Genomic DNA, 55,136 nt, shown 5'->3' on the forward strand with positions numbered 1-55,136 from the left:
CCCTCGAACCGCTGAGCGAGATCCGGGTCGGGGCGACCGAATACGATTCCAGCAGCGGGCAGGACGGGTTGCTGGTTACGGTGACCCGGTTCACGACCGCGGCGGGGCGCACATTCTCGGTGCCGTACGCGGTGGCGACGCGGCCCGCGCGGGGGACGCGGCTCTGGCGGGCGAAGGCGTCAGCCACCCCGGCCAGTTGCTGAGCCGGCACGGGCCGTGGAAGCGTTCAGGAGTGCAGGGCCGCGCCTGCCCTGACAGTCGATGGACGTGCTGCCACGCTGGCGCGGTGGACCCGTGCTGTTTCTCGATTTCGATGGTGTCGTTCTCCCGGAAGATGTGTGGCGTTGCCCCGGCAGCGGACCGTATGTCGCGAGTCCGCCAGGGCATGAGGTGTTTGAACACACGGCGCTGCTTGAACGCTGGCTCGAACTGTATCCCGAACTGCGCATCGTGCTGTCGACGCACTGGGTGAGGGTGTTGGGCAGCGTGCAGAAGGCTGCCCGCCGTCTGTCCCCGCAGTTGCGTGGCCGGGTGGTCGGCGCGACCTTTCACAGCGGGATGGATCCACGGTGGTTCGCGTCGCTGCCGCGCGGCGTGCAGGTATGGCGCGATGTATGCCGGGGCGCGCCGCAGGCCTGGCTCGCGCTCGATGATGACGACAGCGGCTGGCGGGCGGTGTGGCGCGACCGTCTGTTGCGCACGGATCCGGTACTCGGTATTAGCGCGCCTCCGGTGCTGGCGGAACTGCAGGCGCGGTTCGCGGCGATGCACCGGAAACACGAGACCTGGCCGTGATAATCCGCCTTATCACGGGCAGCGGACATTCGCCGCCGGGGCGGCACGGGGAGAGGACATGAGGAAACACCGGAAACTGCCGGTCCTGCCGCCGGACGAGACGTCCGGGCAGTTGCGCGCGCGGCTGCGGCGCTTCGCGCTCGCGACCCGCGATGACGCCACCCGGACGTCCAGAACCGCGACGATCCCGTTTCCGGAGCAGGTGACCGTGCTTGTTGGTCCGCTGCGCCGCGCGCGTTTGCCGGGCACGGAGCCGGCGCGGGCTCACAGCAGCGCCGGAGAGCCAGACCGGGATGACGAGGGCAGTCAATAAAGGCTTCGGAAGGCGGCGGCGATGGTGGGTGGCGCGGGGCACCCCGTGCGGACCGTCCAGGCCGGTTCAATGAAACAGGAGCGAACAGATGTTGCACGTCGAACCGACCGGTCACGGCGATGGGCCGGTGCTTCCCGGTCACGCAAAGAGGCGCGCGCGGCCATGACCGATCACCGCTTTTTTGGTGCGCTGGTGTATCCCATTCCGACCGGGGTCATCAGCGACTCGGACAACCGCTACTTCATCGACACTGAGTTCACTGATTTCCGGCGCTGCCAGTTGATCAGTCTCGCTGTCGTTGGCGGGAACGGTGACGAGTTCTACGGCGAGCGCACCGACTTCGATCCCACGCTGTGCAGCGACTTTGTGCGCACCGTGGTGCTGCCGCAACTCGGGCAGTTCGAGGGGCGAGCGATGCCGTTCGCCAGGCTGCGGGAGGCGCTGCGCGCTTGGCTCACGGGCATACCGGGTGATGGGGCACCGGTGCTCTGTTACGACTACGAGACGGACCTGAACCTGTTCCGGTTCCTGCTGGACGGTCCGCTGCCCCGCGGCTGGCGGCTGGAAAACATCGCGGGGCGGCGCGACCGGGAGCGGCGCGCCGCCTACTTCACACGGCACGGCGGCGAGCACCACGCGCTGCATGACGCGCGGGCCAATGCGTTCGCCTTTGCTGGCTGAATGTGGTGGACGGGCTGCGGCCGCCGGGAGAACCGGCTGTCCGCTCGGTGAAAGAAAGCTTTTCATGAAAACGGCAGCAATGCAGGCTGAAGACCAGCATGACCCGAGACCGTGAGTGGATTCCGCGATCCGACGCACCGCGCATCGCGCAGCGCCTGCGCGAGCGCCGCAGGGCAATGGGACTGACGCAGCAGAGCCTCGCCAGCCAGGCGGGCATCGCCCGCCTGACCTTCGTGCGCTAGGAAAAGGGAGGCTTGCCTGGCAGCATTCCGGCTGACTTGCTCAAGGCGCTGGAGACCAGACTGCAGGTGCCGCCGGGATGGCTAGTCAGTCATCTGGCACTGCCGGTTCCCGCCGTCTGCGCGGACGATGCGTTTGCCGCCGCGATTGCGGGTTCCGGCGCGCACGCGACGGGCGCTGCGGCACATGGTTGCGAGGCGATCGGCAGACAGGCGGCGAGGTTCAGGGCCGAACTCGGACTCACGCTGGCGGAGGTCGCGAGAGCCTGTTATGTGTCCACGACCACGCTGTCAAAGTGGGAGCAGGGAACGTTTAAGCGGGCGATGACAGCGCAGCGCCTCCGTGCCCGGGAGCGAGCACTTCTGCTGGTGCCGGGGCAACTGCTGGCATTGCCGGCCGCGCATCCCGCGGTACACGAGGGCAAATGGCGCGTGGTCGTCAAGACAGACACACTCGAAATGGAGATCCGTCGCGTCGCGGAATGCCTTGCCACCCGCGGGCGTCACCTGCTCAAGCCGCAGCAGCCGCTGGATGCGAGAGCACGCCGGGATGCCGATCTGCTTGCGCACCGCTACGGAATGAGCAGGCATCGCTGGCCGCTGGTCGATGTCGCGGTCTCTTTTGGGATTTCGCTGTCGCACGCCCAGCAAACCATCGCGCGCATGATCGCGCGGGCGGCGCAGTTCGAATTTAACATCGCGGTGTTGGACTCCATCGTGGAGGCAAGCGCGGCAGGTCTTTCGTTAGCGACCGCCGTGACCCACGGCCGCATGAGAGAGCTGCTCGGGCCGTTGCTCTCTATCGAACGCGCCGCGGCATTCGCCAATGAGGTCGTTTGCCGGCGGATCGCAGGCGCGGATGACGGCATGCCTGATGCATGCGCCAGCATCCAGGAATAAGCGGAGCTCTGTCGCGCGTGTAGGCGACCGCCGTCCATGTACGGGATCTCGATCAGGTGCGTGCCCGCAGGATTGGTGCGCGGGGCGAAAGAGTCATTAAAAGAAGAGGTGAATGCTTCGAGTCACCATTGAGTTGCTGCCCGGTGGACGTGAAACCGGAAAACATGTCATCGCGACGGCGGATATCGTAGGCGTGAGTGGCGGGGCACTCGCTGACTACAGCGTCGCCCTGGAAGATGTCCTGCTCGGTGAGGTCGGCGAGCCGGCGAGGGTATCCGAGACGGGCTGGCAGCGTATGGGACCTCGTCGGGCGCTGTCTCGGCGCTGCACTGAATCAGGGCCGCGAGGTGTTACCACCCCGCCCACCCGGCTGTGACGGTTCACACGAACGATGCAGGATTCCGTTACGTGCGTCTGGACGAAATTCCCGAGCCTGCCCGAACCTTCTTCGACCAGAAGCTGGCCGGTTCAGGCATTCCTGATCACTGCTGCGCCTTCGCGCAAGACTGGTTCGATTTTCTCAATGGGCAACGCAAATACCAAGGGTGCGCATGATGCCCAAGTAGGATCGGCCTGCGACGCGGATATCCCCCGCAATCTGCCTAACGGCCGAGTGGGTCAGATTATGCCGTTAGATACGGACAAAGCTTATAGATACGCTAACAAGTTCAATGCCGACAGAAGATGTTTCGCACGGTCGTGCTGAATGAGCGTCACCGTCACAGGAAAACCTGCGGACCTTGTTCTGCAAGAGCAATGGTTGACCGCCGAGCAGATCCACGCGCTGCAGAAGCGTATGCCTGCGCGCCCGTCATCAGGCAACTGGGATCGACGCGGCAATGTCGACAGCGTGACGGTCGACGGGCGGGCGGATTTTCCGGGCGACCAGTTCGACAGGGCGGGCGAGCCACAGGCTATCGTTCGCGAGATTCTCGCCCGATCGGGCCTGTCGGCGACAAGTGGAAGATCGCCGCATGTTTCCATTTTCCGAACGGGTGGATCAATGGCAAACACATGTAGGCGGTTGCATCAAAGGATGTGCTGGATCTTCTTTAGAGCGTCTCAACGCTGCTATGACTTCCTGAGGGAAGCTATGTCGCTTGAGCCTGGCGTTGCGCGCTGAAGATAATTGCAGCGAGCGCCGCCACGTCATGAATGGGGCTTTCGACGTTCGCCATGCTGGACGCTTCACACCTATTTGAATGATTTTGAAAGTGTTGTAACAGCCCGAGCCGCGGTAGCACATTATTTCATAATGTGCAAAATCACCCCCAAAACGCCCCTAGTTCTACCTAGTTCACTTCGTGGAAACGGCTGGTTGGCGACATAAGATGCGCCGGACCGGGAAATCGAAACCACAATTCTGCAGCGCCGCGCGCACGCGCTCGCGGCTCTCGCGCACTTCCAGGTCGGGCAGACCGACGATCGAAAAGGACGGTAGTCCATTGGCGAGGTGAACTTCGACGGTCACCTCGGGCGCGCGGCCAGCGGCCGGCGCGCGGCTGCGCACCACGGCAAGCGACATATTCCCCCCGTCGGACGACGCGCTTACGACGCGCGTAAATCCCCTAAAACGCTGATGACGTCACGGCCCGCTTGCCGGTGATGTGCGGCACTGGGCAGCTCGAAAGCTGCGAGCAGCGCTTACGGCGTTTGCGTGAGCGGCAGCTTCTGTTCGAGCTCGGCGACGCGGCGTTCGAGCTCTTCGAGACGCGCGCGCGTGCGCACGAGCACCTGGGTCTGTGTATCGAATTCCTCGCGCGTGACGAGATCGAGCTTCGAGAAGCCCTGCGACAGCATCGCCTTGACGTTGCGCTCGACATCCTTGGCCGGCGAATTCTTGAACAGATCGCTGACGCGAGCCTGGAGGTCGTTAAAAACGTCGTTCGGTTGTTTCATGGTGTTCCCCTTGCTGCACAAAAAATGTGCATGTTTCGTTGCGTCCGTGCCCCGTTGCGGCGAATGGGCGATGCTGGTGCGCTGCGGTCGGCATGCCGCCGCCGCATGAGCGCGTTTGGTGCGCGCCGTCGCGTTCAGAACGTTCGAACACTCTAGCAACGATCCCCCCGCCGCGCCACCGCGCGCCGCGCTGCTGGCCGTTCGGACAAGGCCGTCCGGGCGCATTGCGACAGGCGCGCGACGCGCAGTCTGACACAACATGGCATGGGAGTTGCTGTTACTGCCCCGCGCGCACTGCCAGGGCACTTTTTACCGGTAGCGCAGGAGACCGCAAACACGGGTACGCAACGGGTAAGCAACGGATCAGCAACAACTAGCGAGGAATTTCATGAAGCTCATTACCGCAATCATCAAGCCGTTCAAGCTCGATGAAGCGCGCGAGGCCTTGTCGGCGATCGGCGTGTCCGGCATCACGGTGACGGAAGTCAAAGGCTTCGGGCGCCAGAAGGGCCACACGGAGCTGTATCGGGGCGCCGAATACGTCGTCGACTTTCTGCCGAAGGTGAAGATCGAAGCGGCGGTGTCGGACGACATCGTCGAGCAGGCCATCGAGGCGCTCGAGCGCGCCGCGCGTACCGGCAAGATCGGCGACGGCAAGATTTTCGTCACGCCGATCGAGCAGGTGGTTCGGATCCGCACCGGCGAGACCGGCGCGGACGCACTGTAAAAGACCAGAGCATAGCGACACAGATAGCGATAAGAGGAAAACCAAGATGCGCAAACTAATGATGTCCCTGCTGATGGCCGGCTCGCTGCTCGCGGGCGGTGTCGGCACTGCCCTCGCGGACGATGCGTCCGCTCCCGCAGCCGCCTCCGCTCCCGATACGACGGCGAGCGCGCCGGCTCCGGACGCCTCCGCCGCGGCCGCTGCTCCGGCTGCCTCGGCCCCCGCCGCCGACGCGTCCGCCGCTGCGGCTGCCAGCGCACCGGCCGATGCCTCGGCTGCGGCCGCCGCCGCGCCGGCCACGCCGACCGCGCCGTTCTCGGTCGATTCGTCGAAGATCAATTCCGGCGACACCGCGTGGATGCTGACCTCCACCGCGCTCGTGCTGTTCATGACGATCCCCGGTCTCGCGTTGTTCTACGGCGGCATGGTCCGCAAGAAGAACGTGCTCGCGACGCTGATGCAAAGCTTCGCGATCACCTGCGTCGTGACGATCGTCTGGACCGTGATCGGCTACAGCCTCGCGTTCACGCCGGGCGGCTCGTTCATCGGCGGGTTCTCGCGCGTCTTCATGACGGGCATGAACTACATCAAGGGCGACAAGGCCACGACGCTGACCGTCAGCCACCTCGCGCCGACGATCCCCGAGACGGTCTACTTCGTCTATCAGATGACCTTCGCGATCATCACGCCGGCGCTGATCACCGGTGCGTTCGCGGACCGCATGAAGTTCTCGGCGATGCTGGTGTTCATGACGCTGTGGTCGATCATCGTCTACTCGCCGATCGCGCACATGGTGTGGGAACCGAGCGGCTGGCTGGCTAGCGCGGGCATCCTCGACTTCGCGGGCGGCACGGTGGTGCACATCAACGCCGGTATCGCGGGCCTCGTCTGTTGTCTGGTGCTCGGCAAGCGCATCGGCTACGGCAAGGAATCCATGGCGCCGCACAACCTGACGCTCACGCTGATTGGTGGCGCGATGCTGTGGGTGGGCTGGTTCGGCTTCAATGCGGGTTCGGCAGTGGCAGCAGACGGCCGTGCCGGTTTCGCGATGTTCGCGACGCAGGTAGCGACCGCCGCCGCGGCGCTCGCCTGGATGTTCGCCGAATGGGCGGCCAAGGGTAAGCCTTCGGTGCTCGGTATCGTGTCGGGTGCGGTGGCGGGTCTGGTGGCGGTGACGCCGGCATCGGGCTTCGTCGGCACGCTCGGCGCGCTCGTGATCGGTATCGTCGCGGGTGTGGTCTGCTTCTGGTCGGCCACGTGGCTCAAGCACAAGATGGGCTACGACGATTCGCTCGACGCGTTCGGCGTGCACTGCATCGGCGGGATCATCGGCGCGCTGCTGACCGGCGTGTTCGCGGTCAAGGACATCGGCGGCGCGGACGGCAGCGTGATCCTGCAGGCCAAGGGCGTGCTGACGACGCTGATCTACAGCGGCGTGGTGAGCTTCGTGCTGCTGAAGATCATCGACATGACGATCGGCATCCGCGTGACCGAAGAACAGGAACGCGAAGGCCTCGACGTGAGCCTGCACGGCGAGCACGTCGAATAACGGCAAATTTCACGTTCGCGGGCCCGCGCTCCCGGGCCCGCTGGATCGAAAACAGGTTTAGCAAGCGCAGCGACTTCGCCCGCCTTCATGGCGGGCTTTTTTCTTGCTGAGCCGGTTGCGAACGGTAAATTTCCGCGCCTATCATCGTGATAGGGAGAATGCATTCGAGTCTGCTTGCGAATGGAGAAACCGTCCCCAAATGGACAAAGCATTTGCTCTACAATCTTTTTTCTCCAGTCTGCGAGTGATCAATGGTTCCGCACCTAGTTACGGCGTTAAACGGCCCGCTGCTCGACCTCGAGCGGAAGATCCTCGACGCCACGCCCGCAATCGAACGCTGGTTCCGGCTCGAATGGCAGGAGCACACGCCGCCGTTCTATTGTTCCGTCGATCTGCGTAACGCGGGCTTCAAGCTCGCGCCGGTCGACACCAATCTGTTTCCCGGCGCATTCAACAATCTGCCGCAGGAAGTGCTGCCACTCGCGGTGCAGGCCGCGATGGCCTCGATCGAAAAGATCTGCCCGGACGCGAAGAATCTGCTCGTCATTCCCGAGCGTCACACCCGCAACGCGTTCTACCTCGAAAACGTCGCCCGGCTTGCGTCAATCATGCGCCAGGCGGGTCTGAACGTGCGCTTCGGCACGCTCGACGAAACCATCAACGGCCCGGTCACGATCGCGCTGTCCGACGGCCAGAAGCTCGTGCTCGAACCGCTCGAGCGCTCGCCGCGACGCCTTGGTCTGAAGAACTTCGACCCGTGCTCGATCCTGCTGAACAACGATCTTTCCGGCGGCATTCCGCCGGTGCTCGAAAATCTGCACGAGCAATACCTGTTGCCGCCGCTGCATGCGGGCTGGGCGGTGCGTCGCAAGTCGACGCATTTCTCCTGTTATGACGACGTCGCGAAGAAGTTCTCGAAGATGGTCGAGATCGATCCGTGGATGATCAATCCGTACTTCGCGCACGTCGAAGGCGTCGATTTCCAGCAGCGCACCGGCGAGGAAGCGCTGGCCGATGCGATCGACGGCGTGCTGAAGAAGATCGCGCGCAAGTACCGCGAGTACGGCATCTCCGAGAAACCGTACGTCGTGATCAAGTCCGATGCGGGCACCTATGGCATGGGCGTCATGACCGTGCACGACGCGTCGGAAGTCGCCGCGCTGACGAAACGCGAGCGCACGCGTATGGCCGCGACCAAGGACGGCCTCGAAGTGCACGACGTGATGGTGCAGGAAGGCGTGTACACGTTCGAGCGTATCGGCGAGGAAGTTGCCGAGCCGGTCGTCTACATGATCGACCGCTACGTGGTGGGTGGCTTCTACCGCGTGCACGGCAGCCGCGAGCGCGACCAGAATCTGAACGCGCCGGGTATGCACTTCGTGCCGCTTGGCTTCGAGCACACGGCGCTGCCCGATGCGCACGCGAAGCCCGGCGCGGCGCCGCCGAACCGCTTCTATATGTACGGCGTCGTGGCGCGGCTGGGGCTGCTGGCCGCATCGGTCGAGCTCGAAAAGACCGATCCCGAGGCGATCCAGGTCTGAGCCACCTCGCGCGGCAGGATGGCGGCATGCGTGCCGCCATCGCCGTTTCCAAAGACTATATTGACGACAATGTCACGCCATTCAGGGCGCACCGGGACTTTCATGGACATTCTTTTCATCGCCGATCCGCTCAGCCACTTCAAGATCTACAAAGACACGACGTACGCGATGATGGCCGAAGCGGCGCGCCGCGGTCACACGGTGTACACCTGCGAGCCGAGGCATCTGGCGTGGACGGGCGGCGACGTCGAGGCGAACGTGCAGCGCATCGCGATCACCGGCGATACCGCCGATCTGCATCGCGACGCGTGGTTCGCCGCCGATCCCGCCGCGCCGCGCTCGCTCGCGAGCTTCGGCGCGGTCGTGATGCGCAAGGACCCGCCGTTCGACATGGAGTACGTGACGTCGACGTGGCTGCTCGAGCTGGCCGAGCGTGGCGGTGCGCGCGTCTTCAACAAGCCGCAGGCGATCCGCGATCATTCGGAGAAACTCGCGATCGGCGAGTTCGCGCAGTTCGTCGCGCCGACGCTGGTGACGCGCGACCCGGCGCGTCTGCGCGCTTTCCACGAGCAGCACGGCGACGTGATCCTGAAGCCGCTCGACGGCATGGGCGGCATGGGCGTGTTCCGCGTGAAGGCGGACGGCATGAATCTCGGCTCGATCGTCGAAATGCTGAGCCACGACGGCGCGCGCACGGTGATGGCGCAGAAATTCATCCCGGAGATCAAGGAGGGTGACAAGCGCATCCTGCTGATCGGCGGCGAAGCGGTGCCGTACTCGCTCGCGCGTATTCCTCAGGGTAATGAGGTGCGCGGCAATCTCGCGGCCGGCGGGCTAGGCGTCGCGCGGCCGCTCAGCGAGCACGATCGCAAGATCGCCGACACGCTCGCGCCGGTGCTGGCGGCGCGCGGTTTGCTGCTGGTCGGGCTGGATGCGATCGGCGACTGGCTCACCGAAGTGAATGTCACGAGCCCGACGTGCTTCCGCGAGATCATGGACCAGACCGGCTTCGACGTCGCCGCGATGTTCATCGACGCGCTGGAGCGCGCGGTCGGCTGACGCGTGGCGCCCCGCGTGGCATGCCGACGCAGCCGCCTTGATTGGCGGGCTGCACCCCCAATCTATGTAGTAAATCTGCATCAGGCGGGCTGTCAGATTTGGCGCGAAAATGAGGCTGCTACAATGCCCGCTCGCCCGACGATGCATTCCCGCCCTCGCGACCCACGGCCGGTCCGGGGCGACGGCGAACCGGGCTCGAGGCCCGGTCCACGGTTTGGGGCCGTTCTTTTGCAGTAAGGCAGACATGGCAGGCATTCTGATCATTGCGCACGCTCCGTTCGCCACCGCGTTGCGCGATTGCATTTCCCATATCTACGGCGGTTTGCCGGCGCGTATCGGCGTGATCGATGTGTCGCCGGATTGCGATCCCGCGCAGGTCGTCGCGTTCGCAAATTCGGAAGTCGTGCGGCTGAAGGAAGAAAACGGCGCGCTCGTGCTCACCGACATGTTCGGCGCGACGCCGGCCAACATCGCGGGCCGGCTCGCCAACGTGCCGGACGTGCGCGTGCTGTGCGGCGTCAATCTGCCGATGCTGGTCCGCGCGGTCTGCTATCGCGGAACGCCGCTCGACACGCTCGTCGACAAGGCGCTCGCCGGCGCGACCAAGGGTGTCCACGCGATCGGGCCGGCCACGCCGGAACCGGTTGCGCCGCCGGTTTGTTCGGCCGATTGTCTGCCGGCGCTGCCGCCCGACGCGACCTCCAGCGACTGTGTTCCCGCGTTGCCAGCCGGCGCCGATCTGACGCAAAAGACGGACGCGGCCGGCCTGTAAATCGGGCGGCTTCGCGCGCAGGCCTCGACGGATTCGAGCGGGCTTCGCAACGGCTTCAATCGCAGTGCAACCGCTTTGCAGTTTCACCTTTCACCATTCATTCACCCGCGCTTCGGACCATCACATGCTGCAACAGGAAACGACTATCGTGAACAAGCTGGGGCTGCACGCGCGCGCGTCGGCCAAGTTGACGCAACTCGCGGGCAACTACCAGGCGGAAATCTGGATGAGCCGCAATGGCCGTCGCATCAACGCGAAGAGCATCATGGGCGTGATGATGCTGGCCGCGGGCATCGGCAGTACCGTGCTGATCGAGACGGAAGGCTCCGACGAAAAGGAAGCGATGGACGCGCTGCTGAAACTGATCGCCGATAAATTCGGCGAGGGACAATAAAGCCGCGCGCTTTGCGATCGGCAAACCGGAAAATGCCGCGGCTCAGTCCGCGGTTTTTTTTCGCCGCCGACATTTGAATATCAAAAGAGGCGGTCCGTTAATCGGCATCGAAGGCCTGCGGAAGGGGCGCGAAAGCAACAGGGAAGGGCGCGTAAGGTGACATGCGTTTTCAATGTTTAAACCATATATTTAGCGCAACCCGTATAAAGCGAAGCTACACCGGGTACTGACGACCCCTGATTACGATAATTCGTGCTGCACTGCACACAGCCCTGACATACTTAAAAAAAGACGCGGAATTTATAATGCCTAGTACAGTCTGAGAGCATTGCAGCGGTTTGCCGCGGCATTACACAACTAGAGGAGGTGCGCGTGTCATTCACGCTGCATGGAATTCCCGTGTCACGCGGTATCGCCATTGGGCGGGCTTATCTGATCGCCCCGGCCGCACTCGACGTAGACCACTATCTGATCGAACCTGCCCAGATCGACGGGGAGGTCGAGCGCTTTCGCGCGGCTCAACATCGCGTGCATGAAGAGCTGAACGTGTTGCGCGCCGATCTCGCCGCCGATGCTCCCAGCGAAATGGGCGCATTCATCGACGTTCACACGATGATCCTGAACGACGCCATGCTCGTGCAGGAAACCATCGACCTGATCCGCACGCGCCGCTACAACGTCGAGTGGGCGCTGACCGAGCAGCTCGAAAGACTGTCGCGCCATTTCGACGATATCGAAGACGAATACCTGCGCGAGCGCAAGGCCGACATCGAGCAGGTCGTCGAGCGTGTGCTGAAGGCGCTAGCGGGCGCGACGGGCATCGTCGACAACGTGCATGGCGCTTGCGACGAGATGATCGTGGTCGCGCACGACATCGCGCCGGCCGACATGATGCAGTTCAAGACGCAGACGTTCCAGGGCTTCGTCACCGATCTCGGCGGACGCACGTCGCACACGGCGATCGTCGCGCGCAGCCTCGGCATTCCGGCCGCGGTCGGCGTGCAGCATGCGAGCGCGCTGATCCGCCAGGACGATCTGATCATCGTCGATGGCGACCACGGCATCGTGATCGTCGATCCGGCGCCGATCGTGCTCGAGGAATACTCGTACCGGCAAAGCGAGAAGGAACTCGAGCAGCGCAAGCTGCAACGGCTCAAGTTCTCGCCGACGCAAACGTTGTGCGGCACGCGCATCGAGCTGTGCGCGAACATCGAACTGCCGGATGACGCGCGCGCGGCCGTCGAATCGGGCGCGACCGGCGTGGGTCTCTTCCGCACCGAATTCCTGTTCATGAATCACAAGGACCGGATGCCCGAAGAGGAGGAGCAGTTCAGCGCGTATCGTCGCGCGGTCGAGCTGATGAATGGCTTGCCGGTCACGATCCGTACGATCGACGTCGGCGCCGACAAGCCGCTCGATTCGATGAGCAGCGGCGACGGCTACGAGACCGCCGCGAATCCGGCGCTCGGCTTGCGCGCGATTCGCTGGAGCCTGTCCGAGCCGCAGATGTTCCTCACGCAACTGCGCGCGATCCTGCGCGCGTCGGCATTCGGCAAGGTGAAGATCCTGATTCCGATGCTCGCGCACGCGCAGGAGATCGACCAGACGCTCGATCTGATCCGCGAGGCCAAGCGCCAACTCGACGACGCCGGCATGGCCTACGATCCGAACGTCCAAGTCGGCGCGATGATCGAAATCCCGGCCGCCGCGATCGCGTTGCCGCTGTTTCTGAAGCGGCTCGATTTCCTGTCGATCGGCACCAACGATCTGATCCAGTACACGCTTGCGATCGATCGCGCGGACAACGCGGTCGCGCATCTGTACGATCCGCTGCATCCGGCGGTGCTGCATCTGATCGCGTTCACGTTACGGGAGGCGAAGCGCGCGGGCGTGCCCGTCTCGGTGTGCGGTGAGATGGCGGGCGATCCGACGTTGACGCGTCTGTTGCTCGGCATGGGCCTGACCGAGTTTTCGATGCATCCGAGCCAACTGCTCGAGGTCAAGCAGGAGGTGCTGCGCTCGCATTTGAAGACGCTCGAAAAACCCGTGGCCGACGTGCTGGCTTCGTTCGAGCCGGAAGAGGTGCAGGCGGCCCTCAAGCGGGTCGCGCTGGTTTGAACGCGAGGCGCTGCATCGCGCCGCGTTGAATGAAAAAACGCCGCACTGGTTGCGGCGTTTTCCTTTTTCAGCCTCACCTCAGTCTGGCGACGGGCAGCGCAGAACCGCTTCAGGACCCGTGCGCGTGGCCGCACACCGGACAATCCGGCTGACGTCCGATGCGCATCGTGCTCCATTCCATCCGCAGCGAATCGAGCATCGTCAGGCGGCCCACGAGCGGCGTGCCGATTTTACCGATCACCTTCAGCGCTTCGGCAGCCTGCATCGAACCGATGATGCCGACCGTCGGCGCGAACACGCCCATCGTCGAGCACGCGACTTCCTCGAACGGCTGGTCTTCGGGAAACACGCATGCGTAACACGGCGACGCTTCGTCGCGAAAATCGAAGGTGCTGATCTGGCCGTCGAAGCGCAGCGCCGCGCCCGACACGAGCGGCACGCGATGCCTGAAGCACGCCCGGTTGATCGCGTGACGTGTTGCGAAGTTGTCGGTGCAATCGAGCACGACGCTCGCACGGGGCACCTCGCGATCGAGCCATGCATCGTCGACGCGCTCGGCCACTGCGTGGACGACCACCTCGGGATTGATCTGCGCGAGCATGTCGCGCCCGGACTCGACCTTCCTGCGCCCAACCGATGCGCTCACGTGCAGGATCTGCCTCTGCAGATTGGTCAGATCGACGGTATCGGCATCGACGAGCGTCAGACGGCCGACACCCGCGGCCGCGAGATACATCGCAGCCGGCGAACCAAGCCCGCCAGCCCCGACGATGATCGCGTGAGCGTCGATAAAACGCTGCTGCGCCTCGATGCCGATTTCGTCGACGAGGATATGGCGGGAGTAGCGAAGGAGTTGATCGTCATTCATGGCGGGGCGCGTGAGAGTGTCGCAATGTCGCGCGAGGAGAGGCAGACCGTGGGTCCGCGGCGCGAATTCGTGGCTGTTATTTTAATCGCGCGGGGAGGGCGGCTTGTTGCGGCTTGCCGTGATGTGCCGCCGGCCAGGTGGCAGCTTCTGCTGAAACTGTTGCGGCGTGTCTTCGCAGACTATCGTGTTGCGAAGACACGCGCGTGCTTGCTGCCTGTTTTTCCGCTAATTTTCCCGCTTATTTGGCAGCGGGCGCCGAAGCCGAAGCCGGTGCCGATCCCGAAGCACCCGGCACCGGTTGCGTCGGCTTGACCGCGACCGGCGCGGAGGCCGACGTGCCCGGCTTGTTCTGCGCGAGACGGCGTTCCATCAGCGACTTCGATTCCTGAACCGGCTTGCCTTCGAGCTTGTCGACGGCCTGTTGCAGCATGAAGTCGTCGGTCGAACCGAACTCGACCGGCTTGCGCTCGCGTTCCTTCTGGCGCTGTTCCGGCGTTTTCTTGTCGTTCTGCTCTTCGAGCTGACGCAGCTGCTCCATGCGCTCCGACTCGCGTTGCTCCGCTTCCTTCTTCTCGTTCGGATCCTGCGTGTTCGCAAGGTGATTCGAGTAGTCGACTTCGCGGGTCACGAGCGCGTCGTCCGGATCGCCGTCCGCGTATTGATCGACCGGCAGGTCGGGACGGATGCCCTTGTTCTGGATCGACCGGCCGCTCGGCGTGTAGTAGTAAGCGGTGGTCAGGCGCAGCGCGGTGTCGGCCGTCATGGGTCGCACGGTTTGCACCGAACCCTTGCCGAACGTGGTCTTGCCGAGAATCAGCGCGCGGTGCTGATCCTGCAGCGCGCCCGCGACGATTTCCGATGCCGACGCCGAGTACGCGTTGGTCAGCACGATCATCGGCACGGTCTTGAAGATGGCAGGGACGTCCTTCAGCGGGTCGCTGTCGAACGATTGCAGGCGGTAGTTATCGTAGGTGTCGCGATAGATCTGCTTCGAATCCGGAATCTGGCCGTTGGTCGACACCACCACCGAATTCGGCGGCAGGAACGCACCCGCGACGCCGACCGCGCTTTGCAGCAGGCCGCCGCCGTTGTTGCGCAGGTCGAGGATGAGGCCCTTAAGGTTCGGTTCCTGGCGCGCGAGATCCTGCAGCTTGGCCGCGAGGTCAGGCGTGGTCCGTTCCTGGAAGCTCGTGATGCGCACGTAGGCGAAGCCCGGCGCGACGATCTTGCCCTTCACCGACTGCACCTTGATGATGGCGCGCGTCACGGTGAGCGGGAACGTGCGGTCGTCGGTCTTGCGGAAGATGGTCAGCGTGACCTTGGTGCCCGGGTCGCCACGCATCTGCTTGACCGCCTGGTCGAGCGTCATGCCGCGCACGGGTTTGTCGTTGATACGCGTGATCAGGTCGCCCGGACGGATGCCGGCGCGGAACGCGGGCGTGTCCTCGATCGGCGAAATCACCTTGATCAAGCCGTCTTCCGACGAAATTTCGATGCCGAGGCCCGCGAAGCGGCCCTTGGTCTGCTCCTGCAGCTCTTCGTAGTCGGTCTTGTCGAGATACGACGAGTGCGGGTCGAGGCTCGCCACCATGCCTTTGATCGCGGCGGTGAGGAGCTTCTTGTCGTCGACCGGTTCGACGTATTCGTGCTTGATCTGCCCGAACACTTCGGCAAAGAGCCTGAGCTGGTCTAGCGGCAGCGGGGCGACCGCGGCGCTAGCGGGTTGCTGGGCCGAGGCGGAGAATTGCAGGGTGGCAAAGACACCGGTAGCAAGGCCCGCGGCAATCAGGCCGATATTTTTCAGGTTCTTTCGCATAGAGTCTGTTGCGGTCGGGAGCGCGTGGCAGCGTCGATAAAGATTGGACGGACAAGTATAACTGCACACCCGCCTCGTCAGGGCGCGGTGCAGGCAATCGTGCTTCGACAGTACGGGAAGGCCCTGGTTCTTGAGAGCCGGTCCGCGGATTGTGGAGTCATATGACATGACAGCCGACGGCCCGACACCGACGCCTACCGCTCGTGGCCAATGGATGCGGTTGCCCGTGACGCTGAACTCCGCGGCGCCCCGACTCCGACTACCGGGCGCAATACAGTATTTCGCACCGGCCAGGTCGGCTCCGAGCGGTCCCGCGCGTTTTGATGGCGCGGGGCCGCGGCCGGAAACACGTGATCAGCCTGCTTTGCCCTGGCTCGCGACCGCGGCTTGCGCTTTCGCGATCGCGTCCTGGTCGCCGAGATAGTAGTGCTTGATCGGCTTCAGGTCTTCGTCGAGTTCATAGACGAGCGGCACGCCGTTCGGAATATTGAGGCCGACGATGTCGTCGTCCGAGATGTTGTCGAGATACTTGACCAGCGCGCGGATCGAATTGCCGTGCGCGGCGATCAGGATGCTGCGGCCCGACTTGATGGCCGGCGCGATCGATTCGTTCCACAGCGGCAGCACGCGCGCGACCGTGTCTTTCAGGCACTCGGTGAGCGGCAGCTGCTCGCGCGGCACCTTGGCGTAACGCGGATCGGCGTACGGCGCGCGCTCGTCGGTCGGCTCGAGTGCGGGCGGCGGCGTGTCGTAGCTGCGGCGCCAGACCAGCACCTGCTCGTCGCCGAACTTCGCGGCGGTTTCGGCCTTGTTCAGACCCGACAACGCACCGTAGTGGCGCTCGTTCAGGCGCCACGAATGCACGACGGGCAGGTACATCAGGTCCATCTTGTCCTGCACGTGCCACAGCGTGCGGATCGCGCGCTTGAGCACCGACGTGTACGCGATGTCGAACGTGTAGCCCGAATCCTTGAGCAGCACGCCCGCCTGCTGCGCCTCGAGGTTACCCTGCTCGGTCAGGTCGACGTCGACCCAGCCGGTAAAGCGGTTTTCCTTGTTCCACGTCGATTCGCCGTGGCGGATGAGAACGAGTTTGTACATGAGAATTACCGGTCGGTAGTGAGGAAGCGGTCTCGCGCGGAGCGGCGCCTCTGGCGGCGCGTCGCCATCGCGTCAAACGGTTATTTTATAATGCTTGAGTTGACCTCTTCGATTTCTCTCTTTCCGGCGGACCCTCCGTGAAGTTTTTCACCGATTACATAAACCTTGTACTGATCGCAATCGTCCTTATCTCTGGTGGGTTGCTGCTGTGGCCGACCATCAGCCGGCGTGGACGCGGCGGCCTGTCGGCCGCTGAAGCCACCCAGCTGATCAACCGGCGCAACGCGGCGGTCATCGATCTGCGGCCGTCCGCCGATTACGCCAAGGGGCACCTGCCCTCGGCACGGCATTTCGAACTCGCGGAGTTGCAGGCCAAGGTCGCACAACTCGCGAAGAACAAGAGCAACCCGGTGCTGCTGGTGTGCCAGACCGGCCAGCAGTCGAACAAGGCCGCGCGTATCGTGCAGGAAGCGGGATACGCGGAAGTCCACGTTCTCGAGGGCGGCGTCGACGCCTGGCAGAAAGCCGGAATGCCGGTTGTGAAACAAGGAGCAGCCAAGTGAACAAAGTGATCATGTACAGCACCCAGGTGTGCCCGTATTGCCAGATGGCCGAACGTCTTTTAAAGTCGCGCGGCGTCGAGCAGGTTGAGAAAGTACTGATCGACAAAGACCCGGCCCGGCGTGAGGAGATGATGACCCGGACCGGTCGTCGCACGGTGCCGCAGGTGTTCATCGGCGAGACGCATGTCGGCGGCTATGATGACCTTTCCGCGCTCGATCGCGCGGGCGGTCTGACGCCGCTGCTCGAAGCAGCCTGAGTTCGCGCGTTTCGCGCCGCGCGAGCGGGCGGACCACTCGATAAGCCGGCGCCTGGGTGCTTCTCGCGGAGCGCGCGAGCCGGCGCAATAATCTGGCGGCCCATGCGTGCATGGGCCGCCGCCACGCATACCTATCAGGAATCACCATCATGTCCGACGAGAATAACCAGCCGTTCTTCAACATCCAGCGCATCTATCTGAAGGACATGTCGCTCGAGCAGCCGAATTCGCCGGCTATCTTCCTCGAGCAGGAAATGCCGTCGGTCGAAGTCGAAGTCGACGTGAAGGCCGAGCGCCTCGCCGAATCCGTGTTCGAAATCCTCGTGACGGGCACGGTCACGGCCAAGGTGTCGGACAAGGTCGCGTTCCTGATCGAAGCGAAGCAGGCCGGAATTTTCGACATTCGCAACATTCCTGCCGAGCAGATCGATCCGCTGGTCGGCATCGCCTGCCCGACGATCCTGTTCCCGTACCTGCGTTCGAACATCGCCGACGCGATCACCCGCGCCGGTTTCCCGCCGATCCACCTCGCCGAGATCAATTTCCAGGCGCTCTACGAGCAGCGTCTCGCGCAAATGGGCGCCGCCCAGACGGACGGCGCGGCGCTGAGCGGCGTCAAGCATTAAGGCGCCGCACGGAGTGCCGGCTATGAAGGTTGCCGTTCTCGGCGCTGGCGCCTGGGGCACCGCCCTCGCCGGCCATCTGGCCTTAAGGCACGACACGGTGTTGTGGGCGCGCGAGCCCGCGCTCATCACCGAGCTTTCCGCTTCGCACGAAAACGTCCGCTATCTGGCGGGCGTCGCGTTGCCGCCCGCGCTTCGCTACGAAGCGGATCTCGGTGCGGCGCTCGAGCACGCGCTCGCCGACGAGGCGCTGTGCGTCATCGCAACTCCGGTGGCCGGCCTGCGCAGCATGCTGCGCACGATGCGCGATGCGGGCAAGGTGCCCGCGCATATCGTGTGGCTGTGCAAGGGTTTCGAAGCCGATTCGCAGTTGCTGCCGCATCAGGCGGTCGCGGCGGAATTGCCCGAGCATGCGAGCAACGGCGTGTTGTCCGGGCCGAGCTTCGCGCGCGAAGTCGGGCAGGGGCTGCCGGTTGCGTTGACGATCGCGAGTGCTTCGGCGGCCTGCCGCGAACGCACGGTCGCGGCGTTCCATCACGGCGCGATGCGCATCTATACCGGCGACGACGTCGTCGGTGTCGAAGTGGGCGGCGCGGTGAAAAACGTGCTCGCCATCGCCACGGGTATCGCTGACGGCCTCGGTCTCGGCCTCAATGCACGCGCGGCATTGATCACGCGTGGCCTCGCCGAAATGTCGCGTCTTGGCGTGACGCTCGGTGGACGTGCGGAAACCTTTACCGGGCTGACCGGCCTGGGTGATCTGATCCTGACCGCTACCGGCGATCTGTCGCGCAACCGTACTGTGGGTCTGCAACTCGCCACCGGCCGCACGCTCGACGACATCCTCGGCGGCCTCGGTCACGTGGCCGAAGGCGTGCGTTGTGCGCAAGCGGTGCTCGCGATCGCACGCGCTCACGCGATCGAGATGCCGATCACGCAAGCAGTCTGCGCGGTGCTGTTCGACGGCGTGGCGCCGCGCGATGCGGTCAGCGCGCTGCTGCGACGCGATTCGAAGGCCGAATAAAGCCTTTTCTCCCGGCCGTTTAGCGCAAATTCGCGTTGAACGGCTGCCAGGCCTCGCGGTCCACTTCGTTATCGAAGGCTCGGATCGGCGAGGTTTTCATGCCCACCTTCAATCTCAGTCACGGCACCTGCACGCTCGAAGCGCGCGTGGTCGATATCACGACGCTCGCCGTCGATGCGATCGTCAACGCCGCGAACACGTCGCTGCTCGGCGGCGGTGGAGTGGATGGCGCGATTCATCGCGCGGCGGGCAAGGCGTTGCTGCGCGAATGCGAAACGCTCGGCGGCTGCGCGACCGGCGACGCCAAAATCACCGCGGGCTATCGGCTGCCGGCGAAGCATGTGATTCATGCGGTCGGTCCCGTGTGGCGCGGCGGCGCGCATGGCGAGGCCGATCTGCTCGCTTCGTGCTATCGACGCGCGCTCGAAGTCGCGCGCGCTTCCCATTGCGCGAGCATCGCGTTTCCGGCTATCAGTTGCGGCATCTACCGTTTCCCCGCGGACGATGCCATATGCATCGCGCTCGCGACCGTGCTCGACACGTTGCCGGGCACACCGCAAATGAAGCACGTGACCTTCGCGTGTTTCGACGAGGCGATGCTCGCGCGCTACGAGGCCGAGCTCGAACGTCGTCAGGCGCCGCCTTCGAAGCCGGCCTGACGCCAGGCTTCGAACACCACGATTGCCACCGTGTTCGACAGATTCAGGCTGCGATTGCCTGGACGCATCGGGAGGCGCACGCGCTGTTCGTTAGAAAAACGTGCGAGCACCGTGTCAGGCAGGCCGCGCGTTTCGGCGCCGAACACGAACCAGTCGCCGGGTTGAAACGCGTGGTCGTGAAAGCGCCCCGAGCCGCGCGTCGTGAATGCGAACATGCGCGACGCGTCCGGCGTTTCTTTCGCGATGAACGCATCCCAATCGGTATGCACATTCATTTCCGCGTACTCGTGATAGTCGAGGCCGGCGCGGCGCATCTTGGTGTCGTCGAGTGGGAAGCCGAGCGGCTCGATCAGGTGCAGCCGCGCGCCGGTGTTCGCGCACAGGCGAATCACATTGCCGGTGTTCGGCGGAATTTCGGGTTCTACGAGAACGACGTTGAACATAAGGAGACCACGTAAATGCTAGTTTTTCGGAGTGCGCAGCGCGACGAAGTTCGTGACCCGCCGTGCGCCGGCGGCCTTCAGGGTATGCGCTAGCGCTTCGAGCGTCGCGCCGCTCGTCATCACATCGTCGACGACGCCGACATGCAGGCCGCGCACCGTGCGCGTGGCGCGAAACGCGCGGCCGACGTTCTGCCGGCGTGCATCGAGATCGAGGCGCGACTGCGGCGCGGTGTCGAGCGTTCGTTCGAGCAGCGTCGCGTCGCTGCGCACGCCGAGCGCGCGCGCGAGCGGCCGCGCAATCTGCCAGGCCTGGTTGTAACCGCGCTCGACGAGACGTCGCCCGGCGAGCGGCACCGGCGCGATCACGTCGGGCCGCTCGTCCGCGTCGTGCCAGTGATCCTCTGCCAGCCGTGCGAGGCGTTGCGCGAAGTCGCGCGCGAGCATCAGCCGCGCGCGAAACTTCAGGCCGACCGCGAGCGTATCAAGCGGCGCACGATAGTCGGCGAGCGCGAAGCTCGCGTCGAACGGCGGTGGCTCGGTGACGCAATCCGCGCAACGGTACTGCGCCCGACCGACCCAGGTTGACGCCGGCAGTGGCACCGCGCAGACGGTGCAGCGCAGACGGCCCTCGTTCCAGTAGGCGGCGTCGCAACCGTCGCATAACGTCTTATGCGACAAATTGCCGCATAACGCGCAGAGGTTGGGCAGCGCGGCATTCAACGCGCGCGGCCACGCCGAATGCAGACCACGCGCAAAACGCGCCAGCTGATTGCGACACGATGAAGAAAATGACTGGAATTGCACGAGGGGATGCCCGCGAAGGCCGTTCACGCTGAATGGAGGGGAACGAACGAGTATACTTCGAGCTCAAGCCAGCACGACACACATGTCCCCAACATCCGCTCAATCTGGCCGTCCGGCCTACGATTCACGGCGCCTCAGGCGTATTTTCGACCGTCGCGCCACCACCTTCGACGAGGTTGCGTTCCTGCCGCGCGAGATCGCGCAGCGCATGCGCGAGCGTCTCGATTACATCAAGGTCGCGCCCGCGAGCGTGCTCGACGCCGGTTGCGGCGCCGGCGAGGACATCCCCGCCTTGCGCGAGCGCTTTCCCGAGGCGCCGGTGTTCGGCGCCGATCTGTCGCACGGCATGCTCACCCGCGCGCTGCGTCACGACGCCGGCGATACCAGTTGGCGGCGCTTTCTTCCCGCCTCGCTCGGCAAGGCGCTCGGCGCACGCGGTCCGCGCTTCGCCCAAGCCGATTTCTCCGCGCTGCCGTTTGCGGCCGGCGCCTTCGAATTCATCTGGTCCAACCTCGCGCTGCACTGGCACTCGCGGCCCGATCTCGTGTTTCCCGAATGGCAGCGCGTGCTGAAGGTCAACGGCCTGTTGATGTTCAGCACGCTCGGTCCCGACACGCTGAAAGAGTTGCGCGGTGCCTACGCCGAGATCGAGGCCGCGCACGGCGTCGCTTCGCGCAAGCATGTGATCGACTTCGTCGATATGCATGATCTCGGCGATATGCTCGTCGAGGCCGGCTTCGAGATTCCGGTGATGGACCAGGAGACGCTGACGATCACCTACAAGTCGCCGGAGTCGCTGCTGGCGGACGTGCGACGCTGGGGCGCGTATCCGTTCGCGCGCGACACGCACGACGGCACGCTTGCGCGCCGCTTGCACAAGGCTCTGCTCGCCGCGCTCGAAGCGCGCCGGCGTGCCGACGGCACGATCGCGCTGACCTTCGAGGTGATCTACGGACACGCATGGAAGGCCGTGCCGCGCACCACGGCCGAAGGGCATGGCATCGTGCGGCTCGAGGACATCGGACGAGGTCCGGCCAAGCGTGGGTAGCAGATTGCGGTGCTGCCATCAACTGGCTGTCGAGGGAGCGGTTGACGTGTTGCAAAAGCGGTAAAGAGGACATCCGTTATGCCTGGGATTTGCCCGTCAAAAGAGCTGCAAAACGCGGGTCAAAACGGCGCGAAGGCTTGTCGGGCATGGCTTGTGGGCCGATTGGGGCTTGCTTGTCGATGCTATGGATCGCGCCTATAATGCGTCAGTTTGTCGCCCGAGGTTCCCACATTCGCGGTGGCAGACCTGAGGCGCAGGGCTGCAAAATGAAGTGATGCGGTAGGAGGTGGCGCGGTCGCGAGCGGTGCTGGAAACAGTGGCTCAGGCGGCGGCCGCGAGATGCATCCGGAAGTAAAAGAAGGCAGGCCGGACGCGACGATTCGCAGGAGGCAGCGATGGGCGCATCAGATCATCTGCTGGCGGATTCAGAGCCGGTCCTCAGGGACTGGCTCATGAAGCGCAACTGCTCGATCTCGCCGCGGCAGTTCGTCTGTCTGTACGTGTCGCTTGCTTTGTTCTCGTTGGCAATTGCTTTCATGCTGGTTCTGGTCGGCGCCTGGCTGGTGTTGCCGTTCACCGGAATCGAGTTGCTGGCGGTAGGTATCGCGTTTGCAATATATGCGCGACATGCTGTCGATTACGAGCGCATCCGGTTGTTTCCGAACCGGCTCGTGATCGAGCAGGTCAGCGCCGAGCAGATTACGCAGTTCGAATTCAATCCGCGCTGGGTGCGGATAGAGCCGGGCGCAACGCCGCGCGATCAGATCAAGCTGGTCTCGCGCGGACAGACGATCATGATCGGGCAACATCTCGCGCAGAATCGGCGCGCGCAGTTCGCAGGCGAACTGCGCATGTGGCTGGCACGTTGTTAGATGGTGCCGGACACACGGCGTTCAAGGGGGCGCGACACGCTGCCAGCGGGGTCGAGGGGTTTGAATGGAAAATTTGGGTAAGGAAGCTATGAAAACAATCAAGCGAGCGCTCACGAGCGTGCTGGCGACAAGCGGACTGCTTTTCGCCGGTGCCGCCCTGGCAGTGGGCGATGCTCCGGGCGGCCCTGCCGTCAACGCGATCAATCTCCAGCCGCCTGCAACGAGAATCGCTGAGGAGTTGTTCAGCCTCCACATGTTCATGCTGGGCCTTTGCACCGTGATCTTCATCGGTGTGTTCGGTGTGATGTTCTATTCGGTCTTCGCGCACCGCAAATCGAAGGGCCACAAGGCAGCCAATTTCCACGAAAGCACCACCGTCGAAATCATCTGGACGATCGTGCCGTTCGTCATCGTCGTGCTGATGGCGCTGCCCGCCACCAAGGCCGTCGTCGCGATGAAGGACACCTCGAACGCCGACCTCACGATCAAGGTCACCGGCTACCAGTGGAAGTGGGGCTACGACTACGTCAAGGGACCCGGCGAGGGCATCGGCTTCCTGTCCACGCTCGCCACGCCGCGCGCGCAAACGGAAGGCCGCGAGCCGATCTCCACGCTGTATCTGCAGGAAGTCGACAACCCGCTCGTGGTGCCGGTCGACAAGAAAATCCGCATCATCACCACCGCGAACGACGTGGTCCACTCCTGGTACGTGCCGGCCTTCGGCGTGAAGCAGGACGCGATCCCGGGCTTCGTGCGCGACACGTGGTTCAAGGCTAACCGCACCGGCACGTTCCGCGGCTTCTGTACGGAGCTGTGCGGCAAGGAACACGCGTTCATGCCGGTCGTCGTCGAAGTGCTGTCGGCTGACGACTACGCGAAGTGGGTCGACGAGCAGAAGAAGAAAATGGCCGCCGGCCAGGACGATCCGAACAAGACCTACACGATGGCCGAGCTGATGGAGCGCGGCGGCAAGGTCTACGCGGCGAATTGCGCGGTTTGCCACCAGCCGACCGGCAAGGGCGCGGGCGCATTCCCGGCGCTCGACGGCAGCAAGATCGCCAATGGTCCGATCGGCCAGCACGTGAGCCTCGTGCTGAAGGGCAAGAACGCAATGCCTTCGTGGGCGCCGACGTTGAACGACGTCGAGATCGCCTCGGTGATCACCTACGAACGTAACTCGTGGGGCAACCACACGGGCGACATTCTGCAGCCGAAGCAGATCACCGACGCGCGCAACGGCAAACTGCCGGAAGGCGGCGATCATCTGGCCGAGGCCGGTGCCGCCGCGGCATCGGGCGCGGAAGCAGCGTCGGGCGCGGAAGCGGCGTCCGCACCGGCTGCATCGGATAACGCGGCTGCTGCGAATGGTGCCGCGGCCACACTGCCGGCGAGCGTCTACTTCGATACCGGCAAGAGCACGCTGCCGGCCGATGCGAAAGCGGCCGTCGACGCGGCCGTGGCCTACGCGAAGGCGCATCCGGATGCGAAATTCACGCTGTCGGGCTTCACCGACGCAACCGGCTCCGCTGAAGTCAACGAGAAGCTCGCGAAGACTCGCGCCGAAGCCGTTCGCGACGCGCTGAAGGCGGCCGGCATTGCCGAAGACCATATTATTTTGAAGAAGCCGGAAACGATCACCGGCGGCACCGACGCGAAGGAAGCCCGGCGCGTTCAAATCAGCCCGGCAGCCTGACGTGTTCATGGTCAGCACCGCAGAATTCGCTTTAGGAGATTGTCATGTCTAGCATCGGACACGATGTAGTAGCGGGCCACGAGCACGTGCACGGCGACCATGCCCACGAAACGCCGCACGGCTGGCGCCGTTGGCTGTTCGCCACCAACCACAAGGACATCGGTACGCTGTACCTGATCTTCTCGTTCACCATGTTCCTGTCCGGGGGCGTGATGGCGCTGATGATCCGTGCCGAGCTGTTCGAGCCGGGTCTGCAGATCATGCGTCCCGAGTTCTTCAACCAGTTGACCACCATGCACGGGCTGATCATGGTGTTCGGCGCGATCATGCCGGCGTTCGTCGGTTTCGCGAACTGGATGGTGCCGCTGCAGATCGGCGCATCGGACATGGCTTTCGCGCGGATGAACAACTTCAGCTTCTGGCTGCTGCCGGTCGCGGCTGTCCTGCTGGTCGGCTCGTTCTTCGCACCGGGCGGCGCAACCGCCGCGGGCTGGACGCTGTACGCGCCGCTCTCCACGCAGATGGGCCCGGGCATGGACTTCGCGATTTTCGCGGTCCACCTGATGGGCGCGTCGTCGATCATGGGCGGCATCAACATCGTCGTCACGATCCTGAACATGCGCGCACCCGGCCTCACGCTGATGAAGATGCCGATGTTCGTCTGGACCTGGCTGATCACCGCCTACCTGCTGATCGCCGTGATGCCGGTTCTCGCGGGCGCGATCACGATGGTGCTGTTCGACCGTCACTTCGGCACGTCGTTCTTCAATGCGGCGGGCGGCGGCGACCCGGTCATGTACCAGCACATCTTCTGGTTCTTCGGGCACCCCGAGGTGTACATCATGATCTTGCCGGCGTTCGGGATCGTCTCGCAGGTGATCCCGGCGTTCTCGCGCAAGCCGCTGTTCGGCTATAGCTCGATGGTGTACGCGACGGCGTCGATCGCGATCCTGTCATTCATGGTCTGGGCGCACCACATGTTCGTGACCGGCATGCCGGTCACGGGCCAGCTGTTCTTCATGTACGCGACGATGCTGATCGCCGTGCCGACCGGCGTGAAGGTGTTCAACTGGGTCGCGACGATGTGGCGCGGTTCGCTGTCGTTCGAAACGCCGATGCTGTTCGCGGTGGGCTTCCTGATCGTGTTCACGTTCGGCGGCCTGTCGGGTCTGATGCTCGCGATGGCACCGCTCGACATCCAGTATCACGGTACCTATTTCGTGGTCGCGCACTTCCACTACGTGCTGGTGGCGGGGTCGCTGTTCGCTCTGTTCTCCGGGTGGTATTACTGGGCGCCGAAGTGGACCGGCTGGATGTACAACGAAACGCGCGGCAAGATCCACTTCTGGGCGTCGATGTTCTTCTTCAACCTCGCGTTCCTGCCGATGCACTTCGTCGGTCTCGCGGGCATGCCGCGTCGCTATGCGGACTATCCGGCGCAGTTCACGGACTGGAACCAGGTGATCTCGATCGGCGCGTTCGGCTTTGGTCTGTCGCAGGTCTACTTCCTGTTCGCCGTGGCCCTGCCGGCTTACCGCGGTGGTGGTGAACTCGTCGAGGCGGGCGACAAGCCGTGGGACGGCGCAACGGGCCTCGAGTGGACCGTGCCGAGCCCGGCTCCGTTCCATACGTTCGAGCATCCGCCGACCGTCGAGTAAGCCCTCCGGCGAGGTGCCGGGTTCCGGCGGCGCGACATGCCGCCACCGGAACCGGGCGCTTCGCGAGGCGGCTGCAGTCAGGCGGCCTCGTCAGTCACGAACAGTATTCAGAAACTCGAGCATGACGCGCAATCCACAGGAAAGACGTACGCCGGAGCAGATTCGCGCGGGCAACAGGCGGATAGGGCTGGTGATGTTCGCGATCGCAGCGGTGTTTTTCGCGAGTGCGATTCTGAAGCAGTGCTGGTTCAGCTAACGCCGTCTTCGCAGTCTGTTTGCAGGTTTGTTGAGGATTCAGATGTCGACGCAACCGCCGGCCGAGGCCGACCGCTCTTTCAACCGTTCGATGCTGATCAAGCTGTTCGTCGTCGCTTTGATGATGTTCGGTTTCGGTTTCGCGCTGGTGCCGATGTATCGCGCGATCTGCCAGATCACCGGCGTGAACAACCTCGTGCAGCGCGACGTGTCGGCGCGCGAGGCGAAGAATACGCAGGTCGACATGAGCCGCACGATTTCGATCGAATTCGATGCGAACGCGCGCGGCCTGTTGGGTTTCAAGCCGGAGCAGCGCAGTCTCGACGTGCATCCCGGCGAAGTGACGACGGTCATGTACGACGTCAGCAACGAGCAGGCGCGCACGATCCGTGCGCAGGCCATTCCGAGCTACGCGCCGAAGCAGGCGACCGAGTACTTCAGGAAGATCGAATGTTTCTGCTTCACGCAGCAGACGTTGAACGCGAACGAGACGAAGCGGATGCCGGTGGTGTTCGTGGTCGACCCGAAGTTGCCGAAGGACGTGAAGACGATCACGCTGTCGTACACGTTTTTCGAGTTGAACACGCCGGCGGCGGCGAGCGCGGATGATGCGGTGCCGAAAGCGAATGCAGCGACCAGCGTTGCACCCAATGCGGCAGCCACTCCCGCGAAGCCGGCCTGAAGCGGGTTTGACTGCCCGAGCTGCGAACGAAACGAGGAAGACGAAGCGAGATGAACGATAACGGCGGCAGTCCGCGCAAGAGCAGTTTCGGTCAGTCGATGCGCGCGGTGTTCTGGTCGTTTTTCGGCGTGCGCAAGCGCCGCGATCTGGAGGCGGATGCGACGCAGCTCAACCCGCTGCATGTGATCGTGGCGGCATTGATCGGCGCGGCGGTTCTGATCGGTGTGCTGATTCTGGTGGTGCGCCTCGTGGTCGGTTGACGCAGTAGCGGGGCATGGCGGCAAAGCGGAGCCCACGAATTAGAGAGAAGCGGTGCGGTATCGACGCGCCGCCGAAGATACAGCCGGAGATTCCGGAACAACTGGACTGAAGTGGAGAATCAAGAATGAGCGGTCAAAACGAGAGCCCGTACTACTTCGTACCGCATCCGTCGCGGCATCCGATCAGCGCCGCTGCCGGGTTGCTGGTCATGCTCGGATCGCTGGCGGCCTGGATCAACGAACACACCTGGGCGCCGCTCGGCGTGTTCGTCGGTCTGCTGTGGGTGCTCTTCACGCTGTGGCACTGGTTCGGCGACGCGATCGCCGAGTCGGAAGGCGGCATGTACGGCAAGAACGTCGACCGTTCGTACCGCTGGAGCATGAGCTGGTTCATCTTCTCCGAAGTGATGTTTTTCGGCGCATTCTTCGGCGCGCTGTTCTATGCCCGCGAAATCGCGCTGCATCAGCTCGGCAGCCTCGACTTCAAGCTGATCTGGCCGGACTTCACGGCGGTGTGGCCGAACAACGGCCCGGCCGCGCTCGTGTCGACCTACAAGTCGATGCAGCCGTGGCCGGTCCCGACCATCAACACGGCGCTGCTGCTGTCCTCGGGCGCGACGCTGACCGTGTCGCACCATGCGCTGCGCGACAACCATCGCAGGAAGGCGATCGGGTGGCTCGCGGCGACCCTCGTGCTGGGCGTGTGCTTCCTGTTCCTGCAGGGCTTCGAGTATTTCCACGCGTACAACGAGCTGAACCTGACGCTGGCTTCGGGCATCTACGGTTCGACGTTCTTCCTGCTGACCGGCTTCCACGGCTTTCACGTGTTCCTCGGTGGCACGATGCTGGCTGTCGTGATGGTGCGTCTGATTCGCGGCCACTTCACGCCGGAACATCACTTCGCGTTCGAAGGCGCGGCCTGGTATTGGCACTTCGTCGACGTCGTGTGGCTCGGTCTTTACGTCGTCGTGTACTGGCTGTAACGCAGTCGGACCCGCGCGCCGCTCGTCGGTGCGCGCGAGCAATCCGCAGGGATGAATGCAGCGCCGCCCTCGACCTGTCAGGGCGGCGTTTTATTTGGCGGCGAGGAAAATTGGCCGCCGACAGTAAGCGCCGACGACCTATGCGCGAGCGTCAGCGCCCGTACGGAATCCCGGTCGACTGAATCCAGCCCATCCAGTGTGCGAACAGGATGAACAGGAACAGCGAGATCGACAGACCCACCCGCGTGGCGAGCGACCAGACCATCCGTTTAGTCTTGCCTTTGTCGTGCATCATGAAATACAGCGCCGACACCATGCTGGCGATGATCAGAACAAAGGCGATGGGAACGATAATGTGCATGGAACCAACTGAAACCGGAAAGCGCAGTGGCAAGACATTCATTATCGCACCGCGCGCGGGCGTCTGCCGCGGCTTCCCGGCGGCCCTGAACGCGATGCCGGAGCACCTGCAATGAAGTTTCGCCTGATTCCCGCGCTGCTGATCCTGCTGGTCGTCGCCGTGACGATGCGGCTTGGTTTCTGGCAGCGCGATCGCGCGCATCAGAAGGAAGCGCTCGAGGCGCGCATCACCCAGTTCGAGAACGCGCCCGCGCTGCCGGTCAGCGCGGCGCCGCTCGCGCTGAAGGACGTCGAGTTTCATCGCGTGAAGGCGCGCGGCAGCTTCGTCGCGGACAAGGTCGTGTACCTCGATAATCGTCCGTATAACGATCAGCCGGGCTTTTATGTCGTGATGCCTTTTAAACTCGTCGACGGCGGCTACGTGCTCGTTAATCGCGGCTGGCTGCCACGCAACCTCAGCAGTCGCGAGACCATCGCGCCGTACACGACGCCGTCGGGCGAGGTCGAGATCGAAGGGATCGCGCGCGCCGACGCGTCGCGCGCGTTCGAACTCGGGGAGGGCGGCTCGGCCGCGCATCGCCTGATCCGGCAGAATCTCGATGTCGCCTCGTACGCCAGCGAGACCGGGCTGCCGTTGCAATCGTTCGTGATCCAGCAAACCGGCGACGTCCGCGACGGCCTGGTGCGCGACTGGCCCGTGCCGACCACCGGCGTCGAGCGCAATTACGGCTACATGCTGCAGTGGTGGGGCATGGCCGCCGCGGCGCTCGCCTTCGGTCTGTATGCGGCGCGTCGCGCGGGCAAGAAAGAACACGCGCCGGGCGCGTGAGGAACGCAAGCCGCGGGGCGCCGCCATCCAAACATTGAAAGAGGTTCTGTAGTGTCGACTCAAACTCCCCGTTCGCCCGAAGTTGGCAAGCCCGCCGGCAAACCCAGCGGCAAACCCGCCGCGGCCAAAGCGATTCCCGGCCAACCGAACGGCCCGGGCTCGTGGAAGCGCGGCCGCTGGGTGCTGTTGCTGCTCGCGGTGATCTGCGCGGCGCCGATCGCGGTCTCGTACTTCATGTACTACGTCGTGAAGCCGACCGGCGGCAGCACGAACTACGGCGCACTGATCGACCCGCAGCGGCCGATCCCCGACTCGCTCGTGGTCACCGGTGAGGACGGCAAAGCGCTGAAGCTCGCGTCGCTGCATGGCCGCTGGCTGATGATCTCGGTCGATGGCAGCGCGTGCGACAAAGCCTGCGTGACGAAGCTTTACTTCATGCGACAAATCCGCGCAGCTCAGGGGCCGGAACGCGAGCGCGTCGTGGAAGTGTGGCTGCGCACCGATGCAGGTAAGGTCGCCGATGTGATACAAACCGCCTACCCCAATACCGACATGCTGATCGCCGATCCGGCGCAGGTCGCCGCCTGGCTACCCGCCGACACCGGCACGCGGATCACGGACCACATCTACCTGGTCGATCCGAACGGCAATCTGATGATGCGATTCCCGAAAGACGCGAACCCGACCAAGATCAAAGGCGACCTGACCAAGCTGCTCAAATGGTCGACCATCGGCTGATGCCGCAACCTGGGTAGACAAGATGTTCGTATTGCAACTGGGCCTGATCGGCTTGTGTATCGCGTTGTTGCCGCTGTCCTACGTCTGGGTCAAGGCCGACGACGACAAATTCCGCAAGCTGGTCTGGCTCACCACCTTCCTGACGCTCGATCTCGTGATGTTCGGCGGCTTCACACGCCTCACCGATTCGGGCCTCGGTTGCCCGGACTGGCCCGGCTGCTACGGCACATCGTCGCCGTTCATCGCGCACGCGGCGATCTCCGCCGCCTATCAGGCGATGCCGAGCGGCCCCGTCAGCATGACGAAGGCATGGATCGAAATGATTCACCGCTACTTCGCGATGGCGATCGGCGTGCTGATCATCGCGCAGACGGTCATCGCTTGGACGGCGCGCATCAAGCGTCGGCCGTTGCACGTATCGCCGTGGTGGCCGACTTCGCTGCTGCTCCTGATCGTCGTGCAGGGCGTGTTCGGCGCGTGGACCGTGACGATGAAGCTGCAACCGGTCATCGTGACCACGCATCTGTTGCTCGGCCTTGCGCTGCTCGGCACGCTCGGCTGGCTCGCCGCGCGCCTGACCCCGCTGCCCGCCTATGAGCCCGAGGCCGCGCGCTGGCGCGCCGCGGCGCTCGCGGGTCTTGCGCTGCTGGTGCTGCAGATCGCGCTGGGCGGCTGGGTCAGCACGAACTACGCGGTGCTCGCGTGCACCGACTTCCCGACCTGCAACGGCCAATGGATCCCGCCGATGGACTTCGCGCACGGCTTCCACCTGTGGCGCGCACTCGGCATGACCGGCGACGGCGACGTCATCACGCAGGATGCGCTGGTCGCGATTCACTGGACGCATCGTACCTTCGCGTTCGTCGTGATCGCGTATCTGGTGTGGTTCGCGGCGAAAATGCGCCGCTTCGAATCGCTGCGGCGACCCGCCAACGGCGTGCTGCTGGTGGTGCTGATCCAGTTCATCACCGGGTTGTCGAATATCGTGCTGCAGTGGCCGTTGCCGATCGCGGTCGCCCATAACGGCGGGGCCGCGATCCTGCTGCTGTTGCTCGTTATGTTAAACTTTCGGATCGCTTATAGCCGTCCCGGCCGCGCCACGCTCCCTGCGCGCGATGCCGCGCCAGCGTGACTCACATGGACAGCACAACACTCTCCCAGACGCCCGGAAGCCGGGTCTCCCAATATCTCGCCCTGACCAAGCCGCGCGTTACGCAGCTTGCGGTGTTCTGCGCGGTCATCGGCATGTTCCTGTCGACGCCGGGCATGGTGCCGTGGACCGTACTGATCGGCGGTACCGTCGGCATCTGGCTGCTGGCCGGTGCCGCATTCGCAATCAACTGCCTCGTCGAGCAGCAGATCGACGCGAAAATGCGCCGCACGTCGTGGCGTCCGTCGGCGCGCGGCGAAATCACCACTCCGCAGATCCTGCTGTTCTCGGCCGTGCTCGGCGGCCTCGGCATGTGGACGCTGTACACGTTCGCCAATCCGCTGACCATGTGGCTCACGCTCGCCACGTTCGTCGGCTATGCGGTCATCTATACGCTGCTGCTGAAGCCGGCCACGCCGCAGAACATCGTGATCGGCGGCGCGTCGGGTGCGATGCCGCCGGCGTTAGGCTGGGCCGCGGTCACGGGGCACGTGCCCGGCGACGCCTGGATCCTCGTGCTGATCATCTTCGTGTGGACGCCGCCGCATTTCTGGGCGCTCGCGCTGTATCGCCGCAAGGACTACGAAAACGCCGGCCTGCCGATGCTGCCGAACACGCACGGCGAGAAGTACACGCGCCTGCATATCCTGCTCTACACGGTGATCCTGTTCGCAGTCACGCTGATGCCGTTTATCTCCGGCATGAGCGGGGTCGTGTATCTCGCGTCGGCGGTGCTGCTCGGCGCCGTGTTTCTCGCGTATGCGTGGAAGATCTACCGTGAGTATTCGGACGATCTCGCGCGCAAGACCTTCCGTTATTCGATCGTCTATCTGTCGCTGCTGTTCGCCGCGCTGCTGGTCGACCACTACGCGCGCGTCGTGATCGGCGCGTAACACCATGCTCAAGAACCGCTTCGCGCGCGTTGCGCGCGCCGCTGTGATGGCTTGCGCGCTCGGCGCGGCACTCGGCGGCACGCTGCTCATGACGGGGTGCGGCAAGCAGCCGCCGGCCTTCTCGAATCTCGACATCACCGGCAATACGCAATTCGCCAGCGATTTCTCGTTGCCCGACACGTCCGGCAAGATCCGCACGCTTGCCGACTACAAGGGCAAGGTCGTCGTGCTGTTCTTCGGCTATACCCATTGTCCGGACGTCTGCCCGACCACGATGGCCGAACTGTCGCAGGCGTTGCAGCAGCTCGGCCCGGAAGACGCGAAGCGCGTGCAGGTGCTGTTCGTCACCGTCGACCCCGAGCGCGATACGCCGCAACTGCTCGCGCAATACGTGCCGGCGTTCAACCCGAGCTTCGTCGGTCTGCGTCCCGCTAATGAGGAACAGCTCGCGAAGCTGGCCAAAGACTTCCGCGTCTACTACGCGAAGGTGCCGGGCAAGACGCCCGACAGCTACACGATGGACCACACGGCCGCGAGCTACGTGTTCGACACGGACGGCAAGCTGCGTCTGTTCGCGCGCGATGGCCAGGGCGCGACGCCGTGGGTGCATGACATCAAGCTGCTGCTGGATTGACGCGCATCGCGAGCCGCTCCTGATCGCGACGCCGCTCGCATCCGCTCACCAGTTTCCTTTTCGCAAAGCCCCCTCAAGCCGGAATCGGCAGATTCAGCCCAGGCGCGAGACGCGTCGCCTTGAACTCCGTCACCTCGTAGCGCGCAAGCTGCTGCTCGGCGAACGGATCGCTCGCAAGGATCCGGTCGAGCCTGTCGCGCTCGATACGCACCGCGAGAATGATGCCGCCATCGCGCGGCAGCTTCGGGCCAGCCGCGACGAAGATGCCCGCGTCGAACTGCTTCGCGAGAAACGCGCGATGCGCGTCGAGCGCCTCGTCGATGCGATCGAGCGGGGCGGTGTAGATAAGGTTGATCACGTACATGGTCAGTCTCAATGGCGGTTAGGTGGCCCGTGCGCGGCCACGGCTGTGGATTATCGGTCAGGCGTCGATTCGGCGCAGTGCCGGCCCTTGCACTCGCGCTTCGCATAACCATATGCGGTAAGGGTATTTCCCAACTTGCCGCGCATATGAAACAATTTGCGGTTTGGTCGATGGCGCTCCTGCTCGAACCGGGGCGCCGTCCGTTCTTACCCAACTCCGGCACCGATCGGAGCCGTCGACTCAACGTCGATCAGCAACAGCGAGAAACACATGCAGCGCAGAAACATCCTCAAAGCCCTCACCGCAGTCGTCGCCGGTGCGGCGATCCTGACCAGCTTCGGCGCGCACGCCGACGACAAGGTCATCAAGGTCGGCACGATCGGCGGCCCGGATGCGCAGATCTGGGAAGTCGTCACCAAGGTCGCGAAGCGCGAGGGCCTGAACGTGAAGGTCGTCGAGTTCAACGACTACATCCAGCCGAACGCCGCGCTCGACGCAGGCGATCTCGACGCCAACAGCTTCCAGCACCAGCCGTACCTCGATAGCCAGATCAAGCAGCGCGGCTACAAGCTCGCCAACGCGGGCCTCACGTACATCTCGCCGCTCGGCGCGTACTCGAAGAAGCTGAAGTCGCTGAAGGATCTGCCGCAGGGCGCGAAGGTCGCGGTGCCGAACGATCCGTCGAACGAAAATCGCGCACTGCTGTTGCTGCAAGCGCAAGGCGTGATCAAGCTGAAGGACGGCGCGGCCACCGGCGGCAACAACGCGACCCCGCTCGACGTCGTCGACAATCCGAAGAAGATCAAGTTCGTCGAGCTCGACGCCGCGCAACTGCCGCGCTCGCTCGCCGACGTCGACGCCGCCGTCATCAACACGAACTTCGCACTCGCCGCCGGCCTGCAGCCGACCAAGGACGCGATCGCGCTCGAAGACGTCCATAGCCCGTACGCGAACCTGATCGCCGTACGCGCGAAGGACAAGGACCAGCCGTGGGTGAAGAAGCTGGTCGCGGCATATCAGTCGGAAGACGTGCGCCAGTTCATCAAGACGCAGTTCAAGGGTTCGATGGTGCCGTCGTTCTAAGCGACGCGCTCAACGCGATCGCATGGCATCGGAAAAGGCACGCGCCGCACAGGCGCGTGCCTTTTTTTATAACTCCAGCTCCCATCTTTCGATCGTCAGATCCCGGCCAAAGCGATGCTGCGCCGCGCTGCCGGACAGCTTGAACCCGGCGCGCTCGCAAAGCCGCCGCGGCTCCGTCAGCACGCTCGCGATGGTCATGGTCAGCTTGGTGTAGCCCGCGCGCCGCGCGAAGCGCGCGCATTCGCCGAGCAGTTGCGTGCCGATGCCGAGCCGCCGCACGTCCGGCTCGACCCACAGCAAGCGCACGCCCGCGACCGTCGTCGACATCCCGACGAGGCACACCGAGCCGACCACCAGGCCTTCCTGTTCCGCGATCCAGCACGTCTCGCGCAGTGGATCGTCGCGCTCGGCGTACTCGGCGACGACGCGCGCGAGCAAGCCCTCGAACGTGTGATTCCAGCCGTGCTGCGCGGCGAACCACTGTGCCTGCCGATGCACGAGCCAGCCGCATTCGCCGGCGCGCGGCGCACGCAGCTTCACGAGCGAGTGCTTCGGCGTGTCGGTGAGCAGGCGCTCGATCAGCTTCATCGCGCCGATCAGTTGCTCCTGCGACAGCGCGCTGAGCCTGTCGAGCAGGTCGAGCGCTTCATGGATGGCGGCGGCATCGAGCGGCGCGTAGGTCGCGTGACCGTGCTCGGTCAGTTCGATCAGCGACTGGCGCGCGTCGGTGTCGGATGGGCGGCGCGTGATCAGGTGGCGCCGCTCGAAATTGGTCAGCAGACGGCTCAGATAGCCGCTATCGAGCCCGAGCGCGCGCCCGAGCACCGACGCGGTCTGCGCGCGAACTTGCGAAAGCTCGTGCAGCACGCGCACTTCCGTCAGCGAGAACTCGCTGCGGGCGAGATGCTCGTGCAGAGCGCCAATGCATCGGGTGTAGAAGCGGTTGAAATGGCGGACGGCCTGAGCGCGCCGAAGCGCCTCGGAATCGGTCAAGGGCGGCTCCCCGGGGACTTTTTCTGGTCTATCACCGCACTATATTGACATGGCCCTCATTTGCCAATCCAACCCATTTCGGCGCCGAGAAAATTGGTATTAAACAGGTATTGGTGATGGAGCGATTTAGATACCACTGGAGCCGTTCTGATGGCATCCTGGTATCGTCAGATACCCCTGATGCGGGTATGTCCTGGTCCTTGAATTCCTGCCGCAGCACCCTTTAAAACCGGCTGTGAGCCATGTCCGGCAAGGCTTTCACCCAATCCGGTCCAGCATGGAACCAGTCCGTTGACTGGTATTATGTTGGTTATATAATGGGCTCTCAATTTTCGAGAGCCGTACTGCTCGCGGCGTCCTTGGAGTCCCATGGAAACTCGCTGGTCCGCATTGATGCCTGACGTGCGCAACGTCACGCCGCTCTACCTGCAGCTCGCGCGCAACCTGGCGACGGCGATCCACTGCGGCGTCTGGTCGGCCGGCGAGGCATTGCCCTCCGAGCGCACGCTGTCCGACGCGATCGGCGTGTCGCGCATCACGGCGCGCAAGGCGATCGAGCTATTGGTCGAGCAAGGGCTGATCCGGCGCTCACGTGGCGCGGGCAGCTTCATCACGCCGCGCGTCGAGGATCCGCTATCGCGTCTGACCGGCTTCACGAAGAAGATGCAGCAGCGCGGTTTCCGGCCCGATTCGGTCTGGCTCGAACGCGGCGTGCGCGCCGCCAATCGCGACGAGCTGCTGCACCTCGGCCTGTCGCCCGGCGCGGCGGTCACGAGCTTGCGGCGGCTGCGGCGCGCGGACGGCATCGTGATGGCGGTCGAACATTCGGCGCTGCCGGTCGCGATCGTGCCCGATCCGCAGGTGATCGGCGACTCCCTCTACACCTATCTCGAGCAACGCGGCGCGGCGGTCGTGCGCGCGTTGCAGCACTTCCGCGCCGTCAACGCGTCTAGCGAAATCGCCGCACTGATGGACATCGAACCGCGCACCGCGCTGCTCGTCATCACCCGTATCGGCTACAGCGCGGATCAGCGCGCGATCGAGCTGACCGACACTTATTGCCGCGACGACTACTACGACTTCGTCGCTGAACTGCGCACCTGAGCCGCGCGGCCCATGTAGGCCGCCAGTCCAATGGACGCACATTTGCCGCATACGTATCACGCACCAGAGAGACTCATGCTGACCGGAAACATACTCACCACCGATGGGTGGATCCACGGCACGCTCGAATTCGAAAACGGCCGCATTACGGCGCTGACAGGCGAGCGCGTCGATCCGTCGACGAACGACGCACCGTACATCCTGCCCGGCTTCATCGATCTGCACGTGCATGGCGGCGGCGGCGCCGACGTGATGGAAGCCGGCGACGCAATCGAAACGATCACGCGCACGCATGCGGGCTACGGCACGACGAGCCTGCTCGCGACGACGATGACCGCGCCGCGCGACGAACTGATGAACGTCGTCGCCGGGCTCGGCAACGTCACGCGGGTGCGCACGCCCGGCGGCGCGCGCGTGCTCGGCGTGCATCTGGAGGGGCCGTACATCAACCCCGGTAAGCTCGGCGCGCAGCCCGACGCGGCGGTATCGGCGGTGATGGACGAGGTGCTCAAGTATCTGTCGATCGCGCCGATCCGCGTCGTCACGCTCGCACCCGAGATCGCCGGCCACATGGAGATCATCTCCGAGATGGCGGCGCGCGGCGTGCGTGTGCAGCTCGGTCATTCGCTCGGCACTTACGACGACGCGGTCGCCGCGCTCAAGCACGGCGCGTGCGGCTTCACGCATCTGTTCAACGCGATGTCGCCGCTGCATCACCGCAACCCCGGCCTCGTCGGCGCGGCGCTCGCGCACGCCGAATACGCCGAAATCATTCCCGACCTGCTGCACGTGCATCCGGGCGCGATCCGCGCCGCGCTGCGCGCGATTCCGCGCCTGTACGTCGTGACGGACAGCACCTCGGCCACCGGCATGCCCGACGGCGAATACCGTCTCGGCAGCCAGCACGTGACGAAGTGTCTCGGCGGCGTGCGTCTCGCCGACGGCACGCTCGCGGGCAGCACGCTGACGATGGATCAGGCGCTGCGCAATCTTGTCTCGATCGGCTTGCCGATCGCCGATGTATCCCACCGTTTGTCGCGCTACGCCGCCGACTATCTCGGCATCGAGGACCGCGGCCGCATCGCGCGCGGTGCCTGGGCCGACGTGGTCGTGTTCGACCGCGAACTGGCGCTGAGCGCGACTTACGTCGAAGGAGAAGCAATTGTCGAATATGCTTAAGGAAGCGCTGGCGTCCGCCGCAACGGTCGCCGAGCAGCTCAAGGACACCTCGCGCGTCACGGCGCTCGCCGCCAAGCTCGCGCAGCAGCCGCGCCATGTCGCGCTGACCGTCGCGCGCGGTAGCTCGGACCATGCAGCCAGTTACTTTGCATCCCTCACGATGAGCCGCCTCGGCGTGCCGGTCGCGTCGCTGCCGATGTCGGTCGCGACGTTGCAGCAGGCGCCGCTGCAGGTGCGCGATCAGCTTGCGCTGGCGTTTTCGCAATCGGGCAAGAGTCCCGATCTGGTCGGCACGATGAACGCGCTGCGCGCGGCCGGCGCGTTGACGGTCGCCGCGGTCAACGCACCGAGCTCACCGCTCGCCGACGCGTGCGAGTGGCATCTGCCGCTCGTCGCCGGTCCCGAACTCAGCGTCGCGGCGACCAAGAGTTATATCGCGATGCTGTCGATTTCCGCGCAACTGGTCGCGCATTGGCAGAACGACGCCGAGCTGCTCGATGGACTGAGCGCGCTGCCCGACGCACTGGAACGCGCGGGCCGGCTCGACTGGTCGATGGCCGTGAGCGAATTGCGCGGCATCGAACGGATGATCGTGATCGGCCGCGGCCTTGGCCTCGCGATCGCGCAGGAGGCCGCGCTGAAACTGAAGGAAACCTCCGGCATCCAGGCCGAAGCGTTTTCGAGCGCGGAAGTGCGTCATGGTCCGATGGAGCTGATCGACCGCGACTATCCGCTACTCGTGTTCGCGCCGCGCGGACCCGAGCAGGCGGGGCTGCTGCAACTCGCGCACGACATGCGCGCGCGCGGTGCGCGCGTGCTGCTCGCGGCGCCGGACGACGTCGCGGAAGCCTCGCTGCCGCTCGTCGCCACCGCCCACGCGGCGCTCGATCCGATCGCCGCCATCCTGTCCTTTTACGTGATGGCCGCAGATCTTGCCGCCGCGCGCGGGCGCAATCCCGATGCGCCGCGCCATCTCAACAAAGTCACCGAAACTCATTGACGAGAATGACGATGCGACGTGTCGAGAAGTCCAATCTGATGAGCCATTCCGAAGATCACATTGTTTTGCTCGCACCACTGACCGGTCCGGTCGTGCCGCTCGCGAACGTGCCGGACCCGGTGTTTTCGGGCGGTATGTTTGGCGACGGCATCGGCATCGATCCGCTCGAGGGACGGCTCGTCGCGCCATGCGACGGGGTCGTCACGCATCTCGCGCGCACCGGTCACGCGGTGACGCTCGAGAGCGCCGAGGGCGCGCAGGTTCTGCTGCATATCGGTATCGACACGGTCGGGCTGAACGGCAAGGGCTTTGCGCCGATGGTCCAGCAGGGCGCGCAGGTGCGCACGGGCGACGTGCTGATCGAGTTCGATCAGGATCAGGTCGCGCTGAATGCGCCGAGCCTCGTGTCGGTGATCGCGATCGCGAATTCGGAGGCGTTCGAGGTGATCGAGCGCGTGCCGGCCGGCGGGGTGACAGCGGGCGAAACGCCGCTGCTGGTGCTGCGCGCGCGCGACGGCGTCAGCCAGGACGCGGTGCGCGAGGCGAGCGCCGCGCAAGTCATGGACGAAGCGCGCCGCCAGATCACGCTGACGCACGCGGGCGGCCTGCATGCACGGCCCGCGGCGCGGGCACGCGAAGCGGCGCGTGGTTTCGATGCGCGCGTCGAGGTGCGCTACGACGGGCGTAAGGCGCCGATCGAAAGCGTGGTGGGGCTGCTCGGACTGGGCGCTGGCGAAGGCGCGAGCATCGAGCTGCTCGGCGTCGGTCCGCAGGCACAGGCGGCCGTCGATGCGGTCGCCGACGAGCTGACGCGCGAAGCGCATGGCGAAGTCGAACAGAAGCCGGCGCGTGCGGCGACGGCACCGGCTGCCATCGTGGCAGCGCCCGCGGCTGGCGAGCCGCTCGCGCCGAATACGCTGGCGGGCGTGTGCGCGGCACCGGGCGTCGCGGTCGGCAAGCTGGTGCGCTGGGACGACGCGGACCTCGATCCGCCGGAACAGGCGAGCGGCACGTCGGCGGCCGAGAGTCGTCTGCTCGACAAGGCGATCGCGACCGTCGACGCCGATCTCGACACCGTCGTGCGCGATGCCTCGCAACGCGGCGCGGTCGGCGAGGCGGGGATTTTCGCGGTGCATCGCGTGCTGCTCGAAGATCCGACGCTGCTCGACGCCGCGCGCGATCTGATCAGCCTTGGCAAGAGCGCCGGTTTCGCGTGGCGCGCGGCGATCCGCGCGCAAACCGAAATCCTCAGTCATGTGGAGGACGCGCTGCTCGCCGAGCGGGCCGCCGACCTGCGCGACATCGAAAAGCGCGTCCAGCGCGCGCTCGGCTACACGAGCAGCGCAGCGCGCTCGCTGCCGGACGAGGCGGTGCTCGCGGCGGACGAATTCACTCCGTCGGATCTGTCGTCGCTCGATCGTACGCGCGTGACCGCGCTCGTGATGGCGCGCGGTGGCGCGACCTCGCACGCGGCGATTCTTGCGCGCCAGGCGGGGATTCCCTCGCTGGTCGCGATCGGCGACGCGTTGCATGCGATTCCCGAGGGCACTGAAGTGGTGGTGAACGCGAGCACCGGCCGCCTCGAATTCGCGCCGACCGAAGTCGATGTCGAACGCGCGCGCCGCGAACGCAGCCGCCTCGCCGACGTGCGCGAAGCGAACCGCCGCACGTCGCAGCAGGCCGCGGCGACGTCCGACGGCCGCGCGGTCGAAGTGGCCGCCAACATCGCCACGCTCGATGACGCGAACGCCGCCGTCGACAACGGCGCCGACTCGGTCGGCCTGTTGCGCACCGAGCTGCTGTTCATCCATCGGCCGGCGGCGCCGAACGCGGACGAGCATCGTCAGAGCTACCAGGCGATCGTCGACGCGTTGCGCGGCCGCACGGCGATCATCCGCACGCTCGACGTCGGCGCGGACAAGGAAGTCGATTATCTGACGCTGCCACCCGAGCCGAACCCCGCGCTCGGTCTGCGCGGCGTGCGCCTCGCGCAGGTGCGCCCCGATCTGCTCGACGACCAGCTGCGCGGCCTGCTCGCGGTGCGTCCGCTCGGCGCCGTGCGCATCCTGCTGCCGATGGTCACCGATGCGGGCGAACTGGTCCGCATCCGCAAGCGGATCGACGAGCTCGCCCGCGAAGCGGGGAGCACCGAGCCGATCGAAGTGGGCGTGATGATCGAAGTGCCGTCGGCTGCATTGCTCGCCGATCAGCTCGCGCAGCACGCCGATTTCCTGTCGATCGGCACCAACGACCTCACGCAGTACACGCTCGCGATGGACCGCTGCCAGCCCGATCTCGCGGCGCAGGCGGACGGACTGCATCCGGCGGTGCTGCGCCTGATCGCGGCGACGGTCGAAGGTGCCGCGAAGCACGGCAAGTGGGTTGGCGTGTGCGGCGCGCTCGCCGGCGACCCGGTCGCGATGCCGCTGCTCGTCGGGCTCGGCGTGACCGAGCTGTCGGTGGACCCGGTGTCGGTGCCGGGCATCAAGGCACGCGTGCGCACGCTCGACTATCAGTTGTGCCGCCAACGCGCCCGCGACGCGCTCGCGCTCGACTCGGCCCAGGCAGTCCGGGCCGCGAGCCGGGCCACGTGGCCGCTCGATTAAAGATCAACGAACCGGAGAGTCCGCATGCCGTGCGCCCGGCAGCACGTCTGCCTTCGCGCGCGCAGCGATTTGCCACCTAGCTGCACCACTCAACCTAGACGTACCCCTACGAGACAAAATTGGAGATACCGATGGATGGAAATCCGTTTCTGAAGATTCAGCGCCTCGGACGCGCGCTGATGTTGCCGATCGCGGTGCTACCGGTCGCCGGGCTGCTGCTGCGGCTCGGCCAGCCCGATGTGTTCAACATCAAGATGATCGCCGATGCGGGCGGCGCGATCTTCGACAACCTGCCGCTGTTGTTCGCGATCGGCGTGGCGGTCGGCTTCGCGAAAGACAATAACGGCGTCGCGGGGCTCGCCGGCGCCATCGGCTATCTGGTGCAGATCGCGGTGATGAAGGACATCAACGACAAGCTCAATATGGGCGTGCTGTCGGGGATCATCGCGGGGATCGTCGCGGGGCTGCTGTACAACCGCTACAAGGACATCAAGCTGCCCGACTACCTTGCCTTCTTCGGCGGCAAACGCTTCGTGCCGATCGTGACAGGGGTGGTCTGCGTGGGGCTAGGCATCATATTCGGGTACGTCTGGCAACCGGTGCAGAACGTCATCGACTTGGCCGGCCACTGGCTCACGACGGCCGGCGCGCTCGGCGCTTTCGTGTTCGGCGTGCTGAACCGACTGCTGCTCGTCACGGGTCTGCATCACATCCTCAACTCGCTGACGTGGTTCGTGTTCGGCACGTTCACGCCGGCGGGCGGCGCGCCGGTCACGGGCGACCTGCATCGCTTCTTCGCTGGCGATCCGACCGCGGGCACCTTCATGACCGGCTTCTTCCCGGTGATGATGTTCGGCCTGCCGGCCGCGTGTCTCGCGATGTATCACGAGGCACCGAAAGAGCGTCGCGCGATGGTGTTCGGCCTGCTGTTCTCGATGGCGCTGACGTCGTTCCTGACGGGCGTCACCGAGCCGATCGAGTTCAGCTTCATGTTCCTCGCGCCGGTGCTGTATGCGATCCACGCGCTGCTGACGGGGCTGTCCCTCGCGATCTGTTCGGCGCTCGGCATTCACCTCGGCTTCACGTTCTCGGCGGGCTTCATCGACTACGTGCTGAACTTCGGGTTGTCGACGAAGGGCTGGTGGGCGATCCCGCTCGGCATCGTGTACTCGGTCGTGTACTACGGTCTGTTCCGCTTTTTCATCCGCAAGTTCAACATGGCGACGCCGGGCCGCGAGCCTGCCGCAGCCGACGAGCAGGTCGAGTCGTTCACGGCGGGCGGCTTCGTCGCGCCGGCGGCCGGTGCGGCCGTGCCGCGTGCGCAGCGTTATATCGCGGCGCTGGGTGGCGCGGCGAATCTGTCGGTCGTGGATGCGTGCACGACGCGTCTGCGTCTGTCTGTCGTCGATGCGGACAAGGTCTCCGAGAGCGAACTGAAGTCGATCGGCGCGCGCGGTGTGCTCAAGCGCGGCACGAACGCCGTGCAGGTGATCATCGGACCGGAGGCGGACATCATCGCCGATGAAATGCGTACGGCGATCGCGCAGGGTCATGGCGATACGGTGAAGGTGGCTGCTGCCGGGACGGTGCCGGCGGCGGTGGCTCCTGCCGCCACGTCGGTCGCTCCGCACGCTCACGACGCGCAAGGCGGTCCGCTCGATCCCGATCCGCTGCGCTGGCTCGCCGTGTTCGGCGGCGCGGGCAACGTGGTGTCGCTCGATGCGGTCGCGGCAACGCGTTTGCGAGTGGTCGTGCGCGATCCGTCCGTAGTCGATCGCGAGCGCCTCGATGCGCTCGATAGCGCCTGGGTGTCGACGAACACGTTCCATATCGTCGTCGGCGAGGCCGCGCAGCGCTACGCGCAGAAGCTGGCCGAGCGTCTGCCGTCGCAAGGCGGCGGCGCGGGCGCGGCACCGGTGCCGGCATGATCGGTTGAGTGAGCCAGGCTGCCATCGCGCAGTCATGACGGCGCGGTAATAAGAGAGCGGCACCTTGTTCCCAAGGTGCCGCTTTTGCATTGAGGCGCAGCGCTGGTCAATACATCGAGTGGTGGTTTTCCTCGATCGCCGCGGCGGTAACCTTGCCACGCATCACCCGATAGACCCAGCCCGTATAGAGCAGGATGATCGGCAGGAACACGATCACCGCGAACAGCATGATCTCGAGCGTCATGCGGCTCGAGGTCGAATCCCACATGGTCAGGCTGCTGCGGCCGTCGAGCGACGACGGCATGATGAATGGGAACATCGAGAATCCCGCGGTCAGGATCACGCCGATGATCATCAGCGATGTCGACAGAAACGCCGCCGCCTCGAAGCGCGAGCGCGCGAGTAGCACCGCGAGCACGCCGCCGACGAGACCCGCGAGCGGCGCAATCGCCGTCCACGGATAGAGTGCGTAGTTGTTCAGCCACAAACCCGGCGCGCCGATCACGGTCTTCATCAACGGATTGGAGACCGCGTCGAACGGCGGCATGTCGACGACCTGATAGCCGCCGATCACCGTCGCGACGAGCGCGCCCGCGACGAGGAACAGCACCACCGAGCACAGCGCCGCGAGCCGCAGTGCCTTCGATGCGCGCTCATGGACCACGCCATCCGTCTTCCACTTGACGAACGCGGCGCCATGCGCGGCCAGTATCGCCACGCTGACGAGACCGGTGAGCAGCGCGAACGGATTGAGCAGGCCGAAGAAGCTGCCGTGATAGGTCACGCGCAGATCGGTATCGAACGAGAACGGCACGCCTTGCAGCAGATTGCCGAACGCGACGCCGAACACGAGCGCCGGCACGAAGCCGCCGATGAAGAGGCCCCAGTCCCACGCGGTGCGCCAGCGCGGATCTTCGCGCTTGCCGCGATAGTCGAAGCCGACCGGGCGGAAGAACAGCGCGAACAGCACGAGCAGCATCGCGAAGTAAAAGCCGGAAAACGATGCCGCGTAGGCGAGCGGCCATGCGGCGAACATCGCGCCGCCCGCGGTCACGAACCAGACCTGGTTGCCTTCCCACGTCGCGCCGACCGTGTTCACGACGATGCGGCGCTCGGAGTCCGTTTTCGCGATGAACGGCAGCAGGATCGCCGCGCCCATGTCGAAGCCGTCGGTCAGCGCGAAGCCGATCAGCAGTACACCTATCAATACCCACCAGATCAGTCTGAGGATGGCGTAGTCCATATGGGTTACTCCTCTGAAGCGGTGTGGCGGCGCGTCACGCGGCCGTGTTCGACAGCGGCTGCGTCACCGGCTGGCCGTTCTCGTGGTGATAGCGGCCCGTATGCAACGACGAAGGGCCGAGCCGCGCGTATTTGAACATCAGCATGATCTCGATGACGAACAGCCCCGTGTAGAACAGCACGAAGCCGGCGATGCTCAGATACAGATCGCGCGGCGTCAAGGTCGAGGCGGCCAGGTTGGTCGGCAGAATGCCCGCGATGCTCCACGGCTGGCGGCCCATTTCCGCGACGATCCAGCCGAACTCGGCGGCGAGCCACGGCAACGGGATCGCGATGACCGCCCAGCGCAGGAACCAGCGACGCTTTTCGAGCAGCAGCGTGCGCTGCGCGCAGAACCAGAACGCGAGCACGAAGGTCGCGAGGAACAGCAGGCCCAGGCCGACCATCATGCGGAACGAGAAGAACAGCGGCAGCACGGGCGGGACCGTGCTTCTTGCGGCGGCGGCGATCTGGTCCGGCGTCGCGTCGGTCACGTTCGGCGTGAACTGCTTGAGCAGCAGGGCGTAGCCGAGATCGTCCTTGTGCTTGTCGAATTCGGCATGCGCCTCGTCGCTGGAGTCGCCGCCCTTCAATCGCTGCAACGCCGAATAGGCGAGCATGCCTTCCTTGATGCGACCTTCGTTTTCCACGATCAGGTCGCGCAGGCCGACCACGGGTTCGCTGAGCGAGCGGGTCGCGATGATGCCGAGCGCGTAGGGCACACGGATCGCATAGTCGGTACGCTGCTCTCTTTGATTGGGAATACCAAATACGGTGAACGGTGCCGGCGCCGGGGCGGTCTCCCATTCGGATTCGATCGCGGCGAGCTTGATCTGCTGCACTTCGCCGGTGCGATAGCCGGATTCGTCGCCGAGCACGATCACGCACAGCGCCGACGCGAGGCCGAAGCCAGCCGCGATCGCGAACGAGCGCAGCGCGAACTCGGTGTCGCGGCGCTTCAGCAGATACCACGACGACACGCCGAGCACGAATATCGCCGCGGTCACATAACCGGCCGACACCGTGTGCACGAACTTCACCTGAGCGACTGGATTGAAGATCACCGAGCCGATGCTGTCGAGCTCCATGCGCATCGTCTGGTAGTTGAAACTCGCGCCGACCGGATTGTTCATCCAGCCGTTGGCGACCAGGATCCACAGCGCCGACAGGTTCGAACCGAGCGCGACGCAGAACGTGACGATCAGATGCTGGACTTTTGACAATCTGTTCCAGCCGAAGAAGAACAGGCCGACGAACGTCGATTCGAGGAAGAACGCCATCAGCCCTTCGACGGCGAGCGGCACGCCGAAAATGTCGCCGACGTAGTGCGAGTAGTAGGCCCAGTTGGTGCCGAACTGAAACTCGAGCGTGAGACCGGTCGCGACGCCCATCGCAAAGTTGATGCCGAACAGCTTGCCCCAGAACTGCGTCATGTCCTTGTAGATCTGCTTGCCAGTCATCACGTAGACCGACTCCATGATGACGAGCAGCCAGGTCAGCCCGAGCGTGAGCGGCACGAACAGAAAGTGATAAAGCGCCGTGATGGCGAACTGGAGACGCGACAGCTCGACGACTTCGCTAACGGGCATGTTGATCACCTCTGGACGGATGCGGGGCAGGCACCGACAGCAGCGCCTGCGCGACCTGCTCAGGCGGCAGCATCATGTGCTCGGCCTGTGGATGATTGAAGAAGGTGTACTTGAGCGCCATCAGTAGTACCAACTTGACGGCGAGGATGATGCAGAGATCGCGCGCCAGCGTGGGACCGCGCACCCACCTGGTGAACCGGCCGCGCCAGCGCGACCGGAGTGTGCTGCTGCGATTGAGGGCTATGGTCATGATCGGTCGAAGACGACTTCACGCCGGTGAGTCCGGCCGGATCCAGATTGCCCTGGCAGTCAGGCAGTCAGGCAGTCTGGCGAATGCATGCCGATTGTAGGAGGTGAACCTCGCGCGCTCAGGATTGGCCGTGCGGCATCAAGTCACGAGAGTAGCCGCGTTCATGCAGTATTGCTACCGGACCTGCGATACGTCAAGAAAGGCTTACCGTCCCCCCTAAGCCGAGACCCGGGTGGGTCCGACGCGAATGCGCGGCCGCGAGGACGACAGCAAGGACACGAGAATGTAAAAAGCCCCGCCGTCTTGCGAGGGCGGGGCTTGAGCGCGATGGGCGCCTGTTGGGTTGCGGCCGCGTGACGTGTGTCATTTTTACCCATGTCATGGGCGAGACACACTACACGCGCACCGCTCCGACGCTTTACGCGTATTCGGTCAACGCGCCGCGCATCTTCTTCATGGCGCTGGCTTCGATCTGGCGGATACGCTCGGCCGACACGCCGAACTCGTCGGCCAGCTCGTGCAGCGTCGAGCCGCCCGAGCCGTCGTCGGCCACCTTCAGCCAGCGCGCCTCGATGATGCGGCGGCTGCGCGGATCGAGCGCATCGAGCGCGCTGGCGATGCCGTCGCTTTGCAGCCTGTCGCGCTGACGCGAAGCCAGCACGGCGGTCGGTTCGCTGTGCGAGTCGGCCAGATAGGCGATCGGCGCATACGACTCTTCGCCGTCTTCGACCTGACCTTCGAGCGCGATGTCGCCGCCCGACAGACGCGTTTCCATCTCCGCGACCTCTTCGCGCTTCACGTTCAGTTCCTTGGCGAGACCTTCGATCTCGTCCGGCGTGAACGCGCCGAGCCCCTGCTTGTGGCTGCGCAGGTTGAAGAACAGCTTGCGTTGCGCCTTGGTGGTGGCGACCTTCACCATGCGCCAGTTGCGCAGGATGTATTCATGGATCTCGGCCTTGATCCAGTGCATCGCGTACGACACGAGGCGCACGTTTTGCTCGGGATCGAAGCGCTTGACGGCTTTCATCAAGCCGATGTTGCCTTCCTGGATCAGGTCGGCGTGCGGCAATCCGTAACCGAGGTAATTACGCGCGATGGACACGACGAGTCGCAGGTGCGACAAAACGAGTCGGCGTGCCGACTCCAGATTGTCCTGTTCGCGCAATTCGGTGGCGAACTGGCGTTCTTCCGCCGGCGTCAGCATCGGAATCCGATTGACCGCCTGGATGTAGGCGTCGATGTTGCCCAGGTGACCGGACAGCAGCGAGGAATGCGAGAGCGCCAGTGCACCTGCCGGAGCGGCCTTAGCCGACGACGGGCTCAAAGTACTCGGAAGGGTCATTGCATGGCTCACGTGTGAAGCTCCTTTGGAATCAGACAATAGCGTATTCAGTAAACGACTCCAGCGATGGATGTTAGCACTCTGCTCTACTGAGTGCTAATACTTAGAGGCCGTAGGGGCATCCAAGTTCCTTAAAATCCTATTGAGTTTTGCGGTTTGATAGCCATCATACGCTCTATTTGCCTTGGTCACCCGACGCGCGTAAGTGACGGCGTCAGTGCGCCGTGCTCATATAATCGACTGATAGTTCGAGATCAACGAGGGAATAATTGCGTGTGGGGCGTATATCCCTCCCGGGATATGCTTTTAACATCTTGCTTAAAATAAGCGAGACAACTGTCTAATAGTCTCCCGCACGGGGCCAGATGACCAGGCCCGCTCGTTCCAGGCTGGCCAGGTCGGCAGGCAGGTGTCTCCTCGTCCATCAGCAGTACGTGGCGGCCTACCGCTTCCAGCATGTTTCCAATGGCGGTATCAAAGAGCCCAATCCTGGTATAAATTTCAGCCAGCTATATTTGCAATATAACTTCTGACCGTGGCCGCCTGCGGCTCGCGGTGTTCGAGGGGCTCTGCAATGGCGGCAAAGATGATCGAAGCGATTCGCGGGCTCGAGCGAGAGCGTTTTCGCGCGATGGTCGACGGCGATGGGCAGTCGCTCGACACGCTGCTCGCGGACAACGTGAGCTACGTCCATACGAACGGCAAGCGCGAGACGAAGCGGCAGTTCATCGACGGAATCATCGCGGGGCGCCGCCGTTATCGGCAGATCGAGGTGCAGTCGCAGGATGTCTTGCCGGCCGGGCGCGAAACCTACGTGGTGACGGGCCGCGCGCTGATCGAGATGGAGGCGAATAACGGCGCGCTGCTGTTTCCGATTGCCTATACCGCGATTCATACGCATGAAGACGGGCAGTGGCGGCTGATCGCATGGCAGGCGACGCGTTGCGCGCTGGAGTGAGGTCGTCTTTGCACGGCCGCGCCTCGTGAGCGGGTCGGAGGGGGCAGCGGAATGCGGGTGTGCACGCCGCTGCTGATCACTCAAAGCCCAGTTCAGATTCACGCGGTTACGCATTCGTCAGATTTGTCGCGCTCGTTCGCGCTGTGCTCATGCACTCCGGCGTCCGGGTCGCGAGCCACGCGTGCGCGATCCATCGCCACATTTCCCGCATAGGGATGCCGCGCTGCCACCGGAATCCGCGTGCAGCGCTCCGCCACGCGCCTGATCGTCGCCAGATCCGAAAAGTCCAGACCACTGTCGATGCCCATCGCGTCGAGATTCATCGCGAGCGTAACGAGATCGACGTTGCCGGTGCGCTCGCCATGGCCGAACAGACAGCCCTCGACGCGATCCGCGCCCGCGAGCAGCGCAAGCTCCGCGGCGGCCACGGCGGTGCCGCGATCGTTGTGCGGATGCACCGACAGAACGATGCTGTCGCGATAGCCAAGATTGCGGTGCATCCATTCGATCTGGTCGGCGAACACGTTCGGCGTGGCCGCTTCGACGCTGGCAGGCAGGTTGACGATCATCTTGTGATCGCGCGTCGGCCGCCACGTTTGCGCGACGGCGTCGCACACCTCGCGGGCGAACGGCAGCTCGGTCGTGTTGAAGGTCTCGGGCGAGTACTGGAAGGTCCAGTGCGTGCCCGGCCGTGCCAGCGTGTGTGCCTTGATGAGGCGCGCGCCTTCGACGGCGAGTGCCTTGATCTCGTCTTTCGACTGGTTGAATACGATGCGCCGGAACGACGGGCAGATCGCGTTGTACAGGTGCACGATCGCGCGCGGCGCGCCTTCGAGCGCGTCGAACGTGCGTGCGATCAACTCGGCGCGCGACGGCACGAAGACTTCGATCGTGACGTCGTCGGGAATGCGTCGCTCGTCGATCAGCCGGCGCACGAAGTCGAAATCGGTCTGCGACGCCGACGGAAAGCCGACTTCGATTTCCTTGAAGCCGATCGCGACCAGCATCTCGAAGTACTCGAGCTTCTGCGCGGCGTTCATCGGTTCGATCAGCGCCTGATTGCCGTCGCGCAGGTCCGTGCTCATCCAGACCGGCGCGGCATCGATCGTGCGACTCGGCCATTTGCGGCCGGTCAGCCGCACGGCGGGAAAGGGGCGGTATTTTTCAGCGGGATTGCGCAACATGGGACGAGGCCTCATTCGTGGTGTCGTCGGCGGAGGGAGGGGCGTCGAGCGGTTGGCCGACTGTCCACGCATGCACGCTGCGGATGCAGCCCGTGCAATGTGGATTTGATCCTCTCGCTTCGTCCGCGCGATAAACGGACGAATGAAATGACGACGGGTTGTGGAGAACTACGACGGGGGTGAAGCGAAACTGCGGGAACTACAGAGAGGACCGCCGCCGGCAACCGAAGCTGCCTGCGCGCGGCGCTACGCGTGACTTACGCCAGGCGTAGCGATAGGGGCCGCGCTAGGCGGCCGGAGGTAATTCGAGGGGTGTTCGGAAGGGAACGCATGGCGGCAAATGTATGACGGTACGTACAGGCCTGTCAACCCGCGGCCGTCAGACCGCCGTCTTCGCGATGTCGACGATCAGCTCGACCTGCCGCTCGATCGCGCTTGGCACCGGCGCTTCGCCGCGCAGCACGGCGTCGATCCAGGCGGCCGTGGTCGCCGCGTCGCGCGCCTCGGGCAATTCGACTTCGGGCGCATCGGGCGACGAGCGTTCGTGCGGCAGCCGGGTCTCGCAGATGCCGTCATGCAGCCAGTCGACCTGGACCTGGCGGCGCGTATCGGCGACCGCCTCGCCTTCGGTGCCGCGCGCGAGCAGCGCACCGCCGACGGCCGCGTCGGGATGCGTGATGAACAGCTGGGTGAGACTGTCGCGATACGGCGGATGCGTGTAGTTCACGAGCCGCAGGCCCGCGGGCGCGAACGGCTGCAGCAGCTTGACGAGCGTATGCGTCGAATTGCGCACGCCCATGCGCCGGCGCAGCGCGAGCAGGCGCGCGAGCTTCGGCGCGAGCACGCCGATCGATGCGAAGGCGACGCGACGCTCGGCCAGGTCGGTTTCGATCTGCGCGCGCGACTGCGCATGCGCGATGCCCAAATGCGTGAAGATTTCCGCGCTCGTCACGCGACCCGGATCCTCGGTGACGCCGTGCACCAGCACCGGCACGCCTTCGCGCGCGAGCAGCAACGCGAGCAGCGGCACGAGGTTCGGCTGTTTGCGCGCGCCGTTGTACGACGGAATCGACACTGGCCGAAACGCGCCGTGCGGTAGCCGCACCGCCTCGAACGACATATGCGCGGCGGCCAGCATCGCGGCTAGCTCGTCGGCGGTTTCGCCTTTCACGCGGTACGCGAGCAGCACCGCGCCGAGCTCGAGATCGTCGACGCGGCCGTCGAGCATCGCGGTATAGAGCGCGCGGGTATCGTCGGCGGTCAGCGCGCGGGCGCCGTTCGGGCCGCGGCCGATTTCCTTGATGAAGCGGGCGCAGGGGAAGGGAGAAGTGGTATCGGTGGAGTCGGTCATCGAGGGCATGAGGCGGGTGGCCTGCCGCACTGGGACGGCACGCTACGCCATTCGGGGAGCTATTCAGTGTGAGTATCGCATCGAATGGCAAGCGGGCGAAAAGCAACGCAGTGGCCCGCGCCGGCCCGGCTGACACGCACCGCGTCGTGCCGCGCGTTAAACTCGATGTTTTCTCGCCGCCTCGGCGGCGCCCATCGGAAAACGGAGAACGGGATGAGTTACGTATTTGCACCCGCACCGCAGGTCGCGGTGCCGGTCGTGGGGTCGGGCGAGCAATTCGCAGTGCGGCGCATCTACTGCGTGGGTCGAAACTACGAGGCGCATGCGCGCGAGATGGGGCACGACCCGGACCGCGAACCACCGTTCTTCTTCTCAAAACCGGCCGATGCGATCGTCTACGTAGCACCGGGTGCGACCGGCGAGTTCCCGTACCCGGCGCAGACGAAGAACGTCCACTTCGAAATGGAAATGGTCGCGGCGATCGGCAAGGGCGGCAAGGATATCCCCGTCGACAGCGCGCTCGAGCACGTCTACGGCTACGCGCTCGGTCTCGACATGACGCGCCGCGACCTCCAGGGCGAAGCGAAGAAGATGGGCCGGCCGTGGGATACCGCCAAGGGCTTCGATCACTCGGCGCCGCTCGGCCCGATCCATCCGGCCGCGACGGTGGGTCATATCGGCAAGGGCGCGATCTGGCTGTCGGTGAATGGCGAGGACAAGCAGCGCGCGGATGTGTCGCAGCTGATCTGGTCGGTGGCCGAGACGATCGCGTATCTGTCGACGCTGTTCGAGCTGCGGCCCGGCGACCTGATTTTCACCGGCACGCCAGAAGGCGTCGGCGCGGTCGTGAAGGGCGACCTGATGAAGGGCGGCGTGGACGGGCTCGGTGAGTTCAGCGTTCGCGTTGTCTGAGGTGGCTGGCGGGCAGGTGGAGGAGGCAGACAACATGAAGCTCTACAGCTATTTCCGTAGCTCTGCGTCGTATCGCGTGCGCATCGCGCTGAATCTGAAGAACCTGCCGTACGACTACGTGCCTGTCCACCTCGTGCGTGACGGTGGCGAGCAGCTGAAGCCCGACTACCGCAAGATCAACGCGGACGGCATCGTGCCGACGCTCGCCGATGGCAGCCACCTGTTGCCGCAGTCGCTCGCGATCATCGAATATCTGGAGGAGACGCATCCCGAACCGCCGCTGCTGCCCAAGGCGCCGCTCGATCGCGCTTATGTGCGCTCGGTGGCGCTGCAAGTCGCGTGCGAGATTCATCCGCTGAACAATTTGCGGGTGCTGCGGTATCTGAAGCACACTTTGTGTCTCGACGACGACGCGAAGGACGCCTGGTACCGGCATTGGATCGACGCGGGCTTCGCGACGCTGGAAGCGCATCTCGCGAGCGACGCGCGCACCGGCAAGCTGTGTTTCGGCGACACACCGACCGTCGCCGACGCGTGCCTGATCCCGCAGGTGTTCAACGCGCAGCGCTTCAAGGTCGATTCGGCGAAGTTTCCGACGATCCAGCGCATCTACGATCACGCGATGCAGCTCGACGCGTTCGCGCGCGCGGCGCCGGGCGTGCAGCCCGATGCGGAGTGAGCGTGTGACGTTGGCTTGAAACGAAAAAAAGGGCACTCCACGGAGTGCCCTTTCTCTTTGGTCCGCCTCGATCAGCCGCCCAGCAGCGCGTCCGAAAACTCCTCCGCGCTGAACGGCTGCAGATCCTCGACCTTTTCGCCGACACCGATGAAATACACCGGAATCGGTCGCTGCCGCGCGATTGCCGCCAGGATGCCGCCCTTCGCGGTGCCGTCGAGCTTGGTGACGATCAGGCCGGTGAGGCCGAGCGCGTCGTCGAAAGCCTTGACCTGGGTGAGTGCGTTCTGGCCGGTGTTGGCGTCGATGACCAGCAGCACCTCGTGCGGCGCACCGTCCTGCGCCTTGCCGATCACGCGCTTGACCTTGCGCAACTCTTCCATCAGATGCAACTGAGTAGGCAGACGGCCGGCCGTGTCGGCCATCATCACGTCGATTTTGCGCGCTCGCGCGGCGCCGACCGCGTCGAAGATCACCGCCGCCGGATCGCCGCTTTCTTGCGCGACCACGGTCACGTTGTTGCGCTGGCCCCAGACGGCGAGCTGCTCGCGCGCGGCGGCGCGGAACGTGTCGCCGGCGGCGAGCAGCACCGACTGGTCGAAGCTCTGCAGATGCTTCGCCAGCTTGCCGATGCTGGTGGTTTTGCCCGCGCCGTTGACGCCGGCGATCATCATCACGAGCGGCTGCGCGCGGCCGAGCATCAGCGATTGTTCGAGCGGCTTCAGCAGCTCGACGAGCAGCGTGCGCAGCGCGGTCTTGACCTGTTGCGGGTCCGTCAGGCGCTCGCTGCGCACTTTCTCACGCAGTGCTTCGAGCAGGAACTCCGTCGCCTCGACGCCGGCGTCCGACATCAGCAGCGCGGCTTCGAGTTCCTCGTACAGGTCCTCGTCGATCTTCGTGCCGACGAAAATCCCGGTCAGGTTCGAACTGGTCTTCGAAAGGCCGCTCTTCAGGCGTGTGAGCCACGAGCGCTTGGCACCGGCGTCCTGGACGGGCGGCGGGACGATTTCAACGGTGCCGAGCGCGACGGCTTGCGGCTCGGGTTGCGGCTCGATGATGGTCGTGGCCACAGGCGGAACGGCAGCCGCGGCAGGCGCAGCGGGTTCGACAGGCCCAGCGGCTTCGACCGGCTCGGCCTCGGCCGTTGCGCCGTCTTGCGCCGCCAGCGATTCGTCTGCGGCGGTATCGGACTCTTTCGAACCCTTGAATCGTTTGAAAAAGCTGAACATGATCTGGCGTATGGGAGAGCGCGCCGATGCGCGCAGCCGGCACGGGACCGGCGAAGCGGTGGGCAGCGCCGGGATGCGAGAAGGCGTGGCGCTGGCAGCCGCACATTTTATCAGGCGTGCCGCGGCGCCGCGTATCAGCCGCCTGGCCAGGCTGGACGCCCGCTGCCCCTGTGGTAACGTGGGCGCTCCGGCCCGCGCGCATCGGCGTCGCGGGCGTGTTCATCACCTAGCTGAAACTGCACGATACTGCATGCCTCGCTTAGCACCTTCTCGCGCCGCCGGCGCTTCGTCCAAAAGCGGCAAGCCGCATGCCATTCGCATCATCGGCGGCGACTGGAAACGCACGCCACTGCCCGTGCTCGATCTGGACGGTTTGCGCCCGACGCCCGATCGCGTCCGTGAAACGCTGTTCAACTGGCTCGGCCAGCGGCTGGACGGCCAGCACTGCCTCGATCTGTTCGCCGGTAGCGGCGCGCTCGGCTTCGAGGCCGCGTCGCGCGGCGCTGCTCGCGTGCTGATGGTGGAGCGCCATGCGCGTGCCGCGGGCCAGTTGCGTGCGAACCAGCAGCGGTTGGAGGCACGCATGATCGAAATCGCCGAAGCCGATGGCCTGCGTCTTGCGGCGAGTCTCGCACCCAGTTCGTTCGACGTCGTATTCCTCGATCCACCGTTCGATGCCGACCTGCTCGGCAGGGCGCTTGCGGTGACCGTGCGGCTCGTGCGTGCCGACGGCTATCTATACGTCGAGTCCGGCGAAGCACTCGAACCGGCCGCTCACGAGTCGCTCTCGGGATGGGAGGTGGTGCGGCAGGGTAAGGCAGGCGCTGTCCACTTTCATTTGCTGCAACGCGAAAATAAGGAATAATGCGCGTTCCAAAAAAGGGCCGGGCGGCTTATCGTCAGCACG

The 55,136-nt window shown here is 64.7% G+C and carries 58 protein-coding genes and 3 pseudogenes (1 of these 61 cut by a window edge); 44 read left to right on the forward strand and 17 right to left on the reverse strand.

Translation table 11 applies throughout. The annotated features are described in order from the left end of the window. The 8 genes from CI15_RS07700 to CI15_RS36435 form a co-directional block, all read left to right on the forward strand. A protein-coding gene (locus CI15_RS07700) for a hypothetical protein (protein WP_062125790.1) crosses the window boundary here: on the forward strand, positions 1 to 203 show its end. Its footprint begins 274 nt before the window's first position; only the last 203 of its 477 coding nucleotides appear in the window; its start codon lies beyond the left edge, outside the window; it ends in the stop codon at positions 201 to 203. A gap of 91 nt (positions 204 to 294) precedes the next feature. Then, positions 295 to 795 (forward strand): HAD domain-containing protein, encoded by a 501-nt coding sequence (locus CI15_RS07705; protein WP_241495810.1) that lies wholly within the window; start codon positions 295 to 297, stop codon positions 793 to 795. Between the two features lie 58 nt (positions 796 to 853). Beyond that, positions 854 to 1,108, forward strand: coding sequence for a hypothetical protein (locus CI15_RS07710; protein WP_062125796.1), 255 nt, complete (start codon positions 854 to 856; stop codon positions 1,106 to 1,108). Between the two features lie 162 nt (positions 1,109 to 1,270). Beyond that, positions 1,271 to 1,789 carry a 3'-5' exonuclease family protein gene (locus CI15_RS07715; RefSeq protein ID WP_062125798.1) on the forward strand — a complete coding sequence of 173 codons (519 nt, stop codon included), beginning with the start codon at positions 1,271 to 1,273 and terminating at the stop codon, positions 1,787 to 1,789. 98 nt (positions 1,790 to 1,887) lie between these two features. Further along, entirely contained in the window at positions 1,888 to 2,031 is a 144-nt protein-coding gene (locus CI15_RS36935) for a hypothetical protein (protein ID WP_161950034.1), read from the forward strand. Positions 2,032 to 2,043: 12 nt separating this feature from the next. Next, positions 2,044 to 2,928 (forward strand): helix-turn-helix domain-containing protein, encoded by an 885-nt coding sequence (locus CI15_RS07720; protein ID WP_062125801.1) that lies wholly within the window; start codon positions 2,044 to 2,046, stop codon positions 2,926 to 2,928. A 408-nt stretch (positions 2,929 to 3,336) separates the two neighbouring features. Then, positions 3,337 to 3,483, forward strand: a complete 147-nt coding sequence (locus CI15_RS37610; protein WP_241495811.1) for a hypothetical protein — start codon at positions 3,337 to 3,339, stop codon at positions 3,481 to 3,483. A gap of 151 nt (positions 3,484 to 3,634) precedes the next feature. Then, a complete protein-coding gene (locus CI15_RS36435; protein ID WP_153041075.1) occupies positions 3,635 to 4,051 on the forward strand; it encodes a hypothetical protein in 417 nt (138 codons plus the stop codon). 207 nt (positions 4,052 to 4,258) lie between these two features. Here the strand turns inward: CI15_RS36435 and CI15_RS07725 are convergent. After that, positions 4,259 to 4,453 (reverse strand): annotated as a pseudogene (locus CI15_RS07725) (magnesium chelatase domain-containing protein); the annotation flags it as partial. Between the two features lie 119 nt (positions 4,454 to 4,572). Beyond that, entirely contained in the window at positions 4,573 to 4,827 is a 255-nt protein-coding gene (locus CI15_RS07730) for an accessory factor UbiK family protein (RefSeq protein WP_062125804.1), read from the reverse strand. 388 nt (positions 4,828 to 5,215) lie between these two features. On the opposite strand from CI15_RS07730, the gene CI15_RS07735 reads away from it, so the two are divergent. The 7 genes from CI15_RS07735 to ptsP (CI15_RS07765) all read left to right on the forward strand — a co-directional run bounded on the left by CI15_RS07735 (position 5,216) and on the right by ptsP (CI15_RS07765) (position 12,987). Beyond that, positions 5,216 to 5,554, forward strand: a complete 339-nt coding sequence (locus tag CI15_RS07735; RefSeq protein ID WP_062125817.1) for a P-II family nitrogen regulator — start codon at positions 5,216 to 5,218, stop codon at positions 5,552 to 5,554. Between the two features lie 46 nt (positions 5,555 to 5,600). Beyond that, positions 5,601 to 7,103, forward strand: coding sequence for an ammonium transporter (locus CI15_RS07740; RefSeq protein WP_062125819.1), 1,503 nt, complete (start codon positions 5,601 to 5,603; stop codon positions 7,101 to 7,103). Positions 7,104 to 7,354: 251 nt separating this feature from the next. Continuing rightward, positions 7,355 to 8,644 carry a glutamate--cysteine ligase gene (gene gshA, locus CI15_RS07745; protein ID WP_062125821.1) on the forward strand — a complete coding sequence of 430 codons (1,290 nt, stop codon included), beginning with the start codon at positions 7,355 to 7,357 and terminating at the stop codon, positions 8,642 to 8,644. Positions 8,645 to 8,746: 102 nt separating this feature from the next. Beyond that, positions 8,747 to 9,703, forward strand: coding sequence for a glutathione synthase (gene gshB / locus CI15_RS07750; RefSeq protein WP_062125823.1), 957 nt, complete (start codon positions 8,747 to 8,749; stop codon positions 9,701 to 9,703). A 244-nt stretch (positions 9,704 to 9,947) separates the two neighbouring features. Beyond that, on the forward strand, positions 9,948 to 10,475 hold the full coding sequence (locus CI15_RS07755) for a PTS sugar transporter subunit IIA (protein WP_062125826.1): 528 nt from the start codon (positions 9,948 to 9,950) through the stop codon (positions 10,473 to 10,475). A 124-nt stretch (positions 10,476 to 10,599) separates the two neighbouring features. Continuing rightward, complete coding sequence (locus tag CI15_RS07760; protein ID WP_012431596.1) at positions 10,600 to 10,869, forward strand: HPr family phosphocarrier protein; 270 nt, start codon at positions 10,600 to 10,602, stop codon at positions 10,867 to 10,869. Between the two features lie 372 nt (positions 10,870 to 11,241). Beyond that, complete coding sequence (ptsP, locus tag CI15_RS07765; RefSeq protein WP_062125829.1) at positions 11,242 to 12,987, forward strand: phosphoenolpyruvate--protein phosphotransferase; 1,746 nt, start codon at positions 11,242 to 11,244, stop codon at positions 12,985 to 12,987. A gap of 109 nt (positions 12,988 to 13,096) precedes the next feature. Here ptsP (CI15_RS07765) and CI15_RS07770 read toward each other — a convergent pair whose 3' ends face one another. The 3 genes from CI15_RS07770 to gpmA form a co-directional block, all read right to left on the reverse strand. Beyond that, a complete protein-coding gene (locus tag CI15_RS07770; RefSeq protein ID WP_062125832.1) occupies positions 13,097 to 13,855 on the reverse strand; it encodes a HesA/MoeB/ThiF family protein in 759 nt (252 codons plus the stop codon). Between the two features lie 238 nt (positions 13,856 to 14,093). After that, positions 14,094 to 15,671 carry a S41 family peptidase gene (locus tag CI15_RS07775; protein ID WP_062125834.1) on the reverse strand — a complete coding sequence of 526 codons (1,578 nt, stop codon included), beginning with the start codon at positions 15,669 to 15,671 and terminating at the stop codon, positions 14,094 to 14,096. 354 nt (positions 15,672 to 16,025) lie between these two features. Beyond that, positions 16,026 to 16,772 (reverse strand): 2,3-diphosphoglycerate-dependent phosphoglycerate mutase, encoded by a 747-nt coding sequence (gpmA, locus tag CI15_RS07780; RefSeq protein ID WP_062125837.1) that lies wholly within the window; start codon positions 16,770 to 16,772, stop codon positions 16,026 to 16,028. A 137-nt stretch (positions 16,773 to 16,909) separates the two neighbouring features. Here gpmA and CI15_RS07785 point away from each other — a divergent pair, with 137 nt between their 5' ends. From CI15_RS07785 to CI15_RS07805, 5 genes are all read left to right on the forward strand, one after another. Further along, positions 16,910 to 17,335: a rhodanese-like domain-containing protein gene (locus CI15_RS07785; RefSeq protein ID WP_062125840.1), complete on the forward strand. Its 426-nt coding sequence runs from the start codon at positions 16,910 to 16,912 to the stop codon at positions 17,333 to 17,335. Then, positions 17,332 to 17,592, forward strand: coding sequence for a glutaredoxin 3 (grxC, locus tag CI15_RS07790; RefSeq protein WP_062125843.1), 261 nt, complete (start codon positions 17,332 to 17,334; stop codon positions 17,590 to 17,592). Before CI15_RS07785 ends, grxC begins: the two co-directional genes overlap by 4 nt. Positions 17,593 to 17,741: 149 nt before the next feature. Continuing rightward, positions 17,742 to 18,218 (forward strand): protein-export chaperone SecB, encoded by a 477-nt coding sequence (gene secB, locus CI15_RS07795; protein ID WP_062125846.1) that lies wholly within the window; start codon positions 17,742 to 17,744, stop codon positions 18,216 to 18,218. Positions 18,219 to 18,240: 22 nt separating this feature from the next. Next, positions 18,241 to 19,239 carry an NAD(P)H-dependent glycerol-3-phosphate dehydrogenase gene (locus tag CI15_RS07800; protein ID WP_062125849.1) on the forward strand — a complete coding sequence of 333 codons (999 nt, stop codon included), beginning with the start codon at positions 18,241 to 18,243 and terminating at the stop codon, positions 19,237 to 19,239. 98 nt (positions 19,240 to 19,337) lie between these two features. Then, positions 19,338 to 19,898, forward strand: coding sequence for an O-acetyl-ADP-ribose deacetylase (locus tag CI15_RS07805; protein WP_062125851.1), 561 nt, complete (start codon positions 19,338 to 19,340; stop codon positions 19,896 to 19,898). On the opposite strand, the gene trmL is transcribed toward CI15_RS07805, so the two are convergent. Continuing rightward, positions 19,871 to 20,341 carry a tRNA (uridine(34)/cytosine(34)/5-carboxymethylaminomethyluridine(34)-2'-O)-methyltransferase TrmL gene (gene trmL, locus CI15_RS07810; protein ID WP_062125853.1) on the reverse strand — a complete coding sequence of 157 codons (471 nt, stop codon included), beginning with the start codon at positions 20,339 to 20,341 and terminating at the stop codon, positions 19,871 to 19,873. The two genes, CI15_RS07805 and trmL, sit on opposite strands and share 28 nt — an antisense overlap. Positions 20,342 to 20,359: 18 nt before the next feature. After that, on the reverse strand, positions 20,360 to 21,106 hold the full coding sequence (locus CI15_RS07815) for a phosphoribosyltransferase family protein (RefSeq protein WP_420915850.1): 747 nt from the start codon (positions 21,104 to 21,106) through the stop codon (positions 20,360 to 20,362). Positions 21,107 to 21,227: 121 nt separating this feature from the next. Here CI15_RS07815 and CI15_RS07820 point away from each other — a divergent pair, with 121 nt between their 5' ends. The 8 genes from CI15_RS07820 to CI15_RS07850 all read left to right on the forward strand — a co-directional run bounded on the left by CI15_RS07820 (position 21,228) and on the right by CI15_RS07850 (position 28,596). Continuing rightward, positions 21,228 to 22,193, forward strand: a complete 966-nt coding sequence (locus tag CI15_RS07820; RefSeq protein ID WP_062125855.1) for a methyltransferase domain-containing protein — start codon at positions 21,228 to 21,230, stop codon at positions 22,191 to 22,193. A gap of 395 nt (positions 22,194 to 22,588) precedes the next feature. Next, the gene (locus CI15_RS07825) at positions 22,589 to 23,065 is read left to right on the forward strand and encodes a DUF2244 domain-containing protein (protein WP_062125857.1); all 477 of its coding nucleotides are present in this window, start codon (positions 22,589 to 22,591) and stop codon (positions 23,063 to 23,065) included. Positions 23,066 to 23,129: 64 nt separating this feature from the next. Then, a complete protein-coding gene (coxB, locus tag CI15_RS07830) occupies positions 23,130 to 24,758 on the forward strand; it encodes a cytochrome c oxidase subunit II (protein WP_062125859.1) in 1,629 nt (542 codons plus the stop codon). Between the two features lie 44 nt (positions 24,759 to 24,802). Then, positions 24,803 to 26,416 (forward strand): cytochrome c oxidase subunit I, encoded by a 1,614-nt coding sequence (gene ctaD / locus CI15_RS07835; RefSeq protein ID WP_062125862.1) that lies wholly within the window; start codon positions 24,803 to 24,805, stop codon positions 26,414 to 26,416. A gap of 121 nt (positions 26,417 to 26,537) precedes the next feature. After that, positions 26,538 to 26,672 (forward strand): cytochrome oxidase small assembly protein, encoded by a 135-nt coding sequence (locus tag CI15_RS37615; protein ID WP_018419308.1) that lies wholly within the window; start codon positions 26,538 to 26,540, stop codon positions 26,670 to 26,672. 42 nt (positions 26,673 to 26,714) lie between these two features. After that, the gene (locus tag CI15_RS07840; RefSeq protein ID WP_062125865.1) at positions 26,715 to 27,353 is read left to right on the forward strand and encodes a cytochrome c oxidase assembly protein; all 639 of its coding nucleotides are present in this window, start codon (positions 26,715 to 26,717) and stop codon (positions 27,351 to 27,353) included. Positions 27,354 to 27,403: 50 nt separating this feature from the next. Then, positions 27,404 to 27,613 carry a DUF2970 domain-containing protein gene (locus CI15_RS07845; RefSeq protein ID WP_018419310.1) on the forward strand — a complete coding sequence of 70 codons (210 nt, stop codon included), beginning with the start codon at positions 27,404 to 27,406 and terminating at the stop codon, positions 27,611 to 27,613. A 125-nt stretch (positions 27,614 to 27,738) separates the two neighbouring features. Further along, positions 27,739 to 28,596 carry a cytochrome c oxidase subunit 3 gene (locus CI15_RS07850; RefSeq protein ID WP_062125869.1) on the forward strand — a complete coding sequence of 286 codons (858 nt, stop codon included), beginning with the start codon at positions 27,739 to 27,741 and terminating at the stop codon, positions 28,594 to 28,596. 151 nt (positions 28,597 to 28,747) lie between these two features. On the opposite strand, the gene CI15_RS07855 is transcribed toward CI15_RS07850, so the two are convergent. Further along, positions 28,748 to 28,957, reverse strand: coding sequence for a twin transmembrane helix small protein (locus CI15_RS07855; RefSeq protein ID WP_062125872.1), 210 nt, complete (start codon positions 28,955 to 28,957; stop codon positions 28,748 to 28,750). Between the two features lie 111 nt (positions 28,958 to 29,068). On the opposite strand from CI15_RS07855, the gene CI15_RS07860 reads away from it, so the two are divergent. The 5 genes from CI15_RS07860 to CI15_RS07880 are packed head-to-tail and all read left to right on the forward strand — an operon-like array spanning position 29,069 to position 33,200. Beyond that, positions 29,069 to 29,785 carry an SURF1 family protein gene (locus CI15_RS07860; RefSeq protein WP_062125874.1) on the forward strand — a complete coding sequence of 239 codons (717 nt, stop codon included), beginning with the start codon at positions 29,069 to 29,071 and terminating at the stop codon, positions 29,783 to 29,785. 51 nt (positions 29,786 to 29,836) lie between these two features. Then, on the forward strand, positions 29,837 to 30,523 hold the full coding sequence (locus CI15_RS07865) for an SCO family protein (RefSeq protein ID WP_062125876.1): 687 nt from the start codon (positions 29,837 to 29,839) through the stop codon (positions 30,521 to 30,523). 22 nt (positions 30,524 to 30,545) lie between these two features. Then, positions 30,546 to 31,655 (forward strand): COX15/CtaA family protein, encoded by a 1,110-nt coding sequence (locus CI15_RS07870; protein ID WP_062125881.1) that lies wholly within the window; start codon positions 30,546 to 30,548, stop codon positions 31,653 to 31,655. Positions 31,656 to 31,660: 5 nt separating this feature from the next. After that, entirely contained in the window at positions 31,661 to 32,566 is a 906-nt protein-coding gene (cyoE, locus tag CI15_RS07875; RefSeq protein WP_062125884.1) for a heme o synthase, read from the forward strand. Between the two features lie 4 nt (positions 32,567 to 32,570). Further along, complete coding sequence (locus tag CI15_RS07880; protein WP_062125887.1) at positions 32,571 to 33,200, forward strand: SCO family protein; 630 nt, start codon at positions 32,571 to 32,573, stop codon at positions 33,198 to 33,200. 73 nt (positions 33,201 to 33,273) lie between these two features. Here the strand turns inward: CI15_RS07880 and CI15_RS07885 are convergent, their stop codons facing one another. After that, entirely contained in the window at positions 33,274 to 33,564 is a 291-nt protein-coding gene (locus tag CI15_RS07885; protein WP_062125890.1) for a YciI family protein, read from the reverse strand. Positions 33,565 to 33,834: 270 nt separating this feature from the next. On the opposite strand from CI15_RS07885, the gene CI15_RS07890 reads away from it, so the two are divergent. After that, a complete protein-coding gene (locus CI15_RS07890) occupies positions 33,835 to 34,647 on the forward strand; it encodes a MetQ/NlpA family ABC transporter substrate-binding protein (RefSeq protein ID WP_062125893.1) in 813 nt (270 codons plus the stop codon). A gap of 66 nt (positions 34,648 to 34,713) precedes the next feature. Here the strand turns inward: CI15_RS07890 and CI15_RS07895 are convergent, their stop codons facing one another. Next, positions 34,714 to 35,640 (reverse strand): bifunctional helix-turn-helix transcriptional regulator/GNAT family N-acetyltransferase, encoded by a 927-nt coding sequence (locus CI15_RS07895; RefSeq protein ID WP_062125895.1) that lies wholly within the window; start codon positions 35,638 to 35,640, stop codon positions 34,714 to 34,716. A 369-nt stretch (positions 35,641 to 36,009) separates the two neighbouring features. Between CI15_RS07895 and CI15_RS07900 the strand changes: the two genes are divergently transcribed. The 5 genes from CI15_RS07900 (at position 36,010) to nagE (ending at position 43,457) form a co-directional block, all read left to right on the forward strand. Beyond that, positions 36,010 to 36,744, forward strand: a complete 735-nt coding sequence (locus tag CI15_RS07900) for a GntR family transcriptional regulator (RefSeq protein ID WP_062125897.1) — start codon at positions 36,010 to 36,012, stop codon at positions 36,742 to 36,744. A gap of 75 nt (positions 36,745 to 36,819) precedes the next feature. Then, complete coding sequence (nagA, locus tag CI15_RS07905) at positions 36,820 to 37,923, forward strand: N-acetylglucosamine-6-phosphate deacetylase (RefSeq protein WP_062125900.1); 1,104 nt, start codon at positions 36,820 to 36,822, stop codon at positions 37,921 to 37,923. Beyond that, positions 37,907 to 38,923, forward strand: coding sequence for an SIS domain-containing protein (locus tag CI15_RS07910; protein WP_153041076.1), 1,017 nt, complete (start codon positions 37,907 to 37,909; stop codon positions 38,921 to 38,923). The genes nagA and CI15_RS07910 overlap by 17 nt, the downstream gene beginning before the upstream one ends. Before the next feature lie 38 nt (positions 38,924 to 38,961). Further along, entirely contained in the window at positions 38,962 to 41,529 is a 2,568-nt protein-coding gene (ptsP, locus tag CI15_RS07915) for a phosphoenolpyruvate--protein phosphotransferase (protein WP_062126180.1), read from the forward strand. 131 nt (positions 41,530 to 41,660) lie between these two features. After that, the gene (gene nagE, locus CI15_RS07920; protein WP_062125906.1) at positions 41,661 to 43,457 is read left to right on the forward strand and encodes an N-acetylglucosamine-specific PTS transporter subunit IIBC; all 1,797 of its coding nucleotides are present in this window, start codon (positions 41,661 to 41,663) and stop codon (positions 43,455 to 43,457) included. 106 nt (positions 43,458 to 43,563) lie between these two features. Here nagE and cydB read toward each other — a convergent pair whose 3' ends face one another. The 4 genes from cydB to rpoH all read right to left on the reverse strand — a co-directional run bounded on the left by cydB (position 43,564) and on the right by rpoH (position 47,931). Next, positions 43,564 to 44,700 (reverse strand): cytochrome d ubiquinol oxidase subunit II, encoded by a 1,137-nt coding sequence (cydB, locus tag CI15_RS07925; protein WP_062125908.1) that lies wholly within the window; start codon positions 44,698 to 44,700, stop codon positions 43,564 to 43,566. Between the two features lie 34 nt (positions 44,701 to 44,734). Next, on the reverse strand, positions 44,735 to 46,327 hold the full coding sequence (locus tag CI15_RS07930) for a cytochrome ubiquinol oxidase subunit I (protein ID WP_062126183.1): 1,593 nt from the start codon (positions 46,325 to 46,327) through the stop codon (positions 44,735 to 44,737). Beyond that, positions 46,317 to 46,577, reverse strand: a complete 261-nt coding sequence (cydP, locus tag CI15_RS07935; RefSeq protein ID WP_062125913.1) for a cytochrome oxidase putative small subunit CydP — start codon at positions 46,575 to 46,577, stop codon at positions 46,317 to 46,319. The genes CI15_RS07930 and cydP overlap by 11 nt, the downstream gene beginning before the upstream one ends. 418 nt (positions 46,578 to 46,995) lie before the next feature. After that, complete coding sequence (gene rpoH, locus CI15_RS07940; RefSeq protein ID WP_062125917.1) at positions 46,996 to 47,931, reverse strand: RNA polymerase sigma factor RpoH; 936 nt, start codon at positions 47,929 to 47,931, stop codon at positions 46,996 to 46,998. Positions 47,932 to 48,341: 410 nt separating this feature from the next. Between rpoH and CI15_RS35235 the strand changes: the two are divergent. Together CI15_RS35235 and CI15_RS07945 are read left to right on the forward strand one after the other, a co-directional pair. Continuing rightward, positions 48,342 to 48,452 (forward strand): annotated as a pseudogene (locus CI15_RS35235) (acyloxyacyl hydrolase); the annotation flags it as partial. A 41-nt stretch (positions 48,453 to 48,493) separates the two neighbouring features. Then, the gene (locus tag CI15_RS07945; protein WP_062125919.1) at positions 48,494 to 48,877 is read left to right on the forward strand and encodes a nuclear transport factor 2 family protein; all 384 of its coding nucleotides are present in this window, start codon (positions 48,494 to 48,496) and stop codon (positions 48,875 to 48,877) included. Positions 48,878 to 49,074: 197 nt separating this feature from the next. Here the strand turns inward: CI15_RS07945 and CI15_RS07950 are convergent. Next, positions 49,075 to 50,061: pseudogene (locus tag CI15_RS07950) on the reverse strand (2-isopropylmalate synthase); the annotation flags it as partial. Positions 50,062 to 50,440: 379 nt separating this feature from the next. Next, on the reverse strand, positions 50,441 to 51,412 hold the full coding sequence (gene ybiB / locus CI15_RS07955; protein WP_062126185.1) for a DNA-binding protein YbiB: 972 nt from the start codon (positions 51,410 to 51,412) through the stop codon (positions 50,441 to 50,443). Between the two features lie 213 nt (positions 51,413 to 51,625). Here ybiB and CI15_RS07960 point away from each other — a divergent pair, with 213 nt between their 5' ends. After that, on the forward strand, positions 51,626 to 52,324 hold the full coding sequence (locus tag CI15_RS07960; protein WP_062125925.1) for a fumarylacetoacetate hydrolase family protein: 699 nt from the start codon (positions 51,626 to 51,628) through the stop codon (positions 52,322 to 52,324). 34 nt (positions 52,325 to 52,358) lie between these two features. After that, positions 52,359 to 53,003 carry a maleylacetoacetate isomerase gene (gene maiA, locus CI15_RS07965; protein ID WP_062125928.1) on the forward strand — a complete coding sequence of 215 codons (645 nt, stop codon included), beginning with the start codon at positions 52,359 to 52,361 and terminating at the stop codon, positions 53,001 to 53,003. Positions 53,004 to 53,074: 71 nt separating this feature from the next. Here the strand turns inward: maiA and ftsY are convergent, their stop codons facing one another. After that, on the reverse strand, positions 53,075 to 54,229 hold the full coding sequence (ftsY, locus tag CI15_RS07970; RefSeq protein ID WP_062125931.1) for a signal recognition particle-docking protein FtsY: 1,155 nt from the start codon (positions 54,227 to 54,229) through the stop codon (positions 53,075 to 53,077). Between the two features lie 250 nt (positions 54,230 to 54,479). On the opposite strand from ftsY, the gene rsmD reads away from it, so the two are divergent. Then, positions 54,480 to 55,094 carry a 16S rRNA (guanine(966)-N(2))-methyltransferase RsmD gene (rsmD, locus tag CI15_RS07975; protein ID WP_062125934.1) on the forward strand — a complete coding sequence of 205 codons (615 nt, stop codon included), beginning with the start codon at positions 54,480 to 54,482 and terminating at the stop codon, positions 55,092 to 55,094. Positions 55,095 to 55,136 lie beyond the last annotated feature (42 nt).

This window comes from Paraburkholderia monticola (assembly GCF_001580545.1).
In the GTDB taxonomy this organism is placed as follows: domain Bacteria; phylum Pseudomonadota; class Gammaproteobacteria; order Burkholderiales; family Burkholderiaceae; genus Paraburkholderia; species Paraburkholderia monticola.

Excerpts from the sequence above, each read along its gene's own strand:
- CI15_RS07840 (WP_062125865.1), top strand. The coding sequence starts at position 26,715 with ATGTCGACGCAACCGCCGGCCGAGGCCGACCGCTCTTTCAACCGTTCG.
- CI15_RS07735 (WP_062125817.1), top strand. The coding sequence starts at position 5,216 with ATGAAGCTCATTACCGCAATCATCAAGCCGTTCAAGCTCGATGAAGCG.
- CI15_RS07850 (WP_062125869.1), top strand. The coding sequence starts at position 27,739 with ATGAGCGGTCAAAACGAGAGCCCGTACTACTTCGTACCGCATCCGTCG.
- CI15_RS36935 (WP_161950034.1), top strand. The coding sequence starts at position 1,888 with ATGACCCGAGACCGTGAGTGGATTCCGCGATCCGACGCACCGCGCATC.
- CI15_RS07845 (WP_018419310.1), top strand. The coding sequence starts at position 27,404 with ATGAACGATAACGGCGGCAGTCCGCGCAAGAGCAGTTTCGGTCAGTCG.
- CI15_RS07805 (WP_062125851.1), top strand. The coding sequence starts at position 19,338 with ATGCCCACCTTCAATCTCAGTCACGGCACCTGCACGCTCGAAGCGCGC.
- cyoE (WP_062125884.1), top strand. The coding sequence starts at position 31,661 with ATGGACAGCACAACACTCTCCCAGACGCCCGGAAGCCGGGTCTCCCAA.
- cydB (WP_062125908.1), bottom strand. The coding sequence starts at position 44,700 with ATGGACTACGCCATCCTCAGACTGATCTGGTGGGTATTGATAGGTGTA.
- cydP (WP_062125913.1), bottom strand. The coding sequence starts at position 46,577 with ATGACCATAGCCCTCAATCGCAGCAGCACACTCCGGTCGCGCTGGCGC.
- CI15_RS07770 (WP_062125832.1), bottom strand. The coding sequence starts at position 13,855 with ATGAATGACGATCAACTCCTTCGCTACTCCCGCCATATCCTCGTCGAC.
- CI15_RS07755 (WP_062125826.1), top strand. The coding sequence starts at position 9,948 with ATGGCAGGCATTCTGATCATTGCGCACGCTCCGTTCGCCACCGCGTTG.
- ftsY (WP_062125931.1), bottom strand. The coding sequence starts at position 54,229 with ATGTTCAGCTTTTTCAAACGATTCAAGGGTTCGAAAGAGTCCGATACC.
- coxB (WP_062125859.1), top strand. The coding sequence starts at position 23,130 with ATGGAAAATTTGGGTAAGGAAGCTATGAAAACAATCAAGCGAGCGCTC.
- maiA (WP_062125928.1), top strand. The coding sequence starts at position 52,359 with ATGAAGCTCTACAGCTATTTCCGTAGCTCTGCGTCGTATCGCGTGCGC.
- gshB (WP_062125823.1), top strand. The coding sequence starts at position 8,747 with ATGGACATTCTTTTCATCGCCGATCCGCTCAGCCACTTCAAGATCTAC.
- secB (WP_062125846.1), top strand. The coding sequence starts at position 17,742 with ATGTCCGACGAGAATAACCAGCCGTTCTTCAACATCCAGCGCATCTAT.
- CI15_RS07880 (WP_062125887.1), top strand. The coding sequence starts at position 32,571 with ATGCTCAAGAACCGCTTCGCGCGCGTTGCGCGCGCCGCTGTGATGGCT.
- CI15_RS07760 (WP_012431596.1), top strand. The coding sequence starts at position 10,600 with ATGCTGCAACAGGAAACGACTATCGTGAACAAGCTGGGGCTGCACGCG.
- ptsP (WP_062126180.1), top strand. The coding sequence starts at position 38,962 with ATGAGCCATTCCGAAGATCACATTGTTTTGCTCGCACCACTGACCGGT.
- CI15_RS36435 (WP_153041075.1), top strand. The coding sequence starts at position 3,635 with ATGAGCGTCACCGTCACAGGAAAACCTGCGGACCTTGTTCTGCAAGAG.
- CI15_RS07775 (WP_062125834.1), bottom strand. The coding sequence starts at position 15,671 with ATGCGAAAGAACCTGAAAAATATCGGCCTGATTGCCGCGGGCCTTGCT.
- CI15_RS07710 (WP_062125796.1), top strand. The coding sequence starts at position 854 with ATGAGGAAACACCGGAAACTGCCGGTCCTGCCGCCGGACGAGACGTCC.
- gpmA (WP_062125837.1), bottom strand. The coding sequence starts at position 16,772 with ATGTACAAACTCGTTCTCATCCGCCACGGCGAATCGACGTGGAACAAG.
- trmL (WP_062125853.1), bottom strand. The coding sequence starts at position 20,341 with ATGTTCAACGTCGTTCTCGTAGAACCCGAAATTCCGCCGAACACCGGC.
- CI15_RS07820 (WP_062125855.1), top strand. The coding sequence starts at position 21,228 with ATGTCCCCAACATCCGCTCAATCTGGCCGTCCGGCCTACGATTCACGG.
- CI15_RS07890 (WP_062125893.1), top strand. The coding sequence starts at position 33,835 with ATGCAGCGCAGAAACATCCTCAAAGCCCTCACCGCAGTCGTCGCCGGT.
- CI15_RS07900 (WP_062125897.1), top strand. The coding sequence starts at position 36,010 with ATGGAAACTCGCTGGTCCGCATTGATGCCTGACGTGCGCAACGTCACG.
- rsmD (WP_062125934.1), top strand. The coding sequence starts at position 54,480 with ATGCCTCGCTTAGCACCTTCTCGCGCCGCCGGCGCTTCGTCCAAAAGC.
- gshA (WP_062125821.1), top strand. The coding sequence starts at position 7,355 with ATGGTTCCGCACCTAGTTACGGCGTTAAACGGCCCGCTGCTCGACCTC.
- CI15_RS07730 (WP_062125804.1), bottom strand. The coding sequence starts at position 4,827 with ATGAAACAACCGAACGACGTTTTTAACGACCTCCAGGCTCGCGTCAGC.
- CI15_RS07715 (WP_062125798.1), top strand. The coding sequence starts at position 1,271 with ATGACCGATCACCGCTTTTTTGGTGCGCTGGTGTATCCCATTCCGACC.
- CI15_RS07860 (WP_062125874.1), top strand. The coding sequence starts at position 29,069 with ATGAAGTTTCGCCTGATTCCCGCGCTGCTGATCCTGCTGGTCGTCGCC.
- CI15_RS37615 (WP_018419308.1), top strand. The coding sequence starts at position 26,538 with ATGACGCGCAATCCACAGGAAAGACGTACGCCGGAGCAGATTCGCGCG.
- CI15_RS07870 (WP_062125881.1), top strand. The coding sequence starts at position 30,546 with ATGTTCGTATTGCAACTGGGCCTGATCGGCTTGTGTATCGCGTTGTTG.
- CI15_RS07960 (WP_062125925.1), top strand. The coding sequence starts at position 51,626 with ATGAGTTACGTATTTGCACCCGCACCGCAGGTCGCGGTGCCGGTCGTG.
- ctaD (WP_062125862.1), top strand. The coding sequence starts at position 24,803 with ATGTCTAGCATCGGACACGATGTAGTAGCGGGCCACGAGCACGTGCAC.
- CI15_RS07945 (WP_062125919.1), top strand. The coding sequence starts at position 48,494 with ATGGCGGCAAAGATGATCGAAGCGATTCGCGGGCTCGAGCGAGAGCGT.
- CI15_RS07930 (WP_062126183.1), bottom strand. The coding sequence starts at position 46,327 with ATGCCCGTTAGCGAAGTCGTCGAGCTGTCGCGTCTCCAGTTCGCCATC.
- nagA (WP_062125900.1), top strand. The coding sequence starts at position 36,820 with ATGCTGACCGGAAACATACTCACCACCGATGGGTGGATCCACGGCACG.
- nagE (WP_062125906.1), top strand. The coding sequence starts at position 41,661 with ATGGATGGAAATCCGTTTCTGAAGATTCAGCGCCTCGGACGCGCGCTG.
- ybiB (WP_062126185.1), bottom strand. The coding sequence starts at position 51,412 with ATGACCGACTCCACCGATACCACTTCTCCCTTCCCCTGCGCCCGCTTC.
- CI15_RS07800 (WP_062125849.1), top strand. The coding sequence starts at position 18,241 with ATGAAGGTTGCCGTTCTCGGCGCTGGCGCCTGGGGCACCGCCCTCGCC.
- CI15_RS07825 (WP_062125857.1), top strand. The coding sequence starts at position 22,589 with ATGGGCGCATCAGATCATCTGCTGGCGGATTCAGAGCCGGTCCTCAGG.
- CI15_RS07855 (WP_062125872.1), bottom strand. The coding sequence starts at position 28,957 with ATGCACATTATCGTTCCCATCGCCTTTGTTCTGATCATCGCCAGCATG.
- CI15_RS07885 (WP_062125890.1), bottom strand. The coding sequence starts at position 33,564 with ATGTACGTGATCAACCTTATCTACACCGCCCCGCTCGATCGCATCGAC.
- CI15_RS07740 (WP_062125819.1), top strand. The coding sequence starts at position 5,601 with ATGCGCAAACTAATGATGTCCCTGCTGATGGCCGGCTCGCTGCTCGCG.